The sequence below is a fragment of the Paenibacillus pabuli NBRC 13638 genome (assembly GCF_001514495.1).
Taxonomy (GTDB): Bacteria; Bacillota; Bacilli; order Paenibacillales; family Paenibacillaceae; genus Paenibacillus; species Paenibacillus pabuli.
This window is the reverse complement of record NZ_BCNM01000001.1, coordinates 403700-461370: the sequence shown is the minus strand read 5'-3', so window position 1 is coordinate 461370 and position 57671 is coordinate 403700. Positions and strand designations below refer to the sequence as shown.

Genomic DNA, 57671 nt, shown 5'->3' with positions numbered 1-57671 from the left:
TTCTGAAAAGCGATTACGCTTCCGCCCAGTGGAATGTACTTGAAAATAATATAGAACAAAATACCGGGAAGGATCATGACATACAGCATCCAGTGTTTTCGGATGTTTCGCAGATAGCCTTTTTTGACACGTTTATTGACTGTAACTCCGGGTTGTAGCATCGATGTTTCCGACAGCTCAGCCATACGATTTTGGGCCTCCTTTTAGCAAATGATGGTGTGAATGACGAGCAGGCTCCTCTGTTCACATGTTAAGGGGGAGCGGTGTGAACTACAATCGTGCAATCAGCCATCGAATGAACCAATCGCTTGCGGGACGCGGGTCTGCAGGATCGGTTCATTAGGTGGCGGAATGGTTGGTACTACATTCAACTAAAAAAGCCGCCAATATGGCGACCTCTCAAGTGGTTATATTCTTTTCCTTCAACATGTCCGATTGGACAGTCGCACGGGATCAATCTCCAAGAATCAACGAGCCGCTGTCATTCGGATCTTCAATTTTTTTATGGGTTATGAGCTCTCTCTTATCATTAAATCCTTTAATTTCATAGGGGATAGTAGCTGACGAAGACAGAAATACAAACCAGATTACTTGTTCAGGGCCTACCTCTACCAGCTTAGCTTCCGAAACAACAGGTTTCCCGTTTACCTTGATCTCGATAGTTATACGTTTAATGGATGGGTCTAAAATATGTCCGAATACCATAGGAAATGGGGTCGAGATATGATCTAATTCAGGTATACTCATATAGTCAAGAGCAGCAGTGAACTGAGATGATTGACCGATGGAGTAACCGCCACCCCACACCCACTTCCAGCCGAATAATATTTTTCGAGCATACTCCACCTGAAGATTGCTGTTATTTTCCTGACTCGTTCTATGCGTAAACAAGATCATGCCGCCATTTACCGGTTCTTGATGAATGATTTGTAATGAATCATCATTACCTCTAAACTTCTGAATCGCTTCTGTAGGAGTTTTTCCTATAGGAATATGGATGGTTCCTCTCATTCCCATCGCCTTGGACATGCGCCAATCGGACAACCCCCCAGCTCTGTCATTCACATAAACAAATGCGGTGGCCAATATAAGCAAAAGTAAGACGGCGATCACTGTAATTCGAATGATTCGTTTGCTTCGCATTCTTTGCATTACGATGTCTGCTCCTTAAGACGAAGATGTATACTATTGTACCTGAACGGTTGATAAGGAAACAAGGACCGGACCAGCGAAATCGGAGGCTTCCTCACCTTTTGGATTATGAAGACGGAATAAAAAAGCATCACCTGATTCTGATTTCCAAACGAGATAATCGTTAATCCCTTCTTCACCCGAGGCTTGAAGATATTACCCATGAAAGTGGATCGTAACCCATAGTTCTAACCTATAAACTTATCCATATTCGGTATTTCCCCTTATCTCATCGCTCTTGTAAACTATTGAAAAAGACATCAAGGAGCGATGAGTCCATGAAACCTGCGGTTAAGCATCTGTTCGATCAGATAGCCGAAGACTATGATGTGCAGCGAAAACAGCTAATCCCTTGTTTTGATGAGTTTTATGGGATGGCTTTGGATCTGATGGAAAGCTCTTTGGATTCTCCGCGTATTCTTGATTTGGGCGCTGGCACGGGATTACTCTCCGGAATGCTGCTGCAAAAATACCCAAAAGCACAGCTAACTCTGGTAGACATTAGCGAAAAAATGCTGGAAGGGGCACGTCGTAGATTGAAGGATAATACTCACGTGCAGTATATCGTGGGGGATTATTCCAAACATAATTTTACCAGTTCCTATGATATGGTTATCTCCTCCCTCTCCATTCACCATCTGAACCACGCTGACAAGAAAAACGTATTTTGTACTGTTCACAAACTGCTGGAATCTGGTGGGCTCTTCATTAACGCAGACCAGGTTCAGGGGAGGACGGTTGCAACGGACGCTTATTATCGCCAACGATGGTTGGAATCGATTCATCGGAGCGGATTATCGGCTGAGGCCATTTCGGCTTCAATTGAACGACGGAAAGCAGACATCAACGCCCCTCTGGAAGATCAGCTAGTGTGGTTGGAGGAAGCCGGCTTCAGCATGGTGGATTGCATGTATAAATATTTGGACTTCGCGGTGTTTTACGCACAAAAATAAGAAAGCCCGGATTACGAGTCAAAGGCTCGGGGTCCGGGCTTTGAACCTCTGCGCGGTCTTCCCCTTTCAAACCAATCCAGTTCTGTAATCAAGTCACCAGGATTATTGCTATATCTGTTTCAAACTCATGGGCAGGTTAAAACAAAAAAGCCGCCTTATTGGCGACTTTTTGCGCGAAGTATTGCGACTTACTTCGAAATAATAATTATTGGAACCGATATGTCCAAAATGCTTCCCGTCCAAACCGGTTTCGGATTTGTTCATTATCCATTTCTGTCTGGCCGACAAGCTCCGGCGCTTGAAATTGCGAACGGTGGGCACGAATCGATGCCATTTTCTGGGCAAGGAATCCGGTCACATCTTCAATTACATCCGCTTTGCCGATAGCTTGTTCGTGATTGTTCGAGAACGCGCAGCAGTATACAAGAGGTCTTTCTTCTGCGGGCAGACGACCAATCGTTCGCGTAACAGCGGCTCCTGTTGCATCGTGATCAGGATGCACACTGTACCCTGGATAGAATGTGATGACCAGTGACGGGTTCAATTCTTTGAGCAGCGCCATGATCTGGTTATCCAGAAGTTCAGGGTCTTCGAATTCAATCATTTTATCATGAAAACCGAGCATCCTCAGGTCCTGAATGCCAATCGCATTAGAGGACTCTATGAGTTCCTCCTTACGGATTGCTGGCAAGGTGACCCGGTTGGCAAACGGCGGGATACCCATGTTACGTCCCATCTCTCCTAATGTCAGGCAAGCATAAGTGACGTGAGCACCGCCTTCTATGTACTTCGCCAACATTCCCGAAGCCGTGAACGCCTCATCGTCGGGATGCGGAAACACAACCAAAATGCGCTGATCTTCGTATTGTTTATTTTTCATTCTTGATCCTCCGCTTTCATCAGAACATTTCCCGACTAAGTTGTAAAGCTACAACCAGCTTCCCTTGACTGTCGTGACCGGCCAGAATGAGTCGTTCCTTTTCCAGCTCGTCAATGTGTGTAAGTCCCTCAGCGTATACCCAGCCGTGAGTTGTTTTTAAGCCAACCCGGTATGGTCCCGTGCCGGAGATAGATCCTTGCGTATATCGTATGACCGCATTGGAAATGAACGCCGACCCGGGATGACGGGTACTATCGAAGTGACTGGCGTATGCACCTGATGTAAGTTCGAGATGCATATATAGGTCCTGATCGAGAAAACGATCAATCCGTAATTGGATGTCTTGAGGCTCTATTGGCTGCATGACGGCCTCCTTATAAGTAATAGTAACTTGCTAATCTATTTTAACATATGTGTTGTAAAAATAGACAGCAAATGAAGGAGTCTAATGTTTTTGCAGCGCTTAGTTGGGGATGGATATATCATCAAGAACAAAAAAAGCCGTCAACATGACGACTCTTTTGCCTTCCTTTGCCGATTTCAGCCCTCAACGCAACCTTTAACGCCCCATTCTTACGCATGCCAAATGCGCGGCATCGGCATAGACTCTTTACCAAGCTCTGCCCATGCATATTTGAGCAGAAGCTCTGTCTTTAACTGCGCATGTTCTGGATCATCCCACAAGTTGCGAAGTTCGCCAGGGTCCTCCTGCAAATCAAATATTTCACCGTACGTCTGGCGGAAATACAGTGTCAGCTTATAGCGCGCGTCCACATAAGTCTTTTGATGAATCGTTGTAGGTTCATGACGGAATTCGCATAGCGCATGATCACGGGCCTGCGAATCAAGCCCCAGCCAAACCTGGCTCTGATCCACTCCAGTCATTTCATTTGGAGGCTGGATTCCGCATAATGACAAGAATGTAGGTGCAAGATCGACCAGCGATTGAATTGCATCATTTTGTTTACCTGCTGGCACCTTCCCAGGATAACGAACGATGAAAGGCAGCCGAATCAGATCCTCATAATGAAAACCACCTTTATGCTGAAGTCCATGTTGTCCGAAAAAATGTCCATGATCCGTTGTAAACACAACAACCGTGTTATCATAAAGCCCCAGCTTATCCAGCTGATCAAGAATCTTGCCGATATATTTGTCCATCAGACTGATCATGCCGTAATAGGTGGCGACCAGTTGTTTGCGCTCACGTTCTGAAGTCAGATGGGACTGGTAGCCATGAATACTGTGGCTGGTTTCCTTTAAATAACTGAAATCCGGATCCTCATCCTGTGTCAGTTTAAAATGCGGTGGATTGTGCTCATGCTCTCCCTCTACAACAGCAGGAATCGTTAACAACTCTGGGTCATACAACGCATCCCAAGGTTCGGGAACCAAATAGTCAGGGTGCGGGTCGAAAAAGCTGGACCATAGGAAAAACGGTTGCTCTTCCTCCCTGTATTGCTCTAGCAGTGCATTTGTGCGTTCGGCGATCCAGTTGTCGTAATGGTACTCCTCCGGTATTCCCCATTTATGTTTTACGGAAGGGTCCATCGTTCCGGTCGGAGGCAGAAAGTAATCTCGCCAATGGGTACAGCCCCTCTCCTCCAACCAACTAGCGTAGTGCTGTCCGACATGTGCTTCGTTTGTATGATTTCGCGCCAGCTCCACATGATCAAATCCATAAAATGGCCCGTGAAAGGAACGCCAGAAGTCCAAATCCTGCAAGAGCGGATACGACTCAAGGGAGGGATATTCGTCGGTGCCCCGCAGTGGCTGAAAATGTGCCTTTCCAATCAACGCTGTCCGGTAGCCGTTCTCCTGAAAGTCTTCGCCGACCGTATGGCGGTTCTCCAGCAGTTTCGTCCCCAACGTCCATGCTCCGTGCTGACTTGGGTACATGCCGGTAATAATCGAGGACCTGCTGGGTGTACAGACTGGACTCGGACAGTAAGCCCGCTCAAATGTAGTTCCCTCCTGAGCCAGACGATCCAGATTAGGTGTCTCGATCTCGGAGTTGAACGCCCCAATGGTATTCCAGTGCTGCTGATCGCTTGTAATTAACAAAATATTCGGTTTGTTCATGCTGCGCCTCCCTCATTCACCCCAGCGATATGCGAAAGTTACATCGCCTGGAGATATGCTTAACGATTCGTTCGTTCCTAAGGAGAAACGGATACGTTATCGAAGTGCGTATGTTTGTTAGCGGTTCTGACACCAATTTTGCCATGTGTGAATGGATTCAGACTGTTGTCAGTATATTCAATTTTCGGATTGACCATATCATCAACAAACACTTTAATGGTTGTGCCGTTAACGGCAACTTTCATGTGATACCAGGTATTGGTAGAATACGTCTGTGGACTGTTTTTAAGCAGCGCCCAATTGTAATTCATCTTGCCAAGACTCACTCCACTTGTCGTCAGATAGGCATAATACCCTTGCAGAGCATCATAATTGTTCTGACCTCGTTCAGTTCCGTGCGATGGATTGGTCACTCTGACGAGCAGCCCCCCGTCTCCTCCCGAATCAATCATTTTGATGTCTGCTTCCACTGTATAATCCGCCCATCCCGAATCTCCGAATGTAGACTTGGCTGCCCCTGAACCTTCCGCGCTGTATTCTCCGTTCTCAACCGCCCATGTGCCTTCGAACCGGGTCCATCCACTGTCATTGCCATCATTAAAATTATCGCTTACGCTGGTCACGTCAGCATATTTTTGAAACGTCATTCTTGAGAAGTCGGCCTCACCTGTAACAAATTCAACTCTCAATTCCCGTTGTCCCGCGTTCAGGTACACTTTTTTCCTGGATACATTGCCCCACTTATCCCAACCTCCCGTATTTGGAACATTGATGATGCCAGTTAAATCGGTCGCACCATCCCACAACCGGATTTGAGCTCCGTCTAACGTGGTAGCCATGCGAAAATCAATATCATAATATCCGCTGGATTCCACATTCACTTTGTATTTATACCATTCTCCGGTCTGATTCCAGCCTAGATTGAACAGCCCTTCACTATTCAGACGGATATCTCCTGCATCGGTTCGATAAGCACCGCCAAGATTAGTGGCCGTAGTATCGTGGTATGCGATACCCTCGCCGCCCTTCATATAATGAACAGCCTCAATTGTGCCTGGAATCGGCTTGGAAGCATTCCATGCACTGCTTCCATCCACATCGTTGTTAAAGGCAACAAAACCGAAATCCGCATGTGTATCTTCCGTCAGGACACCGATCTTGCCAGCTCCTATATTGGCAGTGCGTGTTGCTTTGAACATACCATCTACATAATACTTAAACGTTGATCCCGATTTCTCGATACGGATGTTATGCCATTTCGAATAATCGAAATCCGCAGGCAAACTATGGGTTTGCCAGGCCTGATCTACGCCGTTGATCCGGAAAAATGTCTCTAGACGTTTGTTTTTCGAACTAAGCAGTGCAACGCCGTAATTATTCTCATCAATGTAAGAGAAAGTAGCGCCATACCTCGGATTGGAGGATGTTCCCCGATTCATTTCCTTCATATTAAATTCAGCCGTATAATCGACTGCACTGGATGAAGAAGACACTTGTTTATGCCAAGTTGTGCTTCCCAGTGAATTTTGCCACATGAGCTCCTTATTGTAGATCCCCCAATTACCGCCATTCACGTTGCTCCAACTGTTACCGATTGCGGAACGATCGAAATAATCGTAGAAAGTGGGCATTTCCGGATTAGGTTGATCCGTTGAAGTCGGACCAAGTACGAGCATCTTGTCATTGTTCCACACAATCCGGTCCATGTTCAGATGGCGCAGCGGTCCCACAATGCCCTGCCCTTCCAAATTGTGATAGAACATATAGTGCGTATCCAGATTGGGTCCCATCACAACGCTGTTATGGCCCAGTCCTACGGTCGGACCCTCGGTTCGGATAAGTACGGGATTCGTGCCATCGGTAACGTAACCGGACCGGGGACCTGTCGTGCTAACCGCTACATCGACCCGATAACCATTGCTGAATACATGGTTGCCTGTGTAGGTCATATAATATTTGTTATTCCGTTTGAAAACGGTCGCTCCCTCCGTCCAGCCGCCCATTCCCACTCCGGTTGACGAGCTGGCTCCAATCTCCGTGGGACTGCTCATTGGGGCTGCATCAATCCGACCCTGTGCGGCATGGTAGAAGCTGAACGTACCATCATCGTCAATAAACACATGACCATCAATCGACTTACCCAGATTGCCAGTGACCACGTTGAACGGTCCGGTCGGACTTGTGCTGCTTAATACGTAATGACCTTTTCCGGCAGGTGAAGTGTACATATAGAACATTCCATTCCAGTAAATGACTTCCGGAGCATAAGCCCCATGTGTAATCGGGTCCGTTGCGGCCAATCCCCGATACGACCAGTTCACCAAGTCTTTGGAGCTCCACACTTTTACACCATCATCCGTATCTCTTGTGCTTACATACAGGTAATAGTATCCATTAAATTTCAACACATATGGATCTCCCAAACCATACTGTCCCCATTCATCCGGTAACGTTCGGGGGTTCTGATAAGCTGTGGCTGTGAGCGGCACCGAAGATACCATTAAAAAAATGACAATCAGCGTTAACATCAATCGACTATTTCTCACAAAATGACCTCCTCGTACATACTTGTTGTCGCTTACAATTCCAACGAAATCTTCACTTGCAACACCCAAATGGGTCGATGTAAACGAATGACAGCTCCGTTCAGGAATAATCAGTGGTTATCTGGTTCTTCCTTCTGCCTGCTTGGTCTGGATTTCCAGTACATAGATGGAAGCTGGACGCAGCGGGTAGCCCTCCTGCCAAGCATCCGTTGGGATGACGCTCTGACTACAAAGGATACGTTCAGGCTCAAACACGGAATTGATGTCATCCAGGGAATCTCCTGTAATTTCATGCAAAAGGGTTTCCTCGCCAGGGCTAAAACCGGACCAACCCAGTTGAGCCTTTACAGCCTGCAAACTGCGATTCACCATAAACACAGTGACGCTGCTGCCGTCCTCATTTGTACAAGCCACAACGTCCAAGTCCGGAAGCGCGTCAAGCCGAATGGGAGCTGATTTCAAGGATTGGACCGAGAAAGTACCGCACACAACATCCGCAGAGAGAACCCGCCGGATGTCCCGTCCAGCATAGAGCTTCAATACTTCATACGTGGGAGTTCCGTACACGACGAGCGGATGTCCGCTCCAACCGGGTATTTTGCCAGCATATTGATCGGCATAGTAATCCCCTACGCGTATGCAGCCCCCAAGCCAGCCGTTCACAAGATCGGAGAAGCTGCCGATATGCACCATATCACTGCAACGCAGCATCTCATTCAGGTTGGCAGCATTGGCAACGGCTGCCCCCAGTGTATGTTCGTCAGGGGTTCCCTTTCGTATCGTGTTCGAATAGTACATCGTGTTATATTCAGTAATGGCCAACTTCACATGGTGATGCTTCTCATGCTTTCGGATATGCTCCGCAGTTTGCAAAATGTTGTCACGGGTCCATTCGGGAAAAGAAGCCATTGCTTTATATCGCTCCTCAGCCGGTGTATCCCCATTCATTCCGAACCGTCCATATCCGTGATACAGATGCAGCGTCAAATAATCCATATGTTCACCTGCAATATCAAGCACATTCCGGTTCCATTCCTGATCGGTGTGACCACAGGCCAAAATAATGAGAGAAGGATCTGCTTGCTTCATGGCTTCGGCAAATAAAATGCTGCGCTGGGCGAACTGTTCTGCAGAACAGTGACCCACCTGCCAGTCTCCCCATACTTCATTGCCAATCTCCCAATATCGAACCTGGTACGGCTCGGGAAAACCGTTCGCTGCCCGCCTTGCTCCCATCGGGGTATCGACGCTTCCATTACAGTATTCGACCCATTGCGCAGCCTCCTCGGGGGTGCCTGACCCGTCGTTTATACAGATGAGAGGTTCAACCTGCAGTTCCCTGCAAAACTGGATAAATTCATCCGTACCAAAATATTTGCACGTCCATCCTCCCCATGCTTCGTTATACATGACTGGTCGTTCAAGCACGGGACCAATGCCATCTTCAAAGTGGTAAGCACTGATGTAGTTACCTGCGAGCCTCATCATGCCTGCGTTAAGTGCTCTTGTCATCTCGACAACCTCTGGTTTCACTTGCCCAATGCTGTCAGCGGGCAGCATAGACACATGATCAATCCAAAGCATGCCGGTCGACACATGATCCTGCCATCTGGGATGTTCGGCAGGCACATACAGCCGAATTTCGGCATCGGAGCAGGCGCGGTTAACGAACACCTTGGTGTCATAGTGCTCCCAGTTGTGATTCATGATCTGGATATGTACCAGCCCAAGCTGTTCCTCCGTACGTCGATCCACCACTTCAAGAACCACATATTGAAGCTCAATGGACGCCCTCGCAACCAGCTTGAGCGAATATTCCATCGGTCCCTTTAATGCTGTTCTCTGTGCGATACCGGCATATCCCTCATCATCGCTTAATATGCGAATACGTTGAGCACGCCCTGAATGCCTCCGAGCAGGCGATTCCAGCGCATATTTCGTATTGCGTCCGTTCGTATAGGGCCTCCAGCTTCCCGATACAGCTGTTCCTAATAATGCATCGCTCTCAAAATCCATGTCTTTCAAGGGATAGGCCAGCATAGCTTCCATATGATCCCGAATATCTTCCACAAAATGCCCGAACAGATAAGGGCTGATGACATGCTCGCTTTTTTGGCTACAGTCGATTGTAATCGTTGCTTTCGAAGTCAATCTAAAACCTCCAATCCCCAATTAACCTTTGATTGATCCAATCATCACACCTTTGACAAAGTGCCGCTGCACAAAAGGATACATGATCCATACAGGCAGACTGGAAACGATAATGACAGCGTATTTGATGCTTTCAGCCAGCATAATCTTATCCTCCAGACCAACAGTACTGTCCATGGCATCAGATTGGCTGAACATCAAAATTTCTCGCAGAATCAGTTGAAGTGGATATAACGCTTCGTTGCGAATATAGATCAGTGCATTAAAATACGAATTCCAATGGCTAACGGCATAGAACAGTACCATGACTGCCAGAATCGGCTTGGACAGCGGCAAAATAATGCTCCGCAGCAATCTCCAGTTCGAGCAGCCATCTATGGAAGCAGCCTCTTGCAGCTCCCAGGGAATGGTCTGGAAATACGTTCTCATGACGATCAGATTGTACGTAGAAATCGCGCCGGGAATAATCAGCGACCACATCGTATCCACCATGCCCAGATTTTTGACAAGTAAATAGGTCGGAATCAATCCTCCACTAAAGAACAGGGTCAGTGTTATAAATAACATCAATATTTTTCGTCCGGGAAGATCAGGTCTCGACAATGGATACGCAGCCAAGATGGTCATGATCATGTTAATCACCGTGCCGATCACGGTATAGATGATTGTATTACGATATCCCAACCAGATCTTTTCGTTATGCAATATGTTGGTATAGGCATCCAAAGTCAAGCCTTTGGGCAGCAACCAAACCTCTCCGCTGAGTACCTTTGTTGGATCACTTAACGAAGCGCTGACCAAAAAAAGCAGCGGATAGAGCACAAGCATGATAATAATCGCTGCGATGGTGTAGACCATTGCGTCAAACACCTTTTCATCCCATGCCCCTTTTGTCGTAGATCGCTTGATCACTTGCTTCCTCCTTCCCTCTACCATAGACTTGTTTCGGATGTCTTGCGCGCAATACGATTCACCAGCAATAGCAACGTAAGATTAATCACCGAGTTAAACAGCCCGATCGCGGTCGTATATCCGTACTCTCCCTTAAGGATACCTGTTGTATAGACAAAAGTTGAGATCACGTCGCTCGCTTCGAAATTCAAGCTGTTTTGCATCAGCAATACTTTCTCGAAACCGATATTCATGAAGTGGCCGACATCCAGGATGAGTAAAATGACAATCGCCGGAACAATCCCGGGAAGGGAGATATGCCAAACACGCCGTAATCGGGAAGCACCGTCCATCTTGGCCGCTTCATAGAGCTGCGGGTTAATCCCGCTAAGCGCCGCGATATAGATGATGGACTGCCATCCCATGTTCTGCCAGATATTCGAACCGATAAATATCGTCTTGAACCAACCGGCTTCCTCCATGAAGCGAATTGGTGTACCTCCGAATGTCTGAATCAGAAGATTGACCGGTCCACTTGTTGGAGATAGAAATAAGGAGATCATGCCTACGATGACAACAACCGAAATGAAATGGGGGATATACGTAATATTTTGCAGCCATTTACTAAAAGCTTTATTAGGAATCTCATTAATGATCAATGCCAGCAAAATGGGGATCGGAAAAGCAATCAAGAGCGAGAACAAATTGATGGATACCGTGTTCCATAGCAGCCTCCAGAAATAATAGGAATCGAAAAATCGTACGAAGTGCTCCAAGCCCACCCAGCTGCTGCCACCTATGCCTTTGCCGGGATTGAAGTTTTTGAATGCAATCTGCAGCCCGTATAGCGGAGCATAATGAAAGATGACATACCAGATGATGGGAAGAAGAAGCATCAGGTATAGATCATAACGTCTGCCCATTTGCCTTAACAGCCCGATCCCCGGTTTTGAACGAGCTCGGGGCAAACCGGATGTGGGAACGACTCCAGCCTTTTTCATGGCTTCCTCCTTCCTTGCTGCTTATAAGATGCTTTCTGCATAAATTACAATCATTTCTTCATCGTATCGTAAGCATCCTGATACAGCTTTACCAGATCGTCGATCTTCATCTTTTTCAATGTCTCCTGAAATTCGTTCCATTGATCAAAACTCAGTGAACCGACGATAAATTTAGTGCTCTGTTCCTCGTAATATTTATCGATGTCGTTGCGAAGGATCTCGACTTTGCGGGCAGTTTCCTCATCAAACATCGGTGATGAGTACCGAATGCTGGGCAAATACGGGTCCAGTTTTTTCTGAGCTTCTTGTACTTGAGGAGGGTTGATATAGGATGCAACTTCTTCGCTGATCAAATGAGGCGCACCCCCTCCGGCATAAGGGGTGATTTTTGCCTGATTGCCTGAATTCAAGAAGTCCTCTTTGTAGAAGGGAATGCCATCCTTAAGCTCGTAATGCTCTCCTTCTCTTCCGAAGCGGAGCAATGTTGAGCCTTCCTCGCTGTAGAAATAGTCAATCCAGCGCAGCGTAGCTTCAGGATCCTCATTGACTGAAGTAATAGCGAAAGCTCCAAAGTCCCGTGGAACCGGTGCACCCTGGCTTTGCAGACGATCCCCGTGCGGACCCTGAAGTGGGGCAATCCCTGTATATTGGTCAGCAATCTTCAGAAACGGATTATTGGTTTGATCAAAGAAGAAACCGGTGTTTCCCGAAGCCTGTTTGGCCAGATACTGCGCTTCTGTATGCGAGAAAATCTCGGGATCTAGCAGCTTTTCCTGATATAGCTTGTTTAGATACATGAGCAATTCCTTATTGCGCTCGTTCCCCATCCAGATATTCACCTTGTCGTCTTCCAGATTAATGTTATAACCTAATTGCATATCCAAGCCGAATGACCCGCTCATCATCGCTACAACAGGCAAGCCCTGACCCTGGCCTCCGCCTGCACGTGCCGTCATCGGTATTTCATCCTGCTTCCCATTGCCATTAGGGTCTTTGTCCCGAAAGACGGTGAGCACCTGATACAAGTCTTCGGTCGTTTCAGGCTCCTTCAGACCAAGCTTCTTCAGCCATTTCTGATTGATCCACTTTTTGTCCATGCGTGCAGAGCTTAAGGTGACCACTGCGGGGAGGCTGTAAATGTGACCTTCTGGAGTCGTGATGGCCGGACGAATTTCGGGATACTGCTCCATCAGTTTCTTGAAATTAGGCGCATACACGTCGATCAGATTTTCCAGCGGGATCAATTGTCCGGACGTTCCGTAACGAATGGTCTCCAGCGGACTAAGACCAGCACGGAATAGCGCATCGGGGAGCTCATTGGAGGCGAAAAGCAGATTCTTTTTCTCTTGGAAGCCGTCCGTAGGCACTTCGGAGAATTCCACTTGCACATTACTCTTTTTCGCATAATCCTGAAATACCGGCATATCCTTGAATGGGCCGTTTACAGGTGCAATCCGGGTGAACATCTTGAGCTTGAGCGGTTCTGTTACGATTGGGAAGCCCTCTTTACTGACATCAGCTGCATGCTTTCCAGGCACTGCCTCGTTTGTTGCCTCGGTGCCGGAATTACAACCTGATAACACCAGACCGAACATGATCATCGTGCTTAGGGTTAATTGCTTCCATGGTTTACGCATACATACAGCAGCCCCCTCAAAAACATAGTATCACTAGAAATATAGTAGGTATTGAGGTATAGCATAATGTAACCTGCTGCAAATAGAAATAACATTTCGTTGTCAGTCATTTAGCATTTTGTTAGGGGGCTGCATTCTGCTGCTGCGATAATTGGAAGGTGACATGCCGTAATAGGTACCAAAGGCTCTGGAGAATGTATATAAGTCCGTGTATCCAAGAGACAGCGCAATTTCCGTAATGGATAACGCCCCGTCCTGCAGCATTTCACCGGCACGCTCCATACGCAGTTTAATTAAATAATCACGTGGGCTTATGCCAAAACATTGCTTAAACCGGGTGGATAGATGCGATCGGTGCATGCCGGTAAACTCGGCAATATCTGCAACGGTGATGCCTTCGGCATAATGCATCTGCATATATTGCATGCAGGCTTTGAGCTTGTCTTCCATCACATCGTGAAGGGGTCGTGACAGCATTTCGAACAATCGGTAAAACAGGATCTGAAGCTGTAAGTCCCCATCCTTTTGACGATCCCCGATCTGTTTCATACATGCCTTCAACAACTCTTCCATCTCGGTCGTGAGTTTGTTGCGCAAATACGGTTTTTGTTCCGTAATCTCAATTCTTCTTACCAGTGATTCCGCCTGTGTACCATTAAACGCCAACCAGCACATGCGTAATGGAGAATCGGGATCGTACTCCGATACCCAGTAGCTATATTTCACATTGGGAAATAGGCAGAACATACTGCCTTTTGTCAGGGTCACTGTTTCTCCCATACTGGACAACGTTACCGCACCGCTCAGCACAAAATGAAAGGAAAAACATTCGATGATCCTTGCACCAACGCTATAATTGGCCTTCGCCACATTGTGTCCGGTCCGCAGAGGCCATAGCCCTCCCAGCTTCTCAAACTCATTCGGTGTGTAATAAAAGATGTCTGCGTATTCATGACCGTAATCCTTCATAGGCTTCACCTCATAAAAAAAGACATAGCAGGTTGTAGCTGCTACGTCTCTAGTTTTCTAGTAAACACTCAGTAGATGTAAGTTGTTCGCTGGATTGTTTTACTATTATACTATTGGTCCTGCTTCCATCGTCAAGAGATTTTATCGATATCAGGATGGGTTGTTAAAATACACTGCGTACCAAACCGCCGTCTATTCTCAATGCAGAGCCATTGATAGCTGAAGATAGCGGACTGCTTAAGAAAGTAACAAAGTTTGCAATTTCTTCTGGACGGATAAATCGTTCTATAATGGAGGAAGGGCGATTTTCGTTCATAAATCGCTTTTCAGCCATATCTATCGTTAGATGTTCGTCCGGATAAAGACTATTTAACATGGTCTCCACACCTTCAGTTAGAGTTGAACCTGGCATGACCGTATTGACAGTCACAGGGGTACCTTTGCATAGCTCAGCTAAACTGCGCGAGAGTGATAACTGCATGGTTTTGGTTGCACTGTAATGAGCCATTTCCTGAGAAGGCATAACTGCTGCCTCACTTGCAATGAAGATCACTCTGCCTTCTTTCTTTTGAATCATCTTCTTAAGATAAATGCGAGTCAGCCGAACACCACTCATCATGTTCACTTCGAAGAATCGAAACCAATCCTCATCCGGTATATCAAAGTATTCCTTGGGCTCAAAAATGCCAAGGTTATTGATTAATATATCCACTTCTGGATACTCTTCAATGATTTTTTGACATCCTTGCTCTGTTCCCAAATCATAAACAGCAGGCTGAAGATTGGCATGTGGATAGCGGGATTGAATTTCTGTGATGGTTGCCTGCACCTTTTCTTCCCGTCGTCCATTAATAACAATGGTTGCACCCTCTGCCGCCAGCCCAGTGGCAATCGCCTTACCAATACCTGCGGTCGATCCTGTAACAAGTGCCGTTTTCCCTTCCAAATTCAATTTCATCTGAAATCCTCCTCGTTTTTATACGTCACTGATGTTTACAGAGTTAACATAAGGATTTGCTATTAGTTTAAACCAAAGAGGAGATAGACAAACTTTAGCTCCTTCCGTTGCTGTCCGCACGGAATGAACATCATAGCAAGGTCCCCCCTCCTTTGCTTGCCTCAGCACATTTGCATGAATAATGAAGCAGAAATAAACGAGAACTGTCACGTTCGACAGTCCCCGTCTCCCAATTAATGCTTCATGGAATTGCATCGTTAACGCTAGATGCTAAGAATCGCTCTTGTCTTGAAGCTCCTCATGCCATTCCTGTTTGAGCTCACTCCAATGTGCTCGCTTTTCCAGTGCAGCCTGGAAATCACTCCATGCCTGTTCAAATTGTGAGTCATCCTTAGCCATAATGAGCTTGGCTTTATACTCTTTTCGCACATTATCAAGTTCAGGCAAATATTTCTCCCATAAGCCACCCGGTTTGGCCTTCACCATATCGTAGTATTCAGCAACCCTGGTCCCACCCATTTTGCCAATCTTTTCGGTGAATTCGATCGTTTTGAATCTTCCCTTCGGATCAGTAACGCCATAATTCCACCATGGATACCATTCATTACTATAGGAAGAAGCCGCGTAAAGCTCTGGCGTCGTGCTTGCCTTCTTCGCTTGATCTCCAGAGTCATGCAAAGCTTTATATTTCTCATCCATATATACCCATTTTCCTAATGGTTTATCCACCCAATCCCAGAACACTCCTGGCGGACCTTCATTCACGACCTGCTGCTGTTCGGGATTAGGCTGTAGTGTGTAATCGAAGAAAGCAAGAATGGAATCGAGATTTTTTGTATTTTTATTAATAAATACGTCATTAGCAGGATAAGGATTGATAATTTGATTAGCGCCAATCTCACTCACGCCATCCACTTTCGGATAGGGAATGACATCATAGTACCATGCCGGATCGGTTGGTCCGTCGAGAACCTCCCATAACTGGGCGTCCATATTAAAGAACCCACCTGCATTCAAGGCTACACGTCCGGATTTGTTTTTCTCTTTGTATCGCTCCTTCTTGTCTGTGATCGCTTCGTGATCCAGAAGCCCTTCCCGGAACATGTTGTTCATCCATTGGTAAGCCGCTTTATATTGCGGATTGTCATAGATAAACTGATAGTCATTACCTTGCTTCTCTACTGGAATGACGCCGCCAGCTGTGCTGACCGTAACGCCAAATGTACTCAGGATGACATTTTCATCGCTTGCGTCAGAGAGAAAACTAAGAGGAATCAAAGGTTTCCCGTTTTCATCCTTCTGCTTAGCCGCCAATCTCAGATACTTCTCTATACCGTCCAACGATTTCAGACCATCCATCGTCATGCCGGTTTTCTCCAGCACATCTGTACGGACAAACCAGCCGTAGGAAGCCCAACCAGGCCAAGGATCATCGGGTTCTTGATCAAACCATGTCGGAATGGAATAGATATGTCCGTCCGAAGCTTTCATTTGATCCAGATAGATTTTCGGAATGGAGGCCAGCCCAGGATATTTATCCGGCATATCAAAGTATTGCTCCAGCGGAAGAACGCTGCCCGAACGCATCATCGCAGTGGTCACGACATCACTACGTGAGAACAAGGCGGCATCATCAAATCCACCGGTATTCAATTTCAGGTTCAGCTCTGTCATTACATCGCCCTGCGTAGCCTCCAGCCGAACGTCTATGCCCGGTTCTTTTTCTTTCCAATACATTTGGACCATACTTTGGTTATTAATTGTTGCGTTCCACCCTAGCCATAGCTTAAAAGAATCTGCAGAACTGCTGCCACTCTCCGTGCTGCTTGAGCATGCCGTTATCCCAAACATCAGTAGAGCCAAGGATAATAGCGCCAGCTTTCTTCCCTTTTGTTGACGTAAACTCATCACATGCGTCCCCCTCGGTTATTTTGAAATTGTATAGGATTAGAAAACCCATTCTGTTACTTCATTTTTCATTGGGTTATCCTTTTACTGAGCCGATAAGCACACCTTTTACAAAATACTTTTGCAGGAATGGGTACACACACAAGATCGGAAGCGCGCTTACCATGACTGTCGCCATTTTGATGGACATGAGTGTAACGTTAGAGAGCATGGTGCCCCGGGCAAGCGCTTCCTGATTATTGTTGGATCCGAGGACAGTCGAAATATCCTGGGCAGACAGCAGTTGTTGCAAAAACGTTTGAACCGGAATCAGACTCTGATCTGAAACATAAAATGCGCCAGAAAACCAGTCATTCCAGTGCCCCACTGCAGTAAAAAGACCAATGGCTGCAAGCATAGGTTTCGAAAGTGGCATAATAATGACGAAGAGAATGCGGACAGGATTGGCGCCATCGATTTCAGCCGATTCGATCAGTGCTTCCGGAATCCCCTGGATGAATTTCATCATCACAAACATATTCCACGCCGAGAAAGCGGACGGAATGATATACACCCAGAATGAGTTTAATAATGACAAGTGATTAAGCTGGATATACAAAGGGATTAATCCGCCACTAAACAGCATCGTAATCAGCACGTACCCCAGGAGGGATTTCCTGAAAGGAAGCTGCCGATAGGACAAGCCATAAGCCGCCAGAAGAGTGATAAGTAAGCCGACAAAAGTGCCTACGATCGTACGGGATATCGTAATTAAGTAGGCATGTTGAATAACCGAATTCCCAAGCACAACCTCATAATTGTACAAAGTAAACTCCCTAGGCCACAGATAGACACCGCCCTTTGCCGCATCGCTGCCAACGTTTAAGGAGACGGCGAGCATATACGTGAAGGGATAGATTACCGAGATACAGAGAAGTGCCAATAGAAACACAATGATTGTCTGCCCCACCCGTTCCCTCATAGAAGATCTCATATTACCAAAGCCCCTCTCCGTTGAACTTTCGCGCCATCTGATTGGTGCACAGCACCAACACCAGACTGATGACCGAAGAAAGGAGTCCGACTGCAGTGGCCATTCCAAAATAACCTTGCTGCAAACCGTTGCGTAGAATATAAGTGTCGAGCACATCCGCGACTGGCTGATTGGCCGGATTCATCAAAGGATAGATTTGATCCATGCCTACTGCAATCAGTCCAGGCATACTGAGAATCAACACGATGGAGATGGTCGGCATTATACCCGGCAGGGTAATGTTGCGAATTTGTGCGAGCCGTCCTGCCCCTTCCACCCTTGCGGCTTCATAGAGCTGCGGGTCAATCGTTGTAATTGCCGCCAGATACAAGATCGTATTCCAACCTACCTCCTTCCATAGACCGCTCACTACGATCATGGGCCGGAACCACTCCGTAGATCCCAAGAAAAAGACAGAATCTCCACCCAGCTTCTCAATCAGCTGATTAACCAATCCGCCGTCCAACGTCAGCAGGGATTGCAGAATATAAGCCACCACGATCCATGAAAAGAAATGCGGAAGATAACTAACGGATTGGACAAACCGCTTGTATTTGTTGTTTTTCACCTCATTGATGAGCAATGCCAAAATAATAGGAGCTGGAAATCCAAACACAAACTTGAGAATCGCGATGTAAATCGTGTTCTTCACCACAATCCAGAACTGTTCATCTTGCAAGAATGAGAAGTTTTCCAAACCGACCCATTCACTACTCCACATCGTGCTGCCGATGTGAAAATCCTTGAATGCCACCTGGATGCCCACCATCGGAATGTAGCTGAAGAGAAGAAGCAGTATCGCACCAGGTAGAATCATTACATATTGCCAACGGTATTTTGCCAGTCGTTCAATCATTTAACCACCTCTGCCATCAGTATAGAGATCAATTGAAAGCGGTAACATATAACAACGATCGGATTTCTATCGATTGGATTGGCAATATCAGAAAAGGCGAAGTAACAACTTATAAATCAAATACGCTGCGTACGATTAGCTGTGATTGCAGTTCTTCAAGGGATGCCGGTTTGTTGAGATCATCTTTCTTCAGAGAAATGGTCTTTCTTTCACCTGCTGACAAGTCAAAATAATTGTTACTGAAAATACCGTCTAATTCACTGAAATCCAGTTCCACAAAACGTGCAAAGGCTTTCGAATCAACCGTAATAACAAAACGATCCTCTTCTTCTGTCATCGTGGTCTCAATTGCGGGATCAATAAAACCAAAATGCTTTGGCTTCACAAATAACACTGTACCTTCGCTGACAACTTCACCATCCACCACAAAGGAAAACTGTAAATACGTATTTCGTTTCTTAGCAGTTGTATCGAGCATCTCAGTGAAATCAAGCTGTTCGAATAATGAGGTTGATAACGCTTTCAAATCGATTGCTTTTGAAGAAGCCACGATTTCATTGGATTGCGAATCCTTGAGCCTCCATTTCAATTCTCCTTTTACAGCACTCCTACTCTCATTCGATACGTGAAGTTCTACCTTCGAACCATCTTCCCGAGCCGATACAAGAACAGGCGCGAAAAAGCGTTTGGCTGCATATTGCAGTGCTTTCCAGCGACCAAAGTAATCGATACTGGACCAGGAAGCAACAGGCCAGCAATCATTCAACTGCCAGTACAGTGCTCCCATACAGCGTCCACGATGTCTGCGCCAGTGTTCTACCCCACATGAGATTCCTTCAGCCTGAATGAGCTGTGAAGCGTATAACAGGGAACTGAAATCTTTTGGCAAGCGATACGTCTCCCCGATGTAATACAGAATTTTCTCATTGCCCGTACCATTCTTCTGATGAGATTCCATGACCGGAGAGAAGATATTGCGGTCTTCCGGCAACGTAAACGTCTCTATGGTCTTGTGATTCGGAAAGGATTGCAACCCGAATTCGGACATGTAGCGCGGGAACAATGTGCGGAATTCAGTAAAAGGTTTCTTGCCATGCCATACATCCCAATAATGCATGTCCCCATAATTTTCATCGTTCGGATTGTCAAAGCTGCCTTTGGACGAAGGTGAGGCTACCCAGTAGAACGTGTTCGGATCATATTCCTTCGCAATAGCCGGAAGGAGTACCTCGTATTGTTTAATATAGTCCGCTTGTAACTGTAAGGATGTCTTCTTGGCCCAGTCCCATTCGACCCAAGCCATCTCCTGCTCATTGTTGCCACACCAGATTCCTAACGATGCATGGTGGCGCAAACGCTTCATGTTGTCTATCGTTTCTTTTGTAATCGATTGCTTGAATTCCTCCGTCAATTCATATACACCACAGGCGTACATCAAGTCCTGCCATACAATCAAACCGTATTCATCGCATAAATCATAGAAATAATTTTCGGGATAATGTCCGCCACCCCAGACACGAATCGTGTTGAAATGGGCTTGCGCACAGCTCTTGATCAATCGTTCTGTCCGAGCTGGATTACAACGCGGCAAGATGTTATCTTCCGGAATATAGTCAGCACCCATTGAGAAAAAGGATACACCGTTCACTTCGAATTCAAAGGACTCGCCCCACTGATCTTTCTCTTGCTTAACGGTTAATGTGCGCAGTCCAATACGCTTATCATCACGATCCAGCTCCACACCTTGTTCCATGAGCACAACGCTCAGCTGATACAACGGCTGTTTTCCCAGGCCATTCGGCCACCATAACTCGGGCTGGTCCACTTCGATCCAGATATGGTGATCCCCATCGTTCATGACAGTTGTGCATCCTTTCAACGTCTCTCCAGAAGGAGTAACTAATGTGACCGTGATCTCCCGCACTTCTTCGACCCAACCGGATGTCCTCACGCGAACATCTAGGATCACTTTGTCCTCGTTATGCAGCTGAGTGATGTAGACATCATCCAAACGGGCATGATCGTAGCACTGAATGGAGATATTCCGCCAGATCCCCAAATCAGGCAATTGTGGCCCCCAATCCCAACCGAACATGGAGTGTGCTTTGCGCAAATGGGAGATTCCTTCCACTGCATCACTGCAGTTAATCAACGGACGTTCGGCTTGTTTACGCAGTACATATTCCAGTGGCGAACGCAGAATGATGTGTATGGTATTTTCACCTTGTTTAATATGGGAAGTAATATCGATTTCATAAATACTGTGCATATTGCTTACGTTCGCGATATTTGTTCCATTCAGAACCAGTTCGCCAATTGTATCCAACCCTTCACATAACAGGATGATCCGATCATGCCTGAGATCCGCTTCGTTCACTTCAAATGAGTGTTTGTATTCATAATCATAATGACACAGATCAAGTGCCGCCTGCTCTTGCTCACGGTAGTAAGGGTCTTCCATTTGTCCAGCCTTTAGCAAGTCATGAAAGACCGAGCCGGGAACCGTTGCCGGAAGCCATTCAGCATGGTCCACTCGCTTCATTTGCCACGCGCCGTTTAGATCGATAAGCAACATTTGTGATACCTCCTGATGTCTTTGTAATATAATTCATTCTATCAAGAGGCTGGCATACTTTCTTATGTTGTGTTCACGGAATTCATGTGCTATTTTGACATTAACAACGAAGGAGGAGTTCGAGCCTTGATCAAATACACAGCATCAACTCACATCCATCCCGACCTGCTCGTAGATCCATTCTGGGTCGATTCCTTATCCAAAGTATCACCCGAGCACACTCATGACTTTTACGAATTTTTCATTCTGAGTGAAGGGCAGTGCCAACATATCGTCAATGGGAAGACCCAGCATTTAAGACCAGGTTGCCTTGTCTTTATTCGACCGCATGATATTCACCGCTACGAGTCAGAAGGCGCTCAGGACTGCCGTTTCCTGAATAGTCCATGCCGGTCCGATGTAATAGAAGAAGCATTTGCTTATTTGAATGAGCTGAAGTATGCACAAGGACTATTGCAGGCCCCTGTTCCCCAGATCGCCATGCTGTCTCAGTTAGAAATGACAGAGATGATTCGAAGCTTTGAACGGATTATGATGCTCTCCACCGTTGATAAGAAGAAAGCTCGCGTATATGCAAAAGGTCTGATTATTCAGATCTTGACGCAGCATTTCTTTGCGTTGGAAACTATGGAGGAACCCATTCTCCCGCTGTGGTTAGAGTATGCGATCTCCAAAATGCAGCTGAAAGAGAACATGAATCGCGGTCTTCATGCCCTCTATGAATTGTCAGGTCGTAGCGTTGGTCATGTGAACCGCGCCTTTCGTCAATATCTGAATCAGACACCAACAGAATATATCAATCAGCTTCGGCTAAATGTGGCCAAAAACTTGCTGCTCACCACGGAGTTGCGCGTGCTTGAGATCGCTCTGGAAGCTGGATTTGAGAACGTCAGTCACTTCTACCACCAGTTCAAAAAATTTTATAATCAAGCTCCGCTAGATTTCCGCAAAAACGCAACAATGAATCGCTCGCTACGATAAATAATGGATAAAATAGTACTGCGACCAAAGTGCAAAAAACCTCAGGAGAGTACTCCTGAGGTTTAGACAGCTATCATGCTCCTGAAGGATTAGTCCAAGAGCGGGGTAATAGACAGGCATAGAAGATTGATTTCACCATGTCCACCCGAAATTTTGATTGTGTTGGCGTTGCCAGGCTCCAAAGGAACGGTGATATTTGTGATCCCGCCGAATTCCTGCAGACCACCAGTGGACAGCGCATTCAGCAAGGAATAGTCCTCGTCATTGATCGTCAGATGCAATTTGGCCAATCGTTCGCCAGTCGCATAATGAAGCTCAACCGATGCTCTACCGCCTTCGCCTCCATCTATATTTTTAAACAAGGCATACGCTTCTGAGGATTGAAGATTCCCAATCACAGTTTGACCGGATTGCAATTTCCTGATTTCAGCTCCTCCAAAAACCTCACTGGCTGCACCCGCATAAACCTTCCGCTGCTGGACAGGAACTGGGGCTGGACCGACGGAGGACACACCTTCCCTTGTCTGAACCACAGGCCTGATGGAACCATCTTCATCGAACTCCAGATAGTCGATACATACGCTGCGCAGCGTACCTTCACCAGAGATCGCTTGATTGTGATAAAAAAGATACCATTGCCCTTTGAATTCCACTACAGAGCCATGGGTCGTGGAACAGCCGGTCGGCTCCAGGAAAATGTCTCGGTACGTCCATGGGCCAAGCGGATTCTCGCTTGTTGCGTATCTCATACGGTTGTTGTTTTCCAAATTATCCGCATAGGTAAGGTAATACAGATTGTTTCTTTTGAATACCCAGGCTGCTTCGTGAAAATCCTCGAGCCCTTGCATTTCTGTCATGCCGTTTTCCAGAGACATCATATCTTCATTGAGCTTGCCTCCCAGACAAACACTGCCGCCACCGTAATAGATATAAGCGCTGTTGTCATCGTCTACAAGTACACACGGGTCAATCAGTGCAAACCCGCCAAGCCCCTCGATATATCCTTGATCCGTAAAGCCATGCGCGGGGTAGCGACTGGTCGCAACCCCGATCTTCCAGGAATCATTCCAGTTCGAATCGCTCGGATGCGGATAATAGAAGTAATAGGTTCCATTCTTGTACGCACAGTCAGGCGCCCACATGAAACCTCCCTCCGGTCTGCCCCAGGAAACGTCGTCTGAACGGAGTATTTCCCCTTCGTCCAACCAGTGAACCATATCCTCTGAGGAAAAAACATGATATCTGTCCATGAGATCGCAGCCTCTGGCTGGGTCCATATCATGAGACGCGTAAATGTAAACTTTGCCGTCATCCCATACATGGGCCGAAGGATCTGCTGTATATATAGATGTGATTGCTGGATTAAGGGATGTAGTCTTCTGGCGTATGGTTTCAAAGTCAATATCATTAGTAGTCATATTAATCCTCCTGAACGTATACGAACTTGTTAAAATCACGCCCTTTGGGCTCTATTGATGACTCGTTGGATGGTTTGCCGTCACTGCAATCTGGTTTTTGAACATGCGATTGATATCCCCTGCAAGTCGGAGATAAAAGTCCGAAGATACGGCAACACCGTCGGCATCCAGCGTCAGAAAATATTGATTGGTCGGAATCATGGAGCTGTTCTCTGCCGCCTTAGCAACGGCAGTACCTTCATCGTATTCGTCAAACATCGCAATATATCCGGTATTGATACCTATACTCTTCAGATTGTAGGCCTGCCTCCACATGAAGTCACCATGCAAACGCGGAATTTCGTTTCTTGGGCCACCGGTCATATTGGACCAAGCGAACCCCGGCCAGATCACTGGCTGATAATCAGTTCCATTCTGCTGGGTGAAGGCCAGGTCAGGCTGAAGTTGATTAGTTTTGAAATTGTCTGCTTGCTGAATATTACCGAAGCGGCCAACAGACCAAGGGGAGATCATATCCAATGATTTGTAAACGTTCATAAAGTCGGATCGGGAGTCGTTGTTACCCGTTCTCCAATACGTAGGCACACCGCCGATGACATAGATTCCCTGATTTTTGAACCAACCGATCAAATCGGCCGCCTCTGCTGCAGTACCCGGACGATCCGTGAAGCCAATGCCCCAGATACAGACAACCATCTTGCCTTTCTGCTTCGCATAGGCAGAAGATGATGGGAGGTGCATGCTGTTCACGACATTGGTCGTCCAGTCATGCTTGACTGCCTGTACCCAGTTGCTCGCATTCATTCCCGTAATGTCATACATGACATAGAACTTGCGATTATAGGATTCCGCAGCGTTCTTAACCTTGACGGCTACGCTGTCCCGGTTGCTTTTCCAGTTGTTCGGTGTGTCACTCTCATCTGCGCCGAACCGTTGCAATGCTGCGCCGTCGATATTGTAGGTCTGCATCCACTCAAAATGTTTGTTGACCGTCTCCTGATCATATGAAGAGAACAATTTGGCAGGAGAACCATTACCGAGGTTCGCCAGACTTGTCTGATACAGCTTGGAATATTCGCGAAGGTCTGGATACAACTCGAAATTCACGTTACCATTTGCTGATGGCGCACTGCTATTTTTGGACCAGTGCACCCAACCCCCGTTCGGTGAACCGTCTCCGGCTGCGTTGAACCAGCCTTGATATCCGGCATACAGTTTGCCTACGACATCGCCTTCGCTGCCTGCGGCGGAAGCACTGAACTTGAACCAGAGCAGGTTGAACAAATTTCCGGTTCCGCCAGTGAATTTAAGGTAGACCGTGTGTACACCAGTGGCACCACTGATCGCCCCGGACTTCGTTTGCCAGGATTGCCACCCGCCCGTACCCGGAACAGCAACCGTTCCCGCGAGTGTTCCATTAAGGCTATCCAGACGAACCTCAATGGAACCGCCACTGTTGTTGCTAGCCACTCTAACGTCGATTGAATTGGCACCGCTGCCAAAATCCACATTGTTGAATACGATGTAATCGCCGTTGTCGATGAATGCGACATTTTGCCCGCCCTCGCTGGAACTTTCCAGCTGGACTCCGGATTGACTGTTATAACTGGAAGCTTGCGTTTGATTAAACGCGGAAGCGGCCGATACGATGGACGGAGAAATAGACAAACACAATGCAAGAATCAATAATGCTGCACTTGCAAAAGCCAATACCCTCTTGTTTTTTTGCATGAAATTTAGCATAGTATCCCCCTATTCAATTTAGTTGCGTGTAAGCTGCTCCTGTTCTTCATCCGTCCACGAATGCTTCGGACCCCAGGATAGAAGCTCTTTTACCATTCCATTACTGACCATGGCTTCTCGATTAGTGAAAGTTGTCCGTAGATCTTTTACATTAGGATAAAAGGTGGCGAGCAATTCTGTCGATTGGCGATCACTTAACGTATCGTTAGCAGTAACATTAACGTGAACAGCCCCATCATAATCGGCGTGCAGAGCAGCCAAACAAGCATCCACGGCATCCCTGATATCAATGTAACTCCACAATATGTGCTTGAACGTTTCCGCCTTCGCAATAGCCAGATGTCTGTACTCTCCCGGTCCCACAATCATTGAAAAACGGAGGGAAATTACCTGCATTCCGCTTCTCCGATGAAACATCTCGGCAGTGACCTCATTAACGATCTTGGACAGGCCATAACATTCCTGCGGCTGTTGCGGATGCTGTTCATCCACCGGGAAATAATTGGGAGCGAAGGGTTTGTTGGCCCAGGCAAATCCGTAGGATGATTCACTGGAGCCCATAACCACCTTTGGTATACCGAGCAAAGAGGCTGCTTCCAGTACATGGTACCCAGAAAGTGTATTATTAGCGAAAATGTACGTGTGAGGGTAGTGAAGCGGCGCAGGAATCGCGGCCAGATGGATGATCGTATCCACTCCGGCAAGCGCTCCCACGACTTGACCATAATCGTTCAAATCAACAATAATCTGTCTGCAACGGACCCGGTCAGACAGGTGTTTATCCAGCGATACGACATCATGACCCTGTAATTGCAGCTTCTCAATGACCTGTGAACCCAGCTTTCCGCCTCCGCCTGTAACTGCAATCGTCTTCATTCCTATATCTCTCCTGTCTGTTCTGGTCACTTCGTTAGGGTCGCACCATTGTCCCATCCGCTTTGCGGTCCATAGGATATGGCCGATGGTAGTGTTTGCGATCCCACGAGTCTTCAAGAAGTGATTTGGCCTTCAATTCATCCAGTTCAATGCCCAGCCCTGGTTTGTTCGAAGGATATAGATATCCGCCTTCTCTAACGATATGTCCCGGGAAAGCCTCCAGCTCATGGGGTTTAAAATGATTGATTTCCTGGATACCAAAGTTCCACAGGGCCATATCCAGATGGACAGCAGCTGCCTGGTTAACAGGATCATTCTCCCCACCCTCCTGCCAGGCTGTTCGTACTCCGTAGGCTTCGCCCAGCGCAGCGATCTTGCGGCAAGCACTGATTCCGCCTGCTTTCGATACCCGAACTCTGATAAAATCGATCAACTTCTCTTGAATCAGACCGGTCCACTCCTGCGGATTAACAAATAATTCTCCCACTGCCTGCGGCGTAGCGCTCTGTTGACGAAGCTGTCGATACCATCCGATCTGTTCCGGAGCAAGTGCATCTTCCAGAAAGAAAAGATGATAAGGCTCAAGCCGCTTCGACAGCTGAATGGCATGAATTGGGGATAAATGCTCATGCACATCGTGGGTAAACTGAATCCCGTTACCAAATTCCAGCCGCAGCTTCTCGAACATGTCAGGGATCGCATGCAGATACGCATGTTCATCGAATATAGGACCGCTGCTCCAGGGCTCGCGCGGCAAATTCGCGTCCTTGCCGCTGACAAATCCCCCGCCACCGTAACCTCCCATCTGCACTCGAATGACTGTGTATCCTTCTTCCATAAAACGAGATACATCTTCTTTCAGCTCGCTGATATCAGCACCTCCGGCATGGCCGTAACAGGGAACTGCCGCACGGCAGGCCCCTCCCAACAATTGATATACCGGAAGATTTGCTTCCTTGCCCTTGATATCCCACAGAGCCATGTCAATGCCACCAATGGCGGTCTGAAGAATTGCGCCGTTTCTCCAATATCCGCTCATATGCATGAGATGCCACAAATCTTCAATTCGGGATGCATCCCTTCCCATGAGTAATGGTGCCAGCAGTTGTTCGATGACCTGTACCACCGCTTCTGGATTATAAAGATCGGAAGCGGACCCCAGTCCGTAAAGACCATCCTGATCCGTCGAAATCTTCACAATCGTCCAGCTTCCGTCATGCCTTGTGCGTATGCATTCTATCCGTGTAATGTTAGCCATATGTTCCCTCTCCGCATATGCTCCATTTCGCTCCTACCGGAAGATTTAAGGCAAACGGTTGTATAAGCGATACAGCAACACAGCTGTCTCAGCACGAGTCAATGTATCTTCCGGATGGAAGCTGCCATTGCTTCCTTCCATAATGGTTGATCTGGTTAACGAGTCAATCGCATCGCGGGCATATGCCTTAATCAAATGATTATCTTTATAACCTTTCAGACCGGATTCGCCTTCAGGAAGAGGACGAGGCTGCATCCCAATAACTTGCATAGCTCGGTAGATCATAACTGCTGCTTCTTCCCGGGTAATTGGAGACGCTGGCGAGAATCGATCAGCGCCTGCCCCTTGAATGATGCCCAGCGTTCTTGCAGTATTTACGGACTGTTCGTAATAAACTTGCTCAGGTACATCCGCGAAGGGTTCCACCTTGGTTCCCTGATCAGGTTGTAATTCTAGGGCATTGGTAAGCAGGGTTACGAAATCCGCTCGGCGGATCATGGATTGAGGCTGATATTCTGCCTTTGACATTCCACGAATAACCCCTTTGGACACTAGAACTTCGATGGCATGGCGGGCCCATGATAGCTGTCGGATATCCTGGAATGTTCGATTATTGTGAGTAATTGCGTAAACTCCGCCTTGCCGTGTTTTGAAAACCAATTGTTCTGATTCTTTATGAAACTTCCCATTCGGAACGGAGGTCATTTGACCGTCATCCGTTATACGTTGTACTGCGAGTTTTTCCGTGTCCAGAAGTTCAGTTACATTAGGCTGATAAGGTAAACTTACTGTGATTGACGTAATGGAATTTTGCCATGCAACGGATTTGCCATCCGATATGACAGATAATGAGATCGCAGGCCGTTCTCCGAAGTCTGATTTCATCTCGGCACTCCAATGGCTTCGGTCAGCCTTGCTTAATATCAAGGTGATACTCTCTCCAAGCGTTCCTTGGGTATTAGCCAACAAATTGCTCGGAACCAGCAGCACTCCCCATCCTGTTCGAATCTCCAGCCAGTGGGTAGATGGTGTTTCCTGCAAAAAGCTCGATGGAAGTGTCAAAGCGTATCCCTCAGCTCCATCCACGGACTCGATGTCCACAATCAGCTTCTTTTTCCCGTCCTGATCAGGGGCGATGCGGTTAAATGCATCCTCCATCATCTTGTTGGTGAGCTCCGCTGTTGCCAATGCAGCAGCTTTATCCAGCTTGGGCTGAACCTGCATTGTAGCACCAGGAGCGGCGGGCGTTGCTTCATTCTTCCCTCCAGTCGTAGAGCCCCCTCCAGCACTTGGCTGCGAACCAGAACCCGAGCCTGGCTGTGGATTGGGTCCCCCGGGATTCGGATTGGAACCTGATGTAAGAGCAGCGAGTCTCACGAGTAATGAGGACTTCAACGTGCCGCCCGGCAGCAGATTGACGAAGTTGGTTGCTGTATCTATAGAGGTAACATCTTTCTTTTGCTCCGCAGTACGAACATTCGCCTCAGCCGATTGCTCCAACAATGTCACATAATCACCCGTGAGCAGGTACAGATTCCCAAATAATCGCGCATCTTTACTTGTCCCGATCCCTCCATTAAACTCCATAAAGCCTGATCGCCCTTGCCCATCGTTTTCATTGACAAGCAATGCAAAGCCGATAGGTTTGCCAGGTTGGAATGAATATCCTTCCTGATGAAGTGCTGCAAAAGGCAGCGTAATTTGATAATGAGTAATATGGGTCGTCTCGTCCCGGGTAATGTTTGCTGAAGCGGATTCCAATAATCCTGTAGCAACCCCTTCTGGAGCTCGCCATCTCCATTTCGTGATGACACCTTCCTGATTCAGTGCAAAACCAAGCTCATTCACCTGTTTGCTGGCCGCACCATCCTCTTTGCCAAGGTCAATACCGAGCTGTAAACTGTCTCCTTGCCATATATCGCCATTGGTATTGGATTGATGGTGAATATCGTCCTTGACGTCCACCTTGAGAACCAAATTTTCTGCATCCCAACTTGCTTTAGCTTGAATGCTGAGGTCATTCGGACCTCCCCAGCTACCACCGACACTGTTGTAATGCTCCGGACTGGAAACCTCAATGAATGGCAGCGTTCCAACAGCATCTTTTTGTGCCGCATAGGATTGTGACAGCTTGACTGAAGTCTCATAACGGAATCCGTTTTCAAGCGTTACTCTGAATTTGAGCAAATCACTTGATATATAGGGAAGCGCCACATCCATGCTTTTTCCAATGCCCAGCTCCTCAAATCGCACTGGCTTAAACATCGCATGATACACACTCGGCTCAATCAGTTCGATCTGCCCTTTAAGCAAAGCCGCACCTGCAACATTAGTCAGAGTCAACGTGCTTCCCGGTTCACCTGGTCTGGATGGATCATACCCAAGCTGGTTCAGTTTGAGTGCCAATGGAAACAGATTAGTACCCGTCACTTTTCCAGGAGATGCCTCATTTTCAATCTGAAAACCGCCATTAAACAGGTTGTTGGATATCACCATCTTCTCTAAGCCTGGACCTGCAACCACATGATTGGTACGAGGCTGTTGAAAATAGGAATTGTAGAGGGTAATATCACCACCGATTGCATTAATGCCGATTTCACCAACGTTCGTGAAGTTTCCTTGCTGTATGCGGATATCTCCTCCGTGAATATCAAACGACCTTGTTGTATCTCCCCACATGGACGTATTGAAGAACACCGCTTTGGAACCAAAGTCTGGCCCAACCTCCACATACACCTTGTCTGTTGTACTCATGGAAACAAGCTCTGTATTGATAAACGAAAGGCCTGCTGTACCCGCATGTTGCAATACCGCACCCTTTTTACTGCCATCCGTGCCATGACCAATAACGACGGCTTCGGGCCCTCTTCCATTCTGTTCTTCAAAATGAATACCGTACTTTGAACCGTATACAAATGTATTGAAAATAACCTGGTTGGTGACATCCCCAATACGGAAGGCATCCAGATTCTCTTTTTGATAATTCCAAATTTGATTAAATTCTTCATCATTCGATGGATGATTCGGATAATTGTTTCGACCATAATAATGCGGGTTGAACTGCACATTCCGCATGTATCCTCCGTCTGACCCGCCACCAAGATATATGCCTTCCTTGAGCGGTGATCCCGCTACATAATCGATATAATGACCACTTGTATCATGGGTGCCGAAGTCGACAGCCTGATAGGGATTAACCAAGGTTGTATCGATCAGGTATACGTTTTCCCCTTGACCTTGCACAGTCCAGGCATAAGGCTTCACCGGATGGGCATCAGACCATGTTTGTTGGTCGTAATAGACGGATAATCCGCGTAACCCCGCTGCTTGCTTCAACTGAATGAAGGCATCGGCATCCGGGTCGTTTTCTCCATAGTTCGTAAAAATAACCGTTCCATTCCCGATCGTATGATGAGGTACATCATAATTGCCCCTCAGTTCTACGGCAGTCGGGATCACCAAAGCTTGCTCAACGCGGTATATGCCAGCTGGCATATAGACCGTTCCTCCACCTGCCGCCTCGGCATCATTCAATGCCTGTTGAATGGCTTGGGATGAATCCGTATTCCCTGTGTTATCAGCCAAATAGGGCTGGCTCACTACGTTAAACAATTCGCGAGTACCCGGCTTGGGCTGCACAGCAATATCCACTGAAGGAACATTAGGGATGGTTTCCAACACCAAATCTTCTTCCTGATGGATGTTCAGTTCCGCCGAGTTACTTTCATTGTTCACTGCAAGGTTGCCTTCGTGTCCGGAATGGATGGCATTGATTGTTGCCACATCTCCCTGTAGAAGCAGGTGCCGATCCGGCTTGGCGAAGGTAGAACTGCCCAGTATAAGCGAACCACTTTTGGCAACTATGGCATAATCTCCGCTTCCTTCACCCCAATTCTCGAAAGAGCTACTCTCAAAGGACAACGTTCCACGCCCTTCATTCACAACCGCATGTTTGGGCTCTCCGCCCACCGTTACGCTGTTAAACTGGGCAATGGAGTGAAAGCCTTCCGTTGCATAAATGGCAACAGGATTCGGACCAGCACTCGCTTCGAATTGACTGTCTGTCACCAGCAATCCATAATCATTGACGCCTTCAATCTTCAGCGCTACGTTGCAGTCGTCAATCTGGATCTTGTACAGCTGCGCATTGGCTGTTTCAAGGCTTCCTGTTCTTATCGTGATTCGTATCCCTGTCTTATAACCCGAGATATGAATATTCGACATATACTCCCAATCCGAGCGCCCCATGACGATACCTTCTGACTGCTGTATCATATATTCACGCAGTTGAGACCGATCAGGTGCTCCTGGCAAACCAGAGTTCGCCCATACATCCGGGGACAGATGAAGCTCTTCCAGTCTCCCAATGTCTGTTGTGAAATCCAGAAAGATACCGGTTTTCAGTGTAGTGCCGTATACATCCTTCACGTAATGAAGTTCGTTCCATTCCGGGCCAATCTTAATCCCCTGGTACGCATTGACGAGTGTTACATTTTTCACCGTTGCACTGTCACCTGGAAGCTGTTCCATCGTCCATGGATAAGCCACCGGATTATTTATAATCTGTTCGGGATACCAGATAGACAAATGTGTTACCCCACTGGAAGGCTCCATCTTGATGAAGCTGTTCCCGTTAGCTTGACCTTTGCCGCCGTATACAGCAAGGATCGTACCTTTGACTAACCCGCCATGCTCGTCGGGATTCCCCCAATCGCCGCGAAGCGTAACACCTGTTGGAATAACCAGCTCTCCGGTTAATTTATAGGTTCCAGATGGTACGAACACAACTCCGCCACCTTGATTTCCGGCTATTGCCAGCGCTTCTTTGAATGCTTGAGTATCGTCTGAGATCCCGTCCCCTATTGCTCCATAATCGGTTACACTCCGATCTGCAATGACGATATCTGATGTAGGGAATTCCGTATCATAGACCTTGGTCTGAGTACCCGCTTGCTGCTGAGGTTGCTTATGGACGGTTACTTTCGCTAGATGAAGTTCCGGATTGTTGGCTGGTGCCCCTGCGCCGCTAACCCCGATTCGGAAATCCGCATCATGAGTACGGTTACCGAAATTGGCATCGCTGAGCTTGAAGGTATGTGTCTTCCAGGTTCCCGTATTTTCATACCGGAACAAAGGAGCATCCTTGAAATTGGATTGCTTCGAATCGTATTGCAGAGACATCGCTCCACTATGGCTATCGTAATATTCAACAGTGACGAATACGTCCTGATCGGTATTTTCAAACAAATATTCATCCGCAACATTGAAGTAAAAATACAGGATGTTATCGGCCGGATTTGTTGGATTCACCGTCTGGTTGGTTTTCCAATACCCCTTGTCTTCAAGCGTCCCCACTTGAAGACCTGCTGGAGGTCCATCGCCAGGACGAGCAGTTATGCCCTGCTGAACAGGCGTTTCCCCCAGCGTAATACTTACCGAATCAGATGACACATCATTTAGATGAACGTCTCCCTGTTCGGTACTATCTTCCCTCTCGGCTGCCGCGTGCGTGGTTGCTGGTGTGATATATAGCCCTGAACATAACATGACAATCGTCAACAGCATTGAAATGGTACACCTGGCTCCTAACCATAATCGTTTATTCACAATCTTACCTCCCATTAACTTGATCATGTAATCAAGCTGCACGAAAACAGGGTTGTCGTATGTGGAACATGATGCATCCGTTTTCAATCCGCAGCAGTGGAGAGAACTCCAAGACTGAATTGTTTATATTAAACGTGTTGTGGGTTGAATCCCGATCGTCTGAATTTTTGCTGGTCCCACATTCAAAACATAACTTCCCTCATCCGCTACCTTCATGGCTTCACCTTGATCTTCAACAATTGTACTTTTGTACACTTCCTTAGCCTCAAACGAAGGCGTTACTTTCATTGAAGTCGTCTCCGATGATACATTGAACACCCTGAACAGCATGTCATCATTTGCCTCGCCCCGTTTAAGCGCACTAAAAGCGAGATGATCACCCTCCCATTGCAAAAACTCGTGGTTAGCGGGTAACGTACCACCATGTACCCCTGTCTGTTGAACGGTCCAGGGAACCGGGAACTGATATGCCTGCACATAAGCATTGGATTGAATTACATCCAAATCATGTGAGATGAGCTTCATTTCCAGAATATGCTGTCCGAGACATTGGGCCTCAGGTGTTGCAAACACTCCCCAATCCCCAAGCTCGCGAACCCCACGCAGCAGTGTAACAGCAATGGTGTTCTGATTAGCCAACACTTCATATTCATTAAGACCTTTATTCGCTATGGTCAGCCCTTCACGACCATTGCTTATACTGACAAATGCATTTTGATGCTGCGAATTGCAGGGATTTTTCCACTCCGCTTCCGGCTGTATCGGACGCTGCGCCAGTTCGTAAATAGAGTCAACGGTAACATGACTTGCTTCGAGTCCGGTTTGGAACAACATGCGAATACGATGATCCTGAACCGTGTTATCGATATAGCTTTTAATGCCAACCGAACGACCCGTTTTTTCAAGGCTCAGCTCTGTACGAATGCTCACCTCCCTTGTTTCATCAAGCCGCCGTGATTTCCGGTACCGAAATGGGACCATGGAGCGGATCTCTTCATCCAGCAGTTCATCTGCGCCGATCGGAAGCTTCCAATTATGCACGATCTCATAAACGGCTTTCAGCGGTGTATGATGCACCAGCTTAATCTGGGCAGGCAGCCCCTCCGAAGTCAACGTAGCTTCCTGATCCGGTTGTCTGTACATATACTCATTTCCGATATCTCCTGTATCCTCATAAATGCCCAGGCCTGTATAATTGCGACCGTTTACTTTATCCAACATGGTAAACGATCCATCCTCCGCAATTTCGATACGCAGATAATCGTTCTCCATCACTTGCTCTTCTACAACAAGTTCAGTGGTAGTCCGTTCGCTATGCTCACACTCTCCAGAAATACTTTTAGGAACTAGGGCAAAAGCATGGTATCCAAAACCCGGGATGTTCTGAACATGAAGCTCCACATCCACTTGATATGCCCAGTAAGGTTGACGGAATCGGTTATCCGGCAGATCATATCCAAATGTCGGTCCAACAGGTGTGATTACGGCTTCCACTTGCTTGCCTTCCGCGTTCATTACAACCCAATCGTTCGGGTCAAAGGCTTCATATTCGCGCTTAAATTCCTGATACTTTTCATGCGGAGGCTGGTGGTCAAAGTACCGTCGCTCAACATCCATCCTAGTTACAATCACATTGGATCGACGATGTCCCGACGTGTTAAACACTACAAAAGGCAACGCAGAATCTGCGTCAAAGCCAGATGTATCCACGGAATCGGCTATGGTACGAGCACTCTGAACCGATATGGCTTCAGCTACTTCTTGCGATTTGGCAAATCGGGTCAGCATCTCCCTGTGGACTTCGTCAACACTGCACCCGCAGATACTGTCATGGGGATGATTTTTTAGTAACGTCTTCCAGGCATAAAACAGCTCATGCCGTGGATAAATGCCTGTGGACAGAGAGGCCATGACTGCGAGCGGCTCAGCCACTTTCTCCAGTAACGTCTGGCTTTTTACATTTTGCTGTTTGATATATACCCTTGCTGAAGCAGTATTTACAAGTGTGATCCAGCCATCGGTCCATTGGCTTCGGAGTTCACCGCGAATGACGTCCAAGGATTGTGGTTTCGCTTTTTGCAAAGCCTGAATGTACTCGGGAAAGCTGGAATGACGAAACGTCACATCTGGCATAATCTCGGTAGCCGTCTTTAATGCTTGTGTCAGATCCTTCTGGAGCGGCTGATGATCACATCCGTTCATGAAAAGGAGTTCCGAACTTGAAGCAAACTCTTCTGCTGCAGCCAGCTTTTCGGCCCAGTAAGCTTTCGCCTTCTCCGGTTCCACCGGAATCTCCATGCCGTTGTTGTACCAATTGGCGAACAGGATCGCCAGTACACGAGTACCATCGGGTGACTCCCAATACATCTCCGAGTATTTGGAAGTATGCTCATTGCCAGATTGAATTTCGTTATTGAATCCAACTGGCTTCACTCCACGTCCATATACAGCTACCTCAATGCCCGCCTGGCTAATGAGCTGTGGTGCCTGGCCCATATTACCGAAGGAATCCGGGAAATATCCGATTTTCGCACATCCTCCCATTTGTTCAGAGGCTTGAATACCAATTAACAGATTGCGTGCATTAGCTTCACTGCTGACGAGGAATTCATCTTGAAGGATGTACCATGGACCGACAATTAGCTTGCCCTCTTCAATTAACTTGCGGACCTGGTTGGATCGATGCGGCATGATTTCCAAGTAATCCTCCAGCACAATAAACTGCCCATCCAGATGGAAATTCGTAAATTCCGGATCATTTTCAAACGTCTCGATTAAATCCTCCATAAGCTGAACGAGCAGCATTCGGTGTTTCTCGAAGGATAGATACCACTCCCTGTCCCAGTGAGAATGTGCGACAATATGCGCGGTTTTTGTAGTCATTCATTTCATTCCAATCTTGTATGATTTAGTGGTTGTGTGTTTACATTTTGACTGAACCTACCGTCATGCCCTTGACATACATCTTCTGCATGAAAGGGAAGGCAAGCAGGATTGGAATGACCGTAATCAAAGCCCCTGCCATGAGTTCATTCCATTTCTTGAATGAAGATGAATCCAGATACATGAGTCCCATCGGTAACGTAAACATATCCCGGCTATCCACGATGATCATCGGCCATAAAATATTGTTCCAGCTTCCGATAAAGTTCAGAATGGCAATGGTTCCGATAGCTGGTAACGCCAATGGCAGATAAATTCTGTAGTAGATTTTGAAATTGTTGCATCCATCCAGGACGGCGCTCTCGTATAACTCATGTGAGATTGTGCGGAAGTAACTGGTGAATAGGAAAATGGCGAAGGGTGCAGCTCCGTTAATCATGGGCAGGATCATGCCAATATACGTGTTTTGCAACCCCAGATTGGTCATGTTGATATAAAGTGGAATCAATGTGGTTACACCTGGAACGAGCAGCAATGCAATAAACGTGTAGTAGATGAATTTTTTGCCCCGATAAACAAATTTGGCAAACGAATAGGCCATCATGGTATAGATGAGAATGACGCCTATAATCACGACTGCACTTACGATCACGCTGTTTATAAAAAACTGATAGAAATTCAATTTGTTCCATACGTCACCAAATGTGGACCACAAGGGTGCAGCTTGTGGAAACGGACTCTGTGGATTGGCTAGCGCATCCTGTGATGTCTTCAACGAAGTGCCGATCATCCAGACAAAAGGATACAGGCAGGTCAATCCGTACAAGATTAGAATGATATGCTTAATATATTTGACCATGTGCTCCTCCTTTTAGATGTCTGCCTTGAATGAGCGAATACTGAATATGGCAATGGCACCTGTAATCAGAAATGATACCCATCCGATAGCGCTGGCCAGACCATAATCATTGTTTAGAAAAGCTGTACGGTACACGAGCGTACCAATAACCTCCGAACTGCCAGCCGGTCCGCCGCCTGTCATGATGAACACATTCTCAAAGGCCTGAAAGGCTCCGTTCACCATCTGAATGACGGCAATAAGCGTGATTGGCTTCAGTAACGGCCAGGTAATTTTCAATATCATAGTTGTTTTCTTGGCACCATCCACACTTGCTGCTTCATACAGTGTCGGATCAATGGAAGTCAGACCAGCGTAATACAGAATCAGCGTTCCAGGCAGACCTCCCCATATTGATGTCAAAATAATACCGAGTAAAGAAGTAGACGAACTCCCCAGCATTCCACCAGGTACAGCAAGGAAATCCAAGCCCATCCATAGGAAGAGTGAGTTGAATGCTCCACTAGGTTCAAACAAGCCTTTCCATACATAAAAGATAGCTACGCCAGATGCGATCATCGGCAGAAAATAAATCGTCCGGTACCACGTTGCTGCCTTCGTATTTTGCAGCACAAAAGCCAGCACAAGTGCGATTGGAACGACGACCACAACCTGTGAAACGGCAATAATCAGATTGTGTAGAACGGCATTATAGAAATTTCGGGTTACAATCGGATCATCACCGAGCAGGAAGTGACGGAAATTCGCCAGACCTTCAAACCTTGCGGTGGAAAAATCGATCCCGGACCAGTTATAAAAGCTGAGCATGATCGAGAATCCGACCGAATACACACCGATGGCAAGAAACAAAAGCACGCCAGGCAGTAAAAAGAGATACGGCATCCACTTATTTCGACTTTTTATCATGATCAATCACCTTTTGCTCTCAATTTGGCAATCGACAGCCCCTTACGGGGCTTGCCGATTGCTTATGTGTTCTAGTTCCCGCTCGCTTTCAGACTTTCCATGGTGTCGTCGAACTTCTTGGCGACTTGTTCAGCAGTCATCTTTTTCTCGATCATGGATTGCATGGACTGGGCATACACTTCCCACTCTTTGTGCTTGCCACGATACGTATTGATTGCTGGTGAAGCTTGACTGTAGGGACCAGGCTCGGCAGCGAATGCATCTGAAATCGATTTTAGGTTCGGATCCAGATCATTTGCACGATCTCCCAGATTCAGCGCAGGTACTGTATACGCCGCATTAGCAAAAGCGACAGCTGCATCCGGATCACCGGTCAGGAATTTAATGAAATCGAGCGCTTCAGCCTTGTTCTGCGAATCCTTATTCACTGACAACATTGTTAACGTGAATGGATCAGTCGTCCAGCCGTTAATTTTCGACCCTTCAAGCGGTGGTACCGGGAAGGTGAAAATATCTTCAGGACTCATTCCCATAGCCAGTAGCGTAGACATCGTGAAGGAACCACCGAGATCGAAAGCGGCCTTGCCAGCAGCAAACGCCTGGTCTGCTCCGTCAATATCCGTTGATAAAATTCCCGGCATCAGCAGATCTTTGTTTGCCAATGTCTCCATCGCTTTCACTACCGGGAGATTTGAAGGATCGCTTAGTTTGGACTTTCTTTCGAGCAGATCAATATAACCCTGAGGTTCGTTCAGCATGATGGACAGTGCCGAACCGGCCCAGTTTTCCCACAGATCAGGCAGCTTTGCACCAAATACAAGCCCAGGCGTACCTGTTTTCTCTTTGACAGTCTCCATCATGGTGACGAACTCTTCCCACGTTTTGGGCGCTTCCGCTGTCAGCCCTGCTTCTTCGATCAGTTTCTTGTTACCATAGAAAGTAAAGAATCCTCCGATATCAAGCGGCAGTCCGTAGAACTGTCCAGTCTTCAGTGACTTTTGAATTGTGGTGGCATTCTTGTCTTCTTTCCAGGAGTCAACCTGACTCTGTGTAACGATGATCGGGTCCATCGCAGCACTGTAGTAGCTGTTCAACAGATCATCACCCACTTCACCAGACAGCTCGAGTACCGAGTTCTCGATGGAATCCCCTGCCGTTGCCCACCAATTTACGATATCCGGCAAATTTTTGGAGTTGGCTGCTGCCTGGAATTTTTGGCGATAGGTATCATCTGGTGTAAAGGTCTCGAGTTTGACTTTGATTCCTGTTTTCTCTTCATACAACTTCGCGGCTGCTTCAATTCCTGGCGTGTAAGCAACCTTCCACGTCCACATCGTCAGCTCTTTACTCGCTTTTGGTTCCGTTCCCCCGGACTGCGCATCACCGCAAGCGCTTACAATGAGTGAGAAAACAGTTAACAAAGTAACGATCATGCCTGCTCTTTTTTTCATCCCGCAACCACCCTTATCTTTAATTTTGGTTCGTTTCTGGCTTAATGAAATCCCCGACAACAAATTGGTGTTAAAAACTGCTGCACCCCCTTTTTCAATGAAGGAACTCTTGAGAAAAAATTTATAACATGGATAAGAATGCGAAGCTCGTTGGAAACGCTTTATCCAGCAAACTTTAAACACAATATAAACAACATACTTTTACTTGTAAATGTTTATTTTTAGATACAACTTAATAAAGTGTATTCTTAATAAATTGTTTATTTATAAGGTTTTTTTATCATATTTGTTCGTAATTTTAAACTTCTTGTCTTACTCACTTGTTATTGATTTTTAGCACTTGTATATGTTGTATTAATATAATATATTAAGAATGAACTAATAGTGAATGGAGATAAATGCGATGGTGAGAACCTTCAAGCCAATGTACAAGAAAATCGAGACATATATCATTGACCAGATTCGAAGCGGGAATTGGAAACCGGGCAGCCGAATCCCTTCCGAAAATGAACTCGCTGAACAATTCAGTGTGAGCCGTATTACGGTAAAAAATGCCCTTACCGCTCTAGTTGATAAAGGAGTAGTCTACCGACTTCAAGGCAAAGGAACCTTTGTTAACGATCACAGTCCCGAGGAAATTCATAACATCACTTCAGCGGTAATAGAGCAGCTCACAGCACCAACAATCGGGTTTCTTCTCCCCCGTCTCGACAATCGATTCACCGCTAATCTGCTGAGCGGAATTGAGGATACTCTTTCGGAGAATGGCTATCAGTTGTTATTTGCCAAAACGAATGACTCACAGGAGACGGAGATTCTTAAAATTCAGGAAATGAAACAGGCAGGTGTTAGAGGACTAATTATCTATCCCGTTGAGGGTGAGCACTATAACAATGAGATTCTTGCGCTTACGCTAAATCGCTTCCCCCTTGTCCTTCTGGACCGCAATCTAAAAGGGGTGGAGACCAACTCCATCAGCTCGGACAACCATGAGGCAGCCATTCAGGCGGTTAAGCATCTTCATGAGCTTGGGCACAGTCGAATTGGCTTTATTTCCACTCTGGCTGAGGGTACATCAAGTATTGAGGACAGATTGCACGGGTATGAGAAAGCCTTGGAGGACCGTCATATTCTGATTGATCGCAGTATACAGATGACACGTCTGGCCATGAGTGACAGCAATGAAGAGGTTATCACGATGATTAAGAAGTTTTTAAAGGCAAATCCGCAGATGACGGCCCTTCTGTCCTCCAATTTCAGCCCTCATGTTATTCAAGCGGCGATGCAGATGGGGATCTCTGTACCGGAAGATTTATCCGTCGTGTTCTTCGATGATGTGGAATTTCCGGAGTTCTGTATCATTCCGCCCACGGCTGTGGTCCAGCAGGAACTTGAACTCGGGCGAGAAGCGGGCAGAGTCATCCTGAAACAAGTGGAGAATCCAAGCAGCGAGTACCTTCAGGTTAAGTTACCTACGATGCTTATTCCCAGACAGTCAACAGCAAAGGCGAAACCATAGATACCTTACTTGGTGTTTAACAGGATGCCTTTACTGAAAACGTTTATAGTGGCATTGAATAACGCCATTTCAATGCCTCAAAATGTTTTTCACATAATACGAAGAAGGACCCTTCCATTTCAGAAGGGTCCTTCGATTTATGTAAACCATGATTATTGCAAATGTGAGGATTGAACGTCCGTCCAATGATTACTCATTCGAATTTCAGCAGAATTGCCAACAAAAGCACCCTTTGTCTCCACATCATCCATCAACCAATACCTCATCCAAGCTGTCAAATAACCTCTATGCTGACCGCCATCCTGCTCTATCGCTGTATGCGCAGCACCTTTCGCCATTGCCATCATGGTCGGAATGTCCGGATTAGCATTTTTCAAAGCCAATTGATTGGAGTCTGTCGGCGATATGATAAAATCCCGGGTTCCCCCGAGCACAAAAAACGGAATTTTCAGTGCGGATGTATCATACACATCCTCTGGATCACAATATTTCAAATCGGGCAAAGCAATCGAGACAACTGTTTTGATGATATTACCGTTCTCAAAATTCGTGTGAGCGTTAATCACACCTGTTGAGCCCTGTGAATGACCTGCCGCACCGACCCGATCTTTTTGAATCCTGTGATAGAACGGGCTGACCGTCGCTTCATTTTCACTGAGCATATATTGAATTGCAGCCATAATTTCTTTTCCTGTACCCGTGGTTTGGCTGTATGTATCAATGACAATAAATCCCCAACCCGCCAGGTGTCTTAACAACTGATCATAATTGTCAGGTAAAGCCCCCGTTCCATTGCCCCAAGCGATTAGCGGGTGACGCGTATCCATTGATTGCGGAAAATAAATCCTGTACAATTGCTCTCCCTGATCGTCTTTGATCTCCAGCGTATCGACCACGTAAACGCCAGCTAATGAATATTTCTCTTCAACACTTCCGGGCTCAAAGGTCGCAGACACCGAATTCACAAGCAGAAAGGAAACCACAGAGAACATAATAATTAAAAAAACGACAACACCTGTTAACCAAAGGAACCATTTCGCTCGGATTATTCTGTTCATTTGCGGCATATCATCTCCTTTCGCAATGCGTTAGGTGGATTCGTCTTTAGCGCCTTCTTTTTGTCCTGAATAAAGAACAAATTCATATTTATCCCCTTTGATCTGATCATGATAGAACTTAATCTTTTGATTCAGAATATTCAGGCTCTCTTGCAATGTTTGCATCTCCTCCTCTACCTTTCCCTTACGTTGTTCAAGCAAATGAAGCCTATCATACATCGTCCCCTCACCCATGGCACGCCATTCCGTATATTGTTTTAGCTCAACCATAGACATTCCCGAATGTTTCAGATGAAGTAAAAACCGAACCCAGCCAATATCTTGCTCTGTATATTCCCGCAAATTATTTTCATCTCGCTGTGGAGTGAGTAAACCTTCCAATTCATAATATCTGAGCGTGCTCTTATTAATACCAATGATTTCAGCAAATTCTCCAATCGAATACGTCATGGCTTCTACCTCTGTTTCCTAGATTCGTTTCTATCCCTAGTATACACTTCTGAAGTTTGAACAAAACTAAAAAAAGCGTCTTGACTTAAAGTCCACTTTAAGTCTTATACTTCGTCATGTGCACATTGAAATGAATTGGAGGTAAAGAGCTTATGCCCGAAAAACAAACAGCCGGCCGAAAATTACTCGGAGAATTTGCACCGAAATTTGCTGAACTTAATGATGATGTTTTATTTGGTGAAGTTTGGTCCAGAGAGAAGGAATTATCTCCTCGCGATCGCAGTATGATTACCGTGTCCGCATTGATTGCGGGCGGGAATTTCGAACAGTTAACTCCCCATCTTCAAAAAGCGAAAGCAAACGGAGTAACCAAAGAGGAAATTTCCGAAATCATTACTCATCTTGCATTTTATGCAGGATGGCCAAAAGCGTGGTCCGCATTTAATATCGCAAAAGAAATCTATAATAATTAAACGAGAGCAGGGTTCGATTATGACAAATGAAGAATTACAAAATAGCGCTATCTTTCCGTTAGGACAAAAAGTTGAAGCCAACTTTATCGGGGATGCTTACTTACAAATGATTTTTACTGACGAGACTCCACTTAATGCACCCATTGGAAGTGTAACTTTTGCTCCAGGAGCTCGCAATAACTGGCACTCTCATAAAATTGGGCAAGTTTTGATCGTAACAGGTGGCGAGGGCTGGTATCAAGAAGAAGGTAAACTAGCACAATTACTGAAAACCGGGGATGTAATTAATATTCCTCCTAATGTAAAACATTGGCACGGGGCTACAAAAGACAGTTGGTTTGTACACTTGGCCATTACACCGGGAGAAACGGTTTGGTTAGAAGCCGTCGATGGTGAAACGTATAATCAATTGTAAAAACTAAATCAAACTGCATCAGGTGGTGTCGAATCTGGGACTAGCCCGGTTCATCACCGGGCTTACAATCCAAAGTATAAGGTTATATTTTTATTTTATATATTTCACCCATTGCTCATACAGTTCAGTCTCACTACATTGAAAGATTCCTTCGAAATCTTGAGGATTACGGATTAGTTTGTTTAACGCCTCTACTCCGTATCGTTCAACCACAAATTCCACCATCATATAAGAGAACTGAAAACCTTTCATCGTTTCAAAATCCCATGAATCGTTATTTAATTCATCAAAAGATGGAATGGACTGGTTACGAATATTATCTTCCGTTGAACCTTTAATGAAATCTTGGGACATCTGTTTAGCTTCATATCCACCAATGCCCTGTCTGATCCATTTGGGAGCTGCAGGATTAATGTCGCTGATTAGCCACATGGCGAACAAGTGGACTGTACCTTTCAGAATGGATTGATACGTATGCTCCGGTCCCGGGTTCAACGGAGAGACAATTTTCAGAATATGCCCCTCATATGTGCCCATAAACCAATTGGGAGCATCTGTTTCTCCTACAGCCTCATGAAACGTTGGCAGATCGGGATAAATTTCTATAACTACTTTTTGTGATGGCTGATGTTTATATTTGGTCGACACTTGTTCAACACTATGGTTGAGCTCATCGAACAAATCTTGGTGAACTTTCTTCGTACGATCATTCGTATCTTCGTTTTCACCTTTATTTACAATGGAAATCAGGTCTTGAATAGACATGATAGCAATATCCCCCCACTCTTTCAGTTCTTTTTTTAATTTTTGCAAAGCCCGGTACAGTCTGTTCTTTACTGCGCTTTCCCGTCGTCCAACTATTTTGGATATTTCGGGCAAGGTGCAGTCTACGAAAAAGCGTAATGCAATAATTTCCTGATCAATCTTATCCAGCCTCTTTAAAGCAGAGCTAATATCCATTCGAATATCAACATGTTTCGTAAATTCAAGAGAGATTGATTGCGATTCATAATCTGTAAAATCATAAGGAGATTCTTTTTGTCGCGATAACCTGCGATATTCGTTTTTTACCGTATTCTGAGCAATTTTAAATATCCAAGTGAATAAATTAGAGCTTCCTTTAAAGGTGTGAATATTTTCAACTGCTTTCAAAAATACCTGTTGGGTCAAATCATCTGCAACCAACGGGTTCAATTTCAGTGAGAAGTATTTGTTGATTCTCTGACGATATTGCTCATACGTGTTCTCAAAGATGGTGATGCTTTCCTGTTCATCCGGATAAACAGGTTTCGTGTCATGAGCTCCTGACATGGTGGGAACCTCCTCTTGATTTACATTTAATTAGACACCGGAGGAAGCGAAAAAGCCACGTAAGCGAAAAAAATATTTTGGCAGCTTCGACTTTTCATGAATTCTGTCCGTTATTGAAGGTGAAAAATAAGCCAAGGCATCCCGTCGTACTGACCGGATGCCTTGGCTTATTTCATTGAGTCACTAGCTTTATGATTGGCTTTTAAGGTACCAATGCTTTAATCCAGCTTATTTCAGTGATGCTGGCAGCTTCACACCGAGGAGTTTACCCTCCGACTGAATAATGATCATACCGTCGGTCTTCAGCGTCGCTTCGTGTAAATCTCCCCCAGTGTTTACCCGGAAGACAGGGGTAGCAGTCAACATATTAATCCCAAGCAGTGTCCCATTACGCTGCGCCCGGTATATTCCTTTGCCGTACACGCTAATCTGAGCTACTGGTGCGTCGCCATACCACTTGACCTCCTGTCCGTTCGCCAGCTTGATGCCGGCTACTTCTCCCGTTGTTTCATTTTTGTAAACCAGCCGTTCCTGCACGATACCAAGCAACTGCCCATTTTCTTTATAAAAGGGACGCTGATAAGTCCGAAGCGGATCGGCATTAGCTGTATATTTATCAAAATTGTATTCCGCTATCTGGTCTCCTTGTTCAATGTATAACTTTCCATTTGTTGCAAATACGCTTCCATAGCCATAGTCGAACGGTGGATCACCTTTCATTTTCCAGTTGTATTCAAGGCTCCCCTTTTGTACACCAGTCTTAAGGTTATAGACATTCACATTCACTTTGCGTTCCGGTGCTGATTGATAATCTGTCAAAAGTGAAGAATGATAATCAACCGAATATACCAGTCCATCTTTAATTTGAAGTGCTTCTCCTTGACCAAAATCGTCCCATAACTTTTTGCCTGTCTTTTTGTCATAAGCATTCAGTTGAATGGACGTAAGTGCCCCCTGAACGAAAAAGGTTCGAAGCACGACACCATTAGATTCCTCCAGGTATGCGGTACCGTCCCCTTCACCTAGCGGCTCATCCGCCTTCCACCTTAGCTTGCCTGTTTTCATATCAAATGCAAAAGTCGTACTGCCTTTGATGACATAAAGCGTATCACCGGTTGGAACTAACATTTCTGTACGATACTGTGTATCAATCCAGGTGGATGAGCCTGACTGCCATATCGCTTTTCCAGTTTTGGCGTTCAGCGCATAAGGTTTATGATCTCCATTAAGACCGTAAATGACGTCATTATGATAAACAATGTAGGGTGTCAGTCCTTTTCCGTATGACCACAGCCGTTTGCCTGTCTTTGCATCCATTGAAATTAATTTGGTAGCGGCGAAAGTGAATACCTTTCCGTGTTCTGCTATAGCCTGATGACCAATATAAGGTTCGTTCATATCCAGGTAGTTGTCCACTTGTGCAGTCCAGGAAGGCTTAAGTTCGGGCACCGAAATACCTGTATCCGAATACCAGTTGCGTACCGAAACATCAGGTGCTTCTGCATGTGCCTGCGATGGGATTACGGTTGCTCCCAGAGCAATAAGTCCGGCGGCTGTGAAGCTTGTAACGATGCACGAGAGTAGCTGACCTTTTAAATTCGTAAACGGTTTAGACGTTTTTGATATGAGCATGTTACCCCTCCATTTGGATCGTTTGTACAGCATCAAACCTTAATAAATGTGTATTTCTAAAGAGCTATCGTTTCTATAATCTTCATATATATAACGTTATGTATTGCTTCATAGTTACACTGAATCCTCCCTATCATTAATTAATTATCCTTAATTAACTATCCTTATGAACATAACGAATCGTTTTTACTGTAGCAGGGCCCACTTCAAATGTAATAACTTCTTGTCCGTATGGTGGGTTATGTGGTCCATTGAAGGTGCTGACCTCCAGAACGGTTCTAAACAAATATCCCCCTGGTGACAACCTTTTTAGTTCCAACACCTTAATATCATACAATCCATAATTGGGTACTGGCTTTTGATTTTTGGTATAGTAGTTATGTATTTCTCGCTGAATATGTGGATTAAGTAGCGCAAGTGTCACCGGCTTAAAGTCCTCTTCTTGCCATGTTTCAGGGCTTGCTTCTGCTACCTCTTCGGGCATATAAATAAGACTTAAGCTCACTGTTATGAGAAATAAGAAAAAAACTATTTTCTTAGTTGTCAATTTGATCCCTCCTTTTTAATTTTATTATCTCTATAAGTCTTGAATTTAAGCCAAGTTGATCACCCCTGAACCAAGCACTACTCCTATACAGCTTTATGCGCATAGCTTGAGATAAAAATCCATTGGGTTGAACAAAAAAAGCCGCCAATGGCGACTCCCTCTAAGATATTTAGGTTACTTTCGTATTCGGCATTTGTTCAAAAAAACTAAGCTTTTAATCGGGTTTGCATAAAGACCAGTTCCTCAGCTAATCTTTCCAACCGACTCAGCGCATCAGTGTCTTCAATGCTATTCTCAGCTCCAAAATGTTCGCTGTTCAAATATACATAGCTTGGAGCGACATAGGAGCGAAAATAACCGGCGATGGGTTTTAATTGATTTTCAACAACCAGATAGTGCTGATAAGTACCCCCTGTTGCAACAAAACCCATCACTTTATTATAAATACTTGGTACAGGCAGAAGATCGAACACATTTTTCAGTACACCTGTCAAAGAGGATTGGTAAATCGGTGTGCCGATCACGTAAAAGTCCGCATCCATCATTTTCTGAATGACCGACTGAGTGTGTTCGTTGTAATCCTCCAACTTCCGCCCATCGCAAAATTCGATGGCTTTGTACTCTCTTAAGTCGATGAGTTCAACTTCAATTTCCGGATGATTTTTTTGAACCAGTTGAAGGACTGCATTTACAGCGATTGGTGTTTTTGATCCGATCAATGAGCCAGATAAACCTATTAATTTCACAATATAACCTCCAATTGGCGTCTTATGAATCATGGAACTCTTCCGATGTTTCCAGCTCACTGTTCATGCTTGCCTACTCTCCCAAAATAATGACTTCCGTCTCCAATTCAATATTGAATTTTTCATACACCCTTTTTTTGATTAATTTGATTAATTCCAAATAATCCTCGGCAGTTGCATGATCTGTATTAATGATAAAACCTGCATGCTTCCTGGAGATCTCAGCTCCACCAATACGAGTGCCTTGCAGGTTGCATTCTTGAATGAGTTTTCCCACGTAGTGTCCCTCTGGACGTTTGAATACACTTCCGCAAGAAGGGTACTCAAGCGGTTGTTTGGATTCCCGTTTAAACGTTAAATCCTGCATGATACTGGAGATAACATCCTTGTTGCCTTTTTTGAGTCTAAATTCGACTTCAAGGATGATGTATTGATCCGTTTTGAAGATACTGTTTCGATAACCAAGTTTCATGTCATCTCGGACCATGTCCAGTAGTTCTCCATCTTTAGTGACCACAAGCGCTCGCTCGACGACCTCATCCATCTGACCGCCATAAGCCCCCGCATTCATATATAAAGCGCCGCCTGTACTTCCCGGTATTCCACAGGCAAACTCCAGACCCGTCAAGCTGTGATCCAAAGCGATCCGCGACACATCGATAATACTGGAACCACTTTGCGCGACAATCCGGTTGTCACTGACCTTAATCTGATCGAAATGGCTCAAAGAAATCGTTACTCCGCGAACTCCCTGATCCTTAATGATGACATTGGATCCCTTTCCAATGACAGTCAGAGGTATTTGATGCATTTTTGTAATAGTCAGGATGTTCATAATTTCTTCTATCGTGGTTGGATGAATAAGTATGTCTGCTTTCCCGCCTAGTTTTATATATGTGTGTTCTTTTAACGGTTCATCTCGCTTTAATTTTTCCAAAGGTATGTGATTTTCAAAAATGTTCATGACATTCTCTCCCTGCGTTGAAAAAGACATGATTGCACGATCATTGAGCATAAAACTCCTGCAATATATGTTTATTATGAGGCTTTGAATGAAAATATTCCTGCCTGCTGACAATTAATCGCATTTTTTGACTTCACCACGATAATTCGCCATTCTAAAGCTGGCCCCGCATCCGCAAGATACCTTTGCATTAGGGTTGTTCATCGTGAACCCGCCTGTCATGCCGCTTTCTTCATAATCAATTTCAAGGCCTTCAATATATGGAACACTATTTGTATGAATCAATACTCCAAATTCCTTTTTATCCAATAAGATATCCCCTTCTGCTTGCTGCTCATCCACCACAAGCGTGTAGGACAATCCGCTGCATCCCCCTTCCTCCACACCCACTCTAAGAAACGAATGTTGGGTAGCCGCACTTGCCAGAATTTCGACGATTTTTGCTGATGCTGCCTCACTGACGTGAATCATCATTATACCTCCTTGAAATATATTTTTTGGATAGTCCTTTATTTTTTCAAATGCAGCCCACTACAATTTTAATGATTTCTTCAGGACTCGTATACGCGTTGAAATATCCAGAACTTGTTTTTTGCAGATGACAAGGAATATCTATAATTTCCATAGATCCACCGTATAATATCACCCGGCATTTCTCGGAAATTTGTTTTATAAGCGGTTCGATATTCACCAAATTCATATCAACGATAATCACCGTGTTATCCGGAAGATGATTAAAGTTATGGATCAGATGAGGAGTTGCGTCCAGTATATACAAAGACGGATCAGTTCGAATCAATACACTTAAACTTTTAACGATGTGATGGATATCGGACAGGATTAACACATATATCATGCAGAAACCTCCGGATATAACATTCTTGTGATCTCAAAATACTTTCTTTTTTATTTAATTCAAGCTCTGGTGAACCAGTGAACGAGTGCATTAAGAGGATTTTTATGTGCATACCGTATCCCGATAGTTAGTAAACATTTTACCTTACAAACTATAAGCTACAGTTCGGCTTTGACTTTGTCAATATTTTTGTTTAAAATGTACGGAGTGATGCAGATAACGTTGCTTTAAAAGGAGGTTCACCGTGAGCCGAAATCATACGAAAAAGGATGCCTCCACCAGCACCCGCAGGGCAATTATTAATCTGCTTAAGCAACAAGGCGGAATGGATGTTGTGGCACTCTCCTCCCAATTCGAGCTGTCTGGAATGGCTATACGTCAACACTTAAATGCGCTGAAAGAAGAAGGCTTGGTCACGTATGAAGAGGAAGCCCGTCCCATGGGTCGACCAACCAAGCTATGGACATTAACACCCGCAGCGGATCGTTTTTTTCCAAGCGGATATTCGGAATTATCCGTGAGTCTGATCCATTCCATGAAAGAGGCTTTTGGAAACGAGGGGCTGGACAAGCTGCTCGCTGTCCGAAATAAAAATATGCAAGAGCAGTATCTTCACTTCATCGGGGATTCATCTGGGATAAGAGAGAAACTGGAGAAACTCGCGGATATTCGCACCCGTGAAGGTTATATGGCCGAGGTCAAAGATCAGGAAGATGGCAGTCTCTTGTTTATTGAGAAGCATTGTCCCATCTGTGAAGCTGCTGCAGTATGTACCGGGTTATGTAAGAATGAGTTACAGTTGTTTAATACCGTTCTGGGGAAAGATGTCCAGATTGAACGGGTCGAATATATTCTAGCCGGGGGAAGAAACTGTATATATAAGGTTAGAGAAAAAAAATAATAACGGTAGCGCTCTACAGATTTGAACACCACATATGTATATCTGGAATGGATACTTATATGAATGCACGAATTAAACATCAAACGCTGCTAACAAGGTCAGTAGCGTCAGATTGTCAAGAAACTCTGTCTTTTGAAGACATGGGTTTCTTTTTATTTACATCAAGCAACCCGGCATAGGAGAAAGCAGGAACTTGCCTCGGTTGCGCCAAACGATCGAGACCACTGCGATCCATTGAACGAATGGATAACATTTGTTAATCGCCAGACATATGGAAAGTCGTTCATGCGTTTAGGAGTGATATTCGCGAACACGAAAACAACGCTGTAAACCAGCTTAAACTAATGAAGAGGTCCATGCTGGAATGCACGGACCTCTTCATCTATACTCGTCAATTTTTCGCGAAACATTAAAACTTATCCTTTGTTAAACAACTGGCGAAGCTCTTCCACTTCCAGTCGGGCAACAGGCTGATAAGCCGGACTTTTCACATAACGAAGGAAGCTGTATATCAACTGTCTTCCTTCCAGCGTATTCATCAGATTTTCCAGATGAAGTGCGCCCATCAGCACTCTTCCATTCAGTACACGACACTCCATCAACATGCCAAGTTTGTGGTTCCGCTCAAAATTATCAATCGTCTGGACCAGTGGCTTCAAGTCTTTATCCAGGTCATCCAGAATGATCGATGAGGACTGGGACACAATGCTCCACCATGGATAAGTTGAGTAATCTTCCGTAGAAAAATGCTCAAATACAGCGTGGTCTTTCTGGATAAGCAATCCCATGGTTCCCACGGGAACATCCTTCTTCATGCTTTCTGATATGGAACGAAACATAGGGAAGGACCAAAAGTCCGTGCTATAAAAACCTTCAATCGCATTTTGAATATTTTCCGGTGACGGGAAAAGTAGAACGTCTTCTCCACGCTCCAGTAATTCCAAGGCATGTTCTGAGATCTCGGAAAACAAGTGTAGTCCGGCAAAATCGACTTTCACCTGATTCGGGTAAATCCATAGGTCATAGGACTTATGAATATCCGTATCTGGAATTGACAGCTTCAGCATCACTTTTGTCATCCTTGGGACATCAGGTATACGAATGCTTAAATCCGTAATAACCACATAATTCTCACCCTTAAATGAAGGTATATCTGCATATCCGTTAGCAATAATGTTACCCACAGCGTGCAATTCCCATTTCAGTTGAAGTCCATCCAACGCTTTGTTTCTAAAATAGCTTAACTCAATCCGTGCTTCGAACAGCTCGCCAGCTTCATAATTATATTTGGGGAACCTTGCCAAAAGTACGGCATCTGAACAGAATGTTCTCCACTCCTCCGGTGTAATTATGCCCTTAGAATCCATAAATGCGTCCAGAATGCCTACTAACGCTGTCCCCTGGCCACTGAAATCCTGGAGGTCAAGCAGTTGGAATCCGGCAAGATGTTTGGAACGAAAGGCAGCTTCCAGTTCTTCTTTGTAACAAGCAACCGCCAGCTGACCCGAAGATTTGAAGTATTGATCCGCCAGATGCCCCAGTCCTTTGGCTTGCAAACGCTCTCGAAACAGCTCAAAGTTTTTCGCTTTCAGAGAACCTGTATACTTTTGGATCTCCTCAAAATTGGGGAACGTAGCGTACTGCCCTATTTCATGTGAAATGACAGGGACATGGGAAACAAGTTGCTGACCTCCTGCTTCCGCCTTCACCGTTTTGGCTCCTGTGCCATATTGAATTTGAATTTCTTTTCCTTCAGATAGACCTGGATCATCCATAGAGTGAGTGTATTCTGGAACTATATTGGAGTCGTAATCTTTCAACGTATTAGGCATGTCCGTTTGCACATGTCCAAGAGGTGCATCACACATGGCATATGAGCCTCTGAACAAGCGTTCTTTGGAGAAGCGTACACCACAAAAGAATTCACTTTCCTCCAAAATGTCCGGGACAAATTGAAAATTGTTAGATCCTTCTGTGTATAAATGACGGTTGTCATATTCTTTATACGCTTTCAGAATTGAATTCAGTTTATCTTTGCTTCCCCATAATTCATTGCCCATGGACATCATCACAAACGAAGGATGATTGCCGAATGCTCGCAGCATGGCATAGCCTTCACTGATTAAATATTCCTGCTCTGCCGGATTGTGAGATTCCGAGGATTCATCCGTAATGGTTCCCCAAAACGGAAGCTCTGGTTCCATATAGATTCCGAGAAGATCCGCTGCAACAAATGCAGCTTCGGGCGGACAACAGGTATGGAAACGGTAGTGATTGATTCCGTATGACTTGGAAATGCCCAGAATGCGAAGCCATTCTTCCACATCGGTTGGTGCATAACCCGTAAGCGGAAAGATCAGACCATCATGCTTGCCACGCAGAAATGTTTTGTGACCATTGATGGTAAATTTGTCTCCCTCTGCTTTGAACTCCCGCAATCCTGTCCAAATCTCTTCGGAATCAAGGATCTCCCCGTTGTTGTTTTGCAAACGAATATGAAGCTTGTACACATTAGGTTCCTGATCGCTCCATAACAAGGCATCTTCACCCAGCTTGTATGTAAAATGCAGATTGTTTGAATCGGCAGTGAATATTTGTTCATCTGGCGTATGAACCGGGGCAGCATTCATGCTTTGAGATGAGACGACGATACGAGTCCCATGCCAATCGCCAACAAGTTCTGCCTTAATATCGAAAGAACGAGCAGCAAGATCAGGGTAAACCTGGATGTTTTTCAAGAAAACACTTTCATAAAATTGCAGTTCCATTTTCCCGGTAATCCCGTTCCAGTTGGTCTGCGTGTCTTCTGAGGTGAGGTGACCACCTTTGGTAGGATAATTGGTATTATCTACACGAATCGTAATCAAGTGGGTTCCTGCGGTCAGACCTGTTCCAATTTCATAACGGTGCGGCGTGTTCAGACTGGTTTGTGTACCCCATTCAACTCCATCAATCCAGACCGTCGTTACTCTTGTTCTTTCCAAATGCAGATAACAAAGCTTACCTGCCAGCTGAGCAGGAATATCAATTTCTCTTGAAAACCAGGCATAGCCCTCAAATAAATACTCATCTGTCAAAGCACCTGCTAAAGCAATCTCGTTCTTTTTGCCTTTGGCTGCATGAGAAGTCGTATTAGGCAATGAAATGATATCTGAGTAATGCAGTCCGGTCTCAATCTTTTGCTCATCAAGTTGGAGTTTCCAACTTCCTTGCAAATCTATTTTAGCCAGCATATAGTACAGTCTCCTTTTAGAAGTTTATCTGATAGATTCCCAGTATCATTTTCCAATTCGGAAAACGATTTCGGTTTCACAAATATTATAACTTCTTTTTCTCTAAAAGCACCAGAAGAGTTGCATTTTAGTCTGTCAAAACCAGAATCAACTCCAATAGGTACGCTCCTAAAATTGCATCCTTCCATTGTTCGTAAGCCGATGTGAAACATCAAGATAAGAATCGTCTGATCCCGAAAAGAACCACCGTGCTCGAACGCAGCGATTAATGCAGCTTCTTTGTTTTGAAAACAGTTAATGACCGCTAATCTTAATTAGCAGTCATTAACTTGGAAATCTGCCTTGTGAAACGCCTACACGTCCTTGGCATATATTTACGTTAAATTGACGGCCCCACCAGTCTTTTATCGTTAAGCAAAATCGCAATCAGTTTGATGGCTGATTTTCGTTTTGAACGGTGCGTTTTCCATAAGCGCAAAGAAAGACGCGTACGCCTTCAGTGATGATACGTTTGGTATGTTCCTCCTCCAAATTGCCTGCTTTTATCGGTTGATCAAATACCAACAAAAACGTTAAGGCAGCGAAGTGCTTTGTAGCCATTACAGGATCCGGCACATCGAGCAGTCCGGTTTGTCCAAACTCGGTAAACCTCCTGATAATCCCCTCTTCCGTTGCGTTATCCAGCTTTTCTAAAAACGAGCCTGGCAGGTTGGCGGCTTCCATTGTAACCAGACGGATCAAAGCGCTGTAATCGGACGAACCGTTCGCAGAAGCTACGAATTGTTCGCAGAATAAGATGAGCGCCTGCTCCAGATCCTCGAATTCCCAGAGGTAGTCTGATATCCCTTGCTTGATCATGTCCAGAACCGCCTGACTGGTTTCTTCCACAACACAAAGCAGCAAGTTCTGTTTGTCGCCATAATAATCATAAACGGTCCGTTTGGAAACTCCCGCTTTGGCTGCGACTGCATCGACGCTGGAGCGATCAAACCCATCTGAAAGAAACAGGTCTCGTGCCGCTGCAATAATTTTGGCTCGTTTGTCTGAAGAGCCTTTGCGGATTTTTTTGTTTTCCGTATTATCCATGCTTACGTTTCCCCCCTACAGGTATACTATCAAAAATGAGTTCCACTTTACAAACTACACTGCACGGTGTAGTATAATCAATGCAACATGTCACAATCAATGATCAAGGAGGAATTTATCCATGAAAACCGCGCAGTCTTTTGTTGATGTTCTCATTGTCGGGGCCGGACCAACAGGGCTTACACTTGCCTGCGACCTTGCCCGTCGAAACGTCGACCATCGTATTATTGAACGAAGCGCCTTATATAACGTAGCGTCTCGCGCCAAAGCAATCCAGCCCCGTTCGCTCGAGGTTGTTGATGATTTGGAGGCCGTTCGTTACATTATGGACACAGGTGTGGTGGATTTGCCTGTTCGTTATTATACCGCAGATGGCAGGAGTGTGGACAAGCCGGCTATTACCGTTTCAGCCAGCGCTGAACTTGAAACACCCTATCGTGATCCGGTCTGGATTGCTCAATTTGATGTGGAAAAAGCATTGCGCGACCGATATGCAGTGCTTGGCGGTCAAGTTGAGTTGGGCATGGAAGCTGTAGAGCTAGTTCAGGATTTGGATGGTGTAACGGTAACCGTGAATTCACCACAAGGAGAAGAGCAAATACGCGCTCGTTATGTAGTTGGCTCCGACGGGGGCAAAAGCAATATCCGCAAGTTTATTCAGTTGCCACTGGTTGGGGAAACACACGATGATGAGCGATGGTATCTTGGCGATGTACGATTGGAAGGGTTGGATCGTGACCATATCCATATCTGGACATCTTCGGAGGGAATGGTCGGGGTGACACCGCTGCCGAAATCCGATATTTGGCAACTGCAGGCTACAATTCCGGCAGACATCGAAGAACCAGAGCAGCCGTCGCTAGAGGCATATCAAGCCATGTTTGACCGTCGAGCGGGGGCCGGACGTGTTCGGCTCACGGATGCTTCCTGGCTGTCCATCTACCGGGTCAACGTCCGTATGGTTGAAAGTTACCGCAACGGCCGGGTTTTCCTTGCCGGCGACGCCGCTCATGTTCATTCGCCGGCCGGCGGTCAAGGCATGAATACGGGGATGCAGGACGCATACAACCTTGGATGGAAGCTGGATGCCGTCTTACACGGAGCGCACACCGCCTTGCTCGACACGTACGATGAGGAGCGTCGCCCAGTGGCTCAAGCCGTACTTGAGGACAGCACGAAGAAGATGGTCGGGGTCATAGGAACGGCGACTGAAGGCGGAGGGTTGTCCCAATCTTTGAGCACCATATCCGACGATCTGACGAGTGGGCTTCTCATTTCCTATCGGTCAAGTTCTCTTATCCGCCCGTCTGCTCGAACGAATGTTACCCGTTCATTGCCCGGGGATCGTGCTCCTAATGCCGAGGGCCTGCAAGGCACCGGGTTTGCAGGGAGTGTCTTTGACCTATTGCGCGGCCCACACTGGACGCTTTTGGCCTTTGCAAACGGCATCGATCCTTCGCTGAAGAACTTCACCAATGACGAACTCCATGTGCATTATATCCTGCCATCCAACGCGGAGGGAGCGGAAGGCATAATCGACACAGCAGGGAATGCCTATCGAATTTACGATGTAGCAAGTAAAGAACTCCTATTGATTCGTCCCGACGGTTACATCGCACTGCGTACCTCCATTGATGATACCGGTTCGATTTCGAATTACTTGAATTCCATTTATCACGCAAACTGATTTAGACAAGGCCGGCAGGATTCTTTTCAACATCTCATACGGCTGCCGGCTCTTATATTTGTTTAATTTTGGTTATGGGAAGGACTGTTACTATGGAAGAAATTATTCGAACCGTTAACCTGACAAAGCAATACGGAAATAAAGTCATTGTAGATCGCGTTTCGATTTCCGTTAAAAAAGGAGAAATCTATGGATTCCTGGGGTTGAATGGCGCAGGGAAAACGACAACCATTCGAACTCTTCTCGGAATGAGTAAGCCTTCTTCCGGAGAAGTGTATTTGTTTGGTCAGCGCTGGGCGAATGGGAATCCAGATTTGTCGAGACGAGTAGGTTATATGGTGGAAGTTCCTTATGCCTACCCTAACTTTACGGTTAGGGAAAACTTGAATTTGATGGCCAGGTTGCGAGGATTACCGGTTCCCAGGGCAGTTGACGAAATTATGGAGCAGTTAAATTTTACCCAATATGCGGATAGTAAAGCAAGAGAGTTGTCACTTGGTAACGCGCAGAAACTTGGATTGGCCAAAGCGTTAATTCATAAGCCGGACGTTCTGATTCTTGATGAGCCAACCAATGCGCTTGATCCTGCCGGAATTGTCGAGATAAGGGAGATGCTGAAAGCTCTAGCTTCTCAACAAGGGGTTACCGTGTTTATATCGAGCCATATCCTTGAGGAAATGTCCAAAATGGCTTCTCGAATCGGCATTATTCACAAAGGCGTATTGCTTGAAGAACTGACAACAAAAGACTTTGAAACCATCCGCCGAAAACAGTTGATGATCGGAACGAAGGATGATCGGAAGGCTCAAGCTATTCTTTCAGACTCCGGGTATGCGGTACATTCGACTTCGAATAATTGCCTTGCACTACCGGATGATCATGCCGTGAAGCATCCCGAACATATTGCGAAATTGCTTGCTCAGCATGAAGTGCCGCTCACGATGCTTAACATTGAAGAAGAGAATTTGGAACATTACTTTCTCAAAGTAATCGGAGCCCAGGAGGGAAAACGGAATGAGACCATTGTTGACAGCCTGTAGCGTTGAAGTTTACAAATTGCGTCGATCCTTTGTTTTATGGGGTACGCTTCTGTTTATATTGTTTGTCATCACGTTGTTCTTGGGACAGCCCGATTGGCCTTCTTTTTTTGAACGGACTGCGTTTTTGTATGCATCCGTGTTTGGGCTGCTGGGGTTTGGAT

General features: G+C 45.8%; 45 protein-coding genes and 1 pseudogene (2 of these 46 running past the window's edge). 9 read left to right on the top strand and 37 right to left on the bottom strand.

Features of this window, described 5'->3' with window-relative positions:
* From PPA03S_RS01615 to PPA03S_RS34545, 3 genes and pseudogenes are all read right to left on the bottom strand, one after another.
* Positions 1 to 161 carry the beginning of an ABC transporter permease gene (locus tag PPA03S_RS01615; protein WP_062319886.1) on the bottom strand. 775 nt of this gene lie to the left of the window's left edge, so 161 of the gene's 936 nt are visible here — the first part of the coding sequence; it begins with the start codon at positions 159 to 161; its stop codon lies beyond the left edge, outside the window.
* A gap of 292 nt (positions 162 to 453) precedes the next feature.
* Positions 454 to 1152 (bottom strand): hypothetical protein, encoded by a 699-nt coding sequence (locus tag PPA03S_RS01610; protein ID WP_062319137.1) that lies wholly within the window; start codon positions 1150 to 1152, stop codon positions 454 to 456.
* 33 nt (positions 1153 to 1185) lie between these two features.
* Positions 1186 to 1335: pseudogene (locus tag PPA03S_RS34545) on the bottom strand (DUF8580 domain-containing lipoprotein); the annotation flags it as partial.
* Between the two features lie 134 nt (positions 1336 to 1469).
* Between PPA03S_RS34545 and PPA03S_RS01605 the strand changes: the two are divergent.
* A complete protein-coding gene (locus PPA03S_RS01605) occupies positions 1470 to 2144 on the top strand; it encodes a class I SAM-dependent methyltransferase (RefSeq protein ID WP_062319135.1) in 675 nt (224 codons plus the stop codon).
* A 205-nt stretch (positions 2145 to 2349) separates the two neighbouring features.
* Here PPA03S_RS01605 and bshB2 read toward each other — a convergent pair whose 3' ends face one another.
* From bshB2 to PPA03S_RS01535, 14 genes are all read right to left on the bottom strand, one after another.
* Positions 2350 to 3024: a bacillithiol biosynthesis deacetylase BshB2 gene (bshB2, locus tag PPA03S_RS01600; RefSeq protein WP_062319133.1), complete on the bottom strand. Its 675-nt coding sequence runs from the start codon at positions 3022 to 3024 to the stop codon at positions 2350 to 2352.
* 19 nt (positions 3025 to 3043) lie between these two features.
* Complete coding sequence (locus PPA03S_RS01595) at positions 3044 to 3388, bottom strand: YojF family protein (RefSeq protein ID WP_062319131.1); 345 nt, start codon at positions 3386 to 3388, stop codon at positions 3044 to 3046.
* A 209-nt stretch (positions 3389 to 3597) separates the two neighbouring features.
* Entirely contained in the window at positions 3598 to 5106 is a 1509-nt protein-coding gene (locus tag PPA03S_RS01590; protein ID WP_062319129.1) for a sulfatase family protein, read from the bottom strand.
* A gap of 77 nt (positions 5107 to 5183) precedes the next feature.
* Complete coding sequence (locus tag PPA03S_RS01585; RefSeq protein ID WP_245683485.1) at positions 5184 to 7652, bottom strand: family 43 glycosylhydrolase; 2469 nt, start codon at positions 7650 to 7652, stop codon at positions 5184 to 5186.
* Positions 7653 to 7769: 117 nt separating this feature from the next.
* Positions 7770 to 9803 (bottom strand): alpha-L-arabinofuranosidase family protein, encoded by a 2034-nt coding sequence (locus tag PPA03S_RS01580; RefSeq protein WP_062319127.1) that lies wholly within the window; start codon positions 9801 to 9803, stop codon positions 7770 to 7772.
* Positions 9804 to 9824: 21 nt separating this feature from the next.
* Entirely contained in the window at positions 9825 to 10715 is an 891-nt protein-coding gene (locus PPA03S_RS01575; protein ID WP_062319125.1) for a carbohydrate ABC transporter permease, read from the bottom strand.
* 17 nt (positions 10716 to 10732) lie between these two features.
* A complete protein-coding gene (locus PPA03S_RS01570) occupies positions 10733 to 11695 on the bottom strand; it encodes an ABC transporter permease (RefSeq protein ID WP_062319123.1) in 963 nt (320 codons plus the stop codon).
* 50 nt (positions 11696 to 11745) lie between these two features.
* Positions 11746 to 13332: an extracellular solute-binding protein gene (locus PPA03S_RS01565; RefSeq protein ID WP_062319122.1), complete on the bottom strand. Its 1587-nt coding sequence runs from the start codon at positions 13330 to 13332 to the stop codon at positions 11746 to 11748.
* Positions 13333 to 13434: 102 nt separating this feature from the next.
* Positions 13435 to 14301, bottom strand: a complete 867-nt coding sequence (locus tag PPA03S_RS01560; RefSeq protein WP_062319120.1) for an AraC family transcriptional regulator — start codon at positions 14299 to 14301, stop codon at positions 13435 to 13437.
* A gap of 163 nt (positions 14302 to 14464) precedes the next feature.
* The gene (locus PPA03S_RS01555; protein WP_062319118.1) at positions 14465 to 15259 is read right to left on the bottom strand and encodes an SDR family NAD(P)-dependent oxidoreductase; all 795 of its coding nucleotides are present in this window, start codon (positions 15257 to 15259) and stop codon (positions 14465 to 14467) included.
* A gap of 270 nt (positions 15260 to 15529) precedes the next feature.
* The gene (locus PPA03S_RS01550) at positions 15530 to 17167 is read right to left on the bottom strand and encodes a type 2 periplasmic-binding domain-containing protein (RefSeq protein WP_062319116.1); all 1638 of its coding nucleotides are present in this window, start codon (positions 17165 to 17167) and stop codon (positions 15530 to 15532) included.
* Between the two features lie 76 nt (positions 17168 to 17243).
* A complete protein-coding gene (locus tag PPA03S_RS01545; RefSeq protein ID WP_062319114.1) occupies positions 17244 to 18140 on the bottom strand; it encodes a carbohydrate ABC transporter permease in 897 nt (298 codons plus the stop codon).
* Position 18141: 1 nt separating this feature from the next.
* Entirely contained in the window at positions 18142 to 19035 is an 894-nt protein-coding gene (locus PPA03S_RS01540; RefSeq protein ID WP_062319113.1) for an ABC transporter permease, read from the bottom strand.
* A gap of 109 nt (positions 19036 to 19144) precedes the next feature.
* Entirely contained in the window at positions 19145 to 21610 is a 2466-nt protein-coding gene (locus PPA03S_RS01535; protein ID WP_062319111.1) for a beta-mannosidase, read from the bottom strand.
* A gap of 126 nt (positions 21611 to 21736) precedes the next feature.
* Between PPA03S_RS01535 and PPA03S_RS01530 the strand changes: the two genes are divergently transcribed.
* On the top strand, positions 21737 to 22591 hold the full coding sequence (locus PPA03S_RS01530; RefSeq protein WP_062319109.1) for a helix-turn-helix domain-containing protein: 855 nt from the start codon (positions 21737 to 21739) through the stop codon (positions 22589 to 22591).
* A gap of 89 nt (positions 22592 to 22680) precedes the next feature.
* On the opposite strand, the gene PPA03S_RS01525 is transcribed toward PPA03S_RS01530, so the two are convergent.
* From PPA03S_RS01525 to PPA03S_RS01485, 9 genes are all read right to left on the bottom strand, one after another.
* Positions 22681 to 24009, bottom strand: a complete 1329-nt coding sequence (locus PPA03S_RS01525; protein ID WP_068963906.1) for a family 43 glycosylhydrolase — start codon at positions 24007 to 24009, stop codon at positions 22681 to 22683.
* Positions 24010 to 24060: 51 nt separating this feature from the next.
* On the bottom strand, positions 24061 to 25740 hold the full coding sequence (locus PPA03S_RS01520) for a carbohydrate-binding protein (protein ID WP_245683484.1): 1680 nt from the start codon (positions 25738 to 25740) through the stop codon (positions 24061 to 24063).
* Between the two features lie 30 nt (positions 25741 to 25770).
* The gene (locus PPA03S_RS01515; RefSeq protein ID WP_062319107.1) at positions 25771 to 26628 is read right to left on the bottom strand and encodes an NAD-dependent epimerase/dehydratase family protein; all 858 of its coding nucleotides are present in this window, start codon (positions 26626 to 26628) and stop codon (positions 25771 to 25773) included.
* A gap of 34 nt (positions 26629 to 26662) precedes the next feature.
* Positions 26663 to 27886, bottom strand: a complete 1224-nt coding sequence (locus PPA03S_RS01510; RefSeq protein ID WP_062319104.1) for an enolase C-terminal domain-like protein — start codon at positions 27884 to 27886, stop codon at positions 26663 to 26665.
* 45 nt (positions 27887 to 27931) lie between these two features.
* Entirely contained in the window at positions 27932 to 33493 is a 5562-nt protein-coding gene (locus PPA03S_RS01505) for a glycosyl hydrolase family 28-related protein (RefSeq protein ID WP_167665962.1), read from the bottom strand.
* Between the two features lie 123 nt (positions 33494 to 33616).
* Positions 33617 to 36376, bottom strand: coding sequence for an alpha-mannosidase (locus tag PPA03S_RS01500; protein ID WP_062319100.1), 2760 nt, complete (start codon positions 36374 to 36376; stop codon positions 33617 to 33619).
* Between the two features lie 40 nt (positions 36377 to 36416).
* Entirely contained in the window at positions 36417 to 37235 is an 819-nt protein-coding gene (locus PPA03S_RS01495) for a carbohydrate ABC transporter permease (RefSeq protein WP_062319098.1), read from the bottom strand.
* Positions 37236 to 37247: 12 nt separating this feature from the next.
* A complete protein-coding gene (locus tag PPA03S_RS01490) occupies positions 37248 to 38141 on the bottom strand; it encodes a carbohydrate ABC transporter permease (protein WP_062319096.1) in 894 nt (297 codons plus the stop codon).
* Between the two features lie 71 nt (positions 38142 to 38212).
* Entirely contained in the window at positions 38213 to 39592 is a 1380-nt protein-coding gene (locus PPA03S_RS01485) for an ABC transporter substrate-binding protein (protein ID WP_062319094.1), read from the bottom strand.
* A gap of 424 nt (positions 39593 to 40016) precedes the next feature.
* On the opposite strand from PPA03S_RS01485, the gene PPA03S_RS01480 reads away from it, so the two are divergent.
* Entirely contained in the window at positions 40017 to 41111 is a 1095-nt protein-coding gene (locus PPA03S_RS01480) for a GntR family transcriptional regulator (protein ID WP_217998907.1), read from the top strand.
* Positions 41112 to 41263: 152 nt separating this feature from the next.
* Here the strand turns inward: PPA03S_RS01480 and PPA03S_RS01475 are convergent, their stop codons facing one another.
* A complete protein-coding gene (locus tag PPA03S_RS01475; RefSeq protein ID WP_062319883.1) occupies positions 41264 to 42169 on the bottom strand; it encodes a poly(ethylene terephthalate) hydrolase family protein in 906 nt (301 codons plus the stop codon).
* A gap of 30 nt (positions 42170 to 42199) precedes the next feature.
* A complete protein-coding gene (locus PPA03S_RS01470) occupies positions 42200 to 42619 on the bottom strand; it encodes a MerR family transcriptional regulator (protein WP_062319091.1) in 420 nt (139 codons plus the stop codon).
* Between the two features lie 152 nt (positions 42620 to 42771).
* Here PPA03S_RS01470 and PPA03S_RS01465 point away from each other — a divergent pair, with 152 nt between their 5' ends.
* Both PPA03S_RS01465 and PPA03S_RS01460 read left to right on the top strand, forming a co-directional pair.
* Positions 42772 to 43092 (top strand): carboxymuconolactone decarboxylase family protein, encoded by a 321-nt coding sequence (locus tag PPA03S_RS01465; protein WP_062319089.1) that lies wholly within the window; start codon positions 42772 to 42774, stop codon positions 43090 to 43092.
* A gap of 19 nt (positions 43093 to 43111) precedes the next feature.
* The gene (locus PPA03S_RS01460; RefSeq protein WP_062319087.1) at positions 43112 to 43507 is read left to right on the top strand and encodes a cupin domain-containing protein; all 396 of its coding nucleotides are present in this window, start codon (positions 43112 to 43114) and stop codon (positions 43505 to 43507) included.
* Between the two features lie 90 nt (positions 43508 to 43597).
* Here the strand turns inward: PPA03S_RS01460 and PPA03S_RS01455 are convergent, their stop codons facing one another.
* From PPA03S_RS01455 to PPA03S_RS01425, 7 genes are all read right to left on the bottom strand, one after another.
* The gene (locus tag PPA03S_RS01455) at positions 43598 to 44818 is read right to left on the bottom strand and encodes an RNA polymerase sigma factor (protein ID WP_062319085.1); all 1221 of its coding nucleotides are present in this window, start codon (positions 44816 to 44818) and stop codon (positions 43598 to 43600) included.
* Between the two features lie 228 nt (positions 44819 to 45046).
* Positions 45047 to 46450 (bottom strand): outer membrane protein assembly factor BamB family protein, encoded by a 1404-nt coding sequence (locus PPA03S_RS01450; protein ID WP_062319084.1) that lies wholly within the window; start codon positions 46448 to 46450, stop codon positions 45047 to 45049.
* A 154-nt stretch (positions 46451 to 46604) separates the two neighbouring features.
* The gene (locus PPA03S_RS01445) at positions 46605 to 46997 is read right to left on the bottom strand and encodes a DUF3888 domain-containing protein (protein ID WP_062319082.1); all 393 of its coding nucleotides are present in this window, start codon (positions 46995 to 46997) and stop codon (positions 46605 to 46607) included.
* A 206-nt stretch (positions 46998 to 47203) separates the two neighbouring features.
* Positions 47204 to 47743 (bottom strand): NADPH-dependent FMN reductase, encoded by a 540-nt coding sequence (locus PPA03S_RS01440; RefSeq protein ID WP_062319881.1) that lies wholly within the window; start codon positions 47741 to 47743, stop codon positions 47204 to 47206.
* 73 nt (positions 47744 to 47816) lie between these two features.
* Positions 47817 to 48707, bottom strand: coding sequence for a UDP-N-acetylmuramate dehydrogenase (gene murB / locus PPA03S_RS01435; RefSeq protein WP_062319879.1), 891 nt, complete (start codon positions 48705 to 48707; stop codon positions 47817 to 47819).
* 114 nt (positions 48708 to 48821) lie between these two features.
* Positions 48822 to 49178, bottom strand: a complete 357-nt coding sequence (locus PPA03S_RS01430; protein ID WP_062319080.1) for a HesB/IscA family protein — start codon at positions 49176 to 49178, stop codon at positions 48822 to 48824.
* 46 nt (positions 49179 to 49224) lie between these two features.
* The gene (locus PPA03S_RS01425; RefSeq protein WP_062319078.1) at positions 49225 to 49563 is read right to left on the bottom strand and encodes a hypothetical protein; all 339 of its coding nucleotides are present in this window, start codon (positions 49561 to 49563) and stop codon (positions 49225 to 49227) included.
* Positions 49564 to 49807: 244 nt separating this feature from the next.
* Here PPA03S_RS01425 and PPA03S_RS01420 point away from each other — a divergent pair, with 244 nt between their 5' ends.
* Positions 49808 to 50464, top strand: a complete 657-nt coding sequence (locus tag PPA03S_RS01420; RefSeq protein WP_062319076.1) for a helix-turn-helix transcriptional regulator — start codon at positions 49808 to 49810, stop codon at positions 50462 to 50464.
* 416 nt (positions 50465 to 50880) lie between these two features.
* On the opposite strand, the gene PPA03S_RS01415 is transcribed toward PPA03S_RS01420, so the two are convergent.
* Together PPA03S_RS01415 and PPA03S_RS01410 are read right to left on the bottom strand one after the other, a co-directional pair.
* On the bottom strand, positions 50881 to 53697 hold the full coding sequence (locus tag PPA03S_RS01415) for a DUF8487 domain-containing protein (protein WP_062319074.1): 2817 nt from the start codon (positions 53695 to 53697) through the stop codon (positions 50881 to 50883).
* Between the two features lie 426 nt (positions 53698 to 54123).
* Positions 54124 to 54783, bottom strand: a complete 660-nt coding sequence (locus tag PPA03S_RS01410; protein ID WP_062319072.1) for a TetR/AcrR family transcriptional regulator — start codon at positions 54781 to 54783, stop codon at positions 54124 to 54126.
* A gap of 121 nt (positions 54784 to 54904) precedes the next feature.
* Here PPA03S_RS01410 and PPA03S_RS01405 point away from each other — a divergent pair, with 121 nt between their 5' ends.
* From PPA03S_RS01405 to PPA03S_RS01395, 3 genes are all read left to right on the top strand, one after another.
* Positions 54905 to 56470 (top strand): FAD-dependent monooxygenase, encoded by a 1566-nt coding sequence (locus tag PPA03S_RS01405; RefSeq protein WP_062319070.1) that lies wholly within the window; start codon positions 54905 to 54907, stop codon positions 56468 to 56470.
* Between the two features lie 92 nt (positions 56471 to 56562).
* A complete protein-coding gene (locus tag PPA03S_RS01400; RefSeq protein WP_062319068.1) occupies positions 56563 to 57510 on the top strand; it encodes an ABC transporter ATP-binding protein in 948 nt (315 codons plus the stop codon).
* On the top strand, positions 57485 to 57671 hold the 5' portion of the coding sequence (locus PPA03S_RS01395) for an ABC transporter permease (protein WP_062319059.1). 521 nt of this gene lie beyond the right edge of the window; only the first 187 of its 708 coding nucleotides appear in the window; it begins with the start codon at positions 57485 to 57487; its stop codon lies off the right edge, out of view. The genes PPA03S_RS01400 and PPA03S_RS01395 overlap by 26 nt, the downstream gene beginning before the upstream one ends.

Excerpts from the sequence above, each read along its gene's own strand:
- PPA03S_RS01610 (WP_062319137.1), bottom strand. The coding sequence starts at position 1,152 with ATGCAAAGAATGCGAAGCAAACGAATCATTCGAATTACAGTGATCGCC.
- PPA03S_RS01605 (WP_062319135.1), top strand. The coding sequence starts at position 1,470 with ATGAAACCTGCGGTTAAGCATCTGTTCGATCAGATAGCCGAAGACTAT.
- bshB2 (WP_062319133.1), bottom strand. The coding sequence starts at position 3,024 with ATGAAAAATAAACAATACGAAGATCAGCGCATTTTGGTTGTGTTTCCG.
- PPA03S_RS01595 (WP_062319131.1), bottom strand. The coding sequence starts at position 3,388 with ATGCAGCCAATAGAGCCTCAAGACATCCAATTACGGATTGATCGTTTT.
- PPA03S_RS01590 (WP_062319129.1), bottom strand. The coding sequence starts at position 5,106 with ATGAACAAACCGAATATTTTGTTAATTACAAGCGATCAGCAGCACTGG.
- PPA03S_RS01570 (WP_062319123.1), bottom strand. The coding sequence starts at position 11,695 with ATGAAAAAGGCTGGAGTCGTTCCCACATCCGGTTTGCCCCGAGCTCGT.
- PPA03S_RS01565 (WP_062319122.1), bottom strand. The coding sequence starts at position 13,332 with ATGCGTAAACCATGGAAGCAATTAACCCTAAGCACGATGATCATGTTC.
- PPA03S_RS01560 (WP_062319120.1), bottom strand. The coding sequence starts at position 14,301 with ATGAAGGATTACGGTCATGAATACGCAGACATCTTTTATTACACACCG.
- PPA03S_RS01555 (WP_062319118.1), bottom strand. The coding sequence starts at position 15,259 with ATGAAATTGAATTTGGAAGGGAAAACGGCACTTGTTACAGGATCGACC.
- PPA03S_RS01550 (WP_062319116.1), bottom strand. The coding sequence starts at position 17,167 with ATGAGTTTACGTCAACAAAAGGGAAGAAAGCTGGCGCTATTATCCTTG.
- PPA03S_RS01545 (WP_062319114.1), bottom strand. The coding sequence starts at position 18,140 with ATGAGATCTTCTATGAGGGAACGGGTGGGGCAGACAATCATTGTGTTT.
- PPA03S_RS01540 (WP_062319113.1), bottom strand. The coding sequence starts at position 19,035 with ATGATTGAACGACTGGCAAAATACCGTTGGCAATATGTAATGATTCTA.
- PPA03S_RS01535 (WP_062319111.1), bottom strand. The coding sequence starts at position 21,610 with ATGTTGCTTATCGATCTAAACGGCGCGTGGCAAATGAAGCGAGTGGAC.
- PPA03S_RS01525 (WP_068963906.1), bottom strand. The coding sequence starts at position 24,009 with ATGACTACTAATGATATTGACTTTGAAACCATACGCCAGAAGACTACA.
- PPA03S_RS01520 (WP_245683484.1), bottom strand. The coding sequence starts at position 25,740 with ATGCAAAAAAACAAGAGGGTATTGGCTTTTGCAAGTGCAGCATTATTG.
- PPA03S_RS01515 (WP_062319107.1), bottom strand. The coding sequence starts at position 26,628 with ATGAAGACGATTGCAGTTACAGGCGGAGGCGGAAAGCTGGGTTCACAG.
- PPA03S_RS01510 (WP_062319104.1), bottom strand. The coding sequence starts at position 27,886 with ATGGCTAACATTACACGGATAGAATGCATACGCACAAGGCATGACGGA.
- PPA03S_RS01500 (WP_062319100.1), bottom strand. The coding sequence starts at position 36,376 with ATGACTACAAAAACCGCGCATATTGTCGCACATTCTCACTGGGACAGG.
- PPA03S_RS01495 (WP_062319098.1), bottom strand. The coding sequence starts at position 37,235 with ATGGTCAAATATATTAAGCATATCATTCTAATCTTGTACGGATTGACC.
- PPA03S_RS01490 (WP_062319096.1), bottom strand. The coding sequence starts at position 38,141 with ATGATAAAAAGTCGAAATAAGTGGATGCCGTATCTCTTTTTACTGCCT.
- PPA03S_RS01485 (WP_062319094.1), bottom strand. The coding sequence starts at position 39,592 with ATGAAAAAAAGAGCAGGCATGATCGTTACTTTGTTAACTGTTTTCTCA.
- PPA03S_RS01480 (WP_217998907.1), top strand. The coding sequence starts at position 40,017 with ATGTACAAGAAAATCGAGACATATATCATTGACCAGATTCGAAGCGGG.
- PPA03S_RS01475 (WP_062319883.1), bottom strand. The coding sequence starts at position 42,169 with ATGAACAGAATAATCCGAGCGAAATGGTTCCTTTGGTTAACAGGTGTT.
- PPA03S_RS01470 (WP_062319091.1), bottom strand. The coding sequence starts at position 42,619 with ATGACGTATTCGATTGGAGAATTTGCTGAAATCATTGGTATTAATAAG.
- PPA03S_RS01465 (WP_062319089.1), top strand. The coding sequence starts at position 42,772 with ATGCCCGAAAAACAAACAGCCGGCCGAAAATTACTCGGAGAATTTGCA.
- PPA03S_RS01460 (WP_062319087.1), top strand. The coding sequence starts at position 43,112 with ATGACAAATGAAGAATTACAAAATAGCGCTATCTTTCCGTTAGGACAA.
- PPA03S_RS01455 (WP_062319085.1), bottom strand. The coding sequence starts at position 44,818 with ATGTCAGGAGCTCATGACACGAAACCTGTTTATCCGGATGAACAGGAA.
- PPA03S_RS01450 (WP_062319084.1), bottom strand. The coding sequence starts at position 46,450 with ATGCTCATATCAAAAACGTCTAAACCGTTTACGAATTTAAAAGGTCAG.
- murB (WP_062319879.1), bottom strand. The coding sequence starts at position 48,707 with ATGAACATTTTTGAAAATCACATACCTTTGGAAAAATTAAAGCGAGAT.
- PPA03S_RS01430 (WP_062319080.1), bottom strand. The coding sequence starts at position 49,178 with ATGATTCACGTCAGTGAGGCAGCATCAGCAAAAATCGTCGAAATTCTG.
- PPA03S_RS01425 (WP_062319078.1), bottom strand. The coding sequence starts at position 49,563 with ATGATATATGTGTTAATCCTGTCCGATATCCATCACATCGTTAAAAGT.
- PPA03S_RS01415 (WP_062319074.1), bottom strand. The coding sequence starts at position 53,697 with ATGCTGGCTAAAATAGATTTGCAAGGAAGTTGGAAACTCCAACTTGAT.
- PPA03S_RS01410 (WP_062319072.1), bottom strand. The coding sequence starts at position 54,783 with ATGGATAATACGGAAAACAAAAAAATCCGCAAAGGCTCTTCAGACAAA.
- PPA03S_RS01405 (WP_062319070.1), top strand. The coding sequence starts at position 54,905 with ATGAAAACCGCGCAGTCTTTTGTTGATGTTCTCATTGTCGGGGCCGGA.
- PPA03S_RS01400 (WP_062319068.1), top strand. The coding sequence starts at position 56,563 with ATGGAAGAAATTATTCGAACCGTTAACCTGACAAAGCAATACGGAAAT.